The organism is Pseudomonas sp. AP3_22 TE3818, from assembly GCF_053628995.1.
The window spans coordinates 2,704,845-2,762,515 of record NZ_JBRJHL010000001.1 but is presented as its reverse complement, the minus strand read 5'-3'; the positions used below and the strand labels follow the sequence as shown (position 1 = coordinate 2,762,515).

Sequence of the window (57,671 nt, the reverse complement as noted above, 5' to 3'; positions counted from 1 at the left end):
TACCTTCTGGTCGCGGGGGTCAACGCCAGCGTGCGCATCAGGCCGTGGATGAAGAATGCGGCGACCTTGTTCTTTGGCATCACCAGGCGACCCATGAGCTTTGCCAGATTGATCATGGCCTGGGCATGCGGGCGGCGCTCTGTATCATAGGTATCGAGTATCGCAGGCGCGGCGTGTCCACGAAGGACCCAAGCCAGCTTCCAGGCAAGGTTGGCACCATCACGAAGGCCCGCGACGAGACCTTGCCCCACAAAAGGAGGGGTGATGTGTGCGGCGTCGCCGACGAGGAAGGTACGTCCCTTGCTGAATCTATTGCAGCAACGCGCGTGGAATCGATAGACCGCCTTGCGCTCGATTTCCAGTTCCTGCGGATTGACCCATGGCGCAATGAGCCGCGCGATGCTTTCCGGGCTTTCCAGCTCCTCCCGGGATTCGCCAGGCTGCAGCATGAATTCCCAACGCTCCCTGCCACCAGGGGCGGGCATGTGCGGCGTGGGCCGCCGCGGATCACAGATAAACTCGATATGATCAATGGCTGACTGATGCCGGTTCCTGGCATCGACAATCAGCCAATCCTCTGCATAGGTTTGCCCTTCGAACTCCTGGCCGATCAGTGCCCTGACCCTGGAGCTGGCGCCATCCGCACCGATCAGGTACTGGGCGCGAACGGAATGCGACTGCCCATTTTCATCCCGTACGGTGGCGACCACGCCATCCGCCTCCTCGACCAGACTCTCCAGCTCGAAACCACCCAGGCTGGTCACTGATTTCAGTCGGGAAACCTGGCCACGCATCGCTCGTTCGAGGTCGGGTTGATAGAACGTCACAAGCTTGGGATGGCCATCGATGCACCCTTGAGTATCGGCACGACCGAATTGCCCGAGGACCGGAGAGTGCATCCTCACTTCAGGGATAGCGATCTTTTCGAAAGCGTCCTCCGACAATCCGGCCAGTTGCAGGATGCGCAGGGCCTCGTTGTCCAGAGCAATGGCACGAGGCATCAGTACGATGTCATGGAGCTTGTCCAGCACCAGGGTCGTAACCCCGTAGCGGCCGAGCAGCGCCGCGATTGTCGCCCCTACCGGACCGTTACCGACGACCAGCACATCGACGGTGGAGGAAGGCAATTCGGAAACTTTCTTGTTGTTGTTCATCTCGAGCCCTTGTTGTGATTGAAGTCGTGAGGCGCACAGGTCTCATCGTCAGGCAGGGTCAAGGTATGCAATATTGAGGAATATTTCAATATTGATGTATTTGTCATAATTATTTGCGATCATTGAAAAGCCGTGATGAGGCCGAACGGGCGAGCCGAGAGGCTGGGCGTTACTGGCCGCGTCAAGGCAAAGAAGGTTCGTGGCATGACGTTGTGAGTGCGCCAGTTTCCGACCGACGACGCTTGGCTTCAGAGTCAATCAGGGGTGTCATGGGAGCAATGGCCCATGATTGAAGCGCGTCACCGCGACGGGCCGAAACCAGGTCGAAGACGACCGATCCCGTGCGAATTTTCAGCACCCTGTTTTAAGTTTTCAGGAATTACCCGTGGCGCGTCCGCAGTCCCATCCGACCCCCGCTCTGCTGGGCTTCGGCGAGTTTGAACTCGACGAGGCCAACGCTTGCCTGTTGCGTAATGGGCAAGCGGTGGCATTGGCGCCGACCCCTTTCTTATTGTTATGTGTGCTCGCCCGGCAGCCGGGGTCGTTGGTATCCAAAGACGCTTTGCTGGATGCCGTGTGGGGGCATCGATTTGTCAGTGATTCAGTCCTGAAAACGGCCATCAGCGATCTGCGCAAGGTGTTGGGCGATGACCCCAAGCACCCTCGTTTTATCGCGACGGTGTCGCGGCGCGGCTATCGCTTTCTCTCCGTGTCGTCCTCTGCTTCTTCGATGCCACCTGCTGACACGGCCGTTTTGGCAGCCACCTCACCTACGTTGCCGTCATTCATCGGTCGCATTGCCGAGATCGCCAGGCTGCAACGGGCCTGGGAGCGGGCCGGTGGCGGCCTGCGGGCCGTGGTCTTGCTTGCTGGAGAGCCGGGGATCGGCAAGACCACGTTGATCGAACATTTCCTCGCCGGCCTTGGCGGCATCGCTTGCGCACGCGGTCACTGCATGGAGCACTTCGGCACCGGCGAACCGTACCTGCCGGTACTGGAGGCGTTGGCCGATCTGTGCCGCAGCGACCCGACCCTGCCAGCGTTGTTGCGCGAAGTAGCACCCACCTGGCTGTTGCAATTGCCGTGGCTGAGTAGCACGCAGGAACGAGACACATTGCGGCGCGAGCTGGCCGGCGTCGGCCCGGAACGCATGCTGAGGGAATTTGGTGAATTGTTGGACCGCTTCACAGAGCTGCGCCCGCTGTTGCTGGTAACCGAAGATCTGCACTGGAGCGACCGGGCGACGGTTCAGTTGATTAACTACATGGCGCGACGCCGTGGCCCCGCACGGCTCATGTGGCTATCAAGCTTCCGTCTTGCCGAAGTGGTGGCTCTCGAACATCCACTCAGCTCATTACGTCACGAACTGCGTCTGCAACGCTTGTGCGAGGAAGTGGTACTCGACCCGTTTTCCGAAACCGAGGTCGCCGACTATGTGGCGCTGCGTTCAGCCTCACTGGCATGCGATGAAGCCTTCGTGCGCGCCCTGCACGAACGGACCGACGGCGTACCGTTGTTCGTTTCCTCAATCATCACTGAAGTGATGGATGTAAAAGAGGACGAAACCACCATCGAAGCTCGGCTGGCGGATCTGGCGGTTCCCGAGAACCTGGCGGCCATCATCGATCACTACATTGCCAAGTTGGCTCCCGAGCAACGAACACTTCTCTGCGCGGCTGCGGTGTGCGGGTCCGATTTCCGGATTGAGACGGTTTCGCTCGCCCTCGAGCGCAATCTCTCTTCGGTGATCGGTGCCTGTGAGGAACTGATGCGTGAGCAGGTATGGCTCACACAATCGCGGACACCCGATGTTGACGAAGCGGTAGAGCTGCCTTACTCGTTCCGCCATGCCCTTTTCCGTCAGGTGCTGTACGAACGCACACCGCGTTCGTTGCGCGTCGATCTCCATCGCCAGGTTGGCACTGCCCTCGAACGCGAGCGCTCGACCGGTGTGCCGGTTGCGGCCTCGGAACTGGCGATGCACTTCGACCGTGCTCGGCTGCCGATGATCGCGCTGCGCTATTACGCCGAGGCGGCAGAAGCCGCGCTACTGCACTTCAGCCCGGACTTGTGCATCGGCCTCACTGAGCGCGCCTTGGCCCTACTTATGCAGGCCCCCGAAGGAGCGGAACGCGATACGCTCGAAATTACCTTGGCCACGTTGCAGGGGGTTTCGGCTTTCCACATGTTTGGTGTCGGCAGCAAGGCCAAGGGCGCTTTCGAGCGGGGTTACACCCTGCTAGTGGAAGTCCCCGAGCACCCCATGCGCGGTCGCCTTTTGCACGGATTCGGCTATCTACTCGGTCTACGCGGCGACTATTTGCAGGCGTTGGAAGTGGCAGAGCGTGCTGAAGCTCTCTCCCTTAACGCAAACGACCAAGAGCTCATGCTGGCGGCATGCATCGTTCAGGGCGAGGTGCATCACCTCCAGGGCCGCACGAAAATGACACGCAGCGGGTTAGAGCGCGCCCTCGCGATCGCCGAGCCGCTGGGCATAGGGACAAACGAGATCTTTGCGGCAGATCCCCAGGTCATGCTGCACGGTATGCTGGCCATCGAGCTGGTTCGGTCTGGTCTGATTGAGCAAGGGCGAACCCATATGCAGCAGGCACGAACCCGCGCGCATACGCTTCGACAACCTATGACATGGCTGGTCGCTACCTGGCAGGAGGTGTTGATCGAGGTACGACTGGGAAACTCTGTGCGGGTGGCAGCGCTGGCTGATGACATGCAGAAGCTCGTCGATGAATATTCGCTCGCGCTTGGGCGCACGGCTTGCCGCTGGTGGCGCGGCTGGGCCGACGCGCGCAACGGTGCCCCCCACGACGGCTACCGTCACATCCGTGAGGCCTACGAGGAACACACTGGACTCGGTATGCGCTCCGGTGCCAGCGAGGTACTCGGCTACGCCGCCGAGGCGCTGCTACTGACAGGCGATTACGACGCAGCGCACGTTGAATTGCAGGAAGCCCTCCGGGTGGGAGAGGAATTGGGCGAACGCGTATACCTGCCGCAGCTGTTGCTGTTGGAGGCCGCGATCGCTCGAGCTCAGGATCGGTCGGATGCCAGTAACGCGGCGGTACGGGCTGCGATTGAAGAGGCACGCGACCAGGAAGCATTGTGGCTGGAGCTGCTCGCGCTGATTGAATTATGCGAGTACCACGACGCCGTACCCGCGGATCGCCAAGCATTGGTGATGCTGATTGATCAGTTACCCGAAACGCATGCAACCGAACAGGTCAAACGTGCACGCTCGCTGATTGAGGCTGCTAATCGGGCTTGAAGTGACGGTTGTGGGAGCGCAGGTCATCCGACCGAAGTCTGACCTTTTGCTTACGACTCGAACCAGGGGGACGGCTTACGCTGGCATCGAACCTTCTAGAACCCCAGGTCTGCGATGAGCCTTAACCCTGAATCCAAATACCCGAGCCGCCGCGCATACGTCGTCAAGCTGCGCAGTGATGCCGGACCGGAGGCCCTGATGGGCCGACTCGAAAACCTGGTCACCGGACGTCAGCGCGAGTTCTCGTGCGCCGAAGAGTTGCTGGAGTCGATTGGCGAGGATCTGGCGACAGCAGCCGGTGAGCAGGCGATAGAAAGCGATGGTGAATGATCCTTTCCAGCATCGACAGACAAAGCGCATGGCGACCGAATGCTGACGGTTCGCTGACGACTTTGCGCACGCAGCCCCCTACGCTGACGCCACCTCGAACTACACGAGTCCATTTCTAATGCCGCGACTTTCCACCCTCCATCCGCTGCCCCGCCATGCGGATGGGACATCCTTGCAACGCACCAAGTGCCCAACCGCGTTCGCCCTGGCGGCAGCCTTGGCCACTTCGATCGCCATCGCCCTTTCCGGCTGCTCCACACCGGTTGTCAAGCCCTCGGTCGACTTGCCGAGTAACTTCACCGCGAGTACGGCGTCCGAGATGGAGCCCGAGGCGGCGTGGTGGGAGGTCTATCACGACCCATTGCTGACGGACCTGGTCCGTCGAGCCGCGCGGGAGAACCGCGACGTCAAGATTGCCGCCGAACGGTTGCGTGCCGCGCGTGCTGGAGAAACGGTCAGCCAGTCCTGGCTACTTCCAAGCGTCGGTGCGTCGGTCTCCGGCAGTGACCGCAGCACCGGCTTCAATTCGGCCATAAAACAGGGGTATCCGGATATCAAGACCGCCAGTGCGGGCTTGGACGTCTCGTGGGAACTCGACCTGAGTGGCCGCCTTAGAGCCGGCGCGGCGGCGGCTGACGCCGATGCGCTAGCCGCGGAACACAGCATGCGGGGAGTACGCCTGCTGGTGATAAGCGATGTCGTCAGCAACTATTTCACACTGGTCGGCGCGCAACGCCAGGTTGCAACGCTACGAGCAATCTCGGCGATGCAGGATGAAACGCTGCGCTTGGTTACCGCACGTCAACAGGTGGGGCTGGCATCCGCCTTCGACGTCGAACGCGCCCAAACCGACGCCTTGTCGGCGCGGGCGCAGATTCCGCCGCTGGAGACCCAAGTGGCGGTGGCCCGCCACCGAATCGCGGTGTTGATCGCCGACCAGTCTTTCAACAGCACCAACATTCAGCCCGCGAGCGGCGATATGACTGATGTGCCTGAGGCCAAGCCCGGGCAGCCGGCCGAATTACTGCAACGCCGACCTGACGTGCTGGCGTTGATGGCTCAACTCGACGCTGCCAATGCACGTCGTCAGCAAGCGAAAGCTGAGTGGTTCCCGCAACTCTTTCTCGGTGCGTCCTTTGGCCGCCAGGGTCTGAACCTGAACGGAGCCGATCTTGGTGCTGCGCGCTTCACCAATGTCGCGGGTCTGCTGGCAATGCCGCTCTTCAACGCCGGACGCACGCAAGCAATCAACGATGCGGCCGAAAGCGCTCAACAAGAGGCAGTACTACGCGCCGAAGACGGCATCGTGCGTGCACTTGAGGATGTGGAAAACGCCTTGGTCACGCTTGCGCAGGAGCGCCGCCGTTCCGGGTCGCTGCAATTGGCCGCCGCTTCCGCAGAGACGGCGCAAAGTCGCGCCCAGTCGCTCTACAACCGCGGGCAGATCGACCTGTTGCCCCTGCTGGATTCGCAGCGCGCGCGCCTGGCGGCACGCCTGAGTTCCAACGAAAGCAACACCCGCCTGCTGCTTGATAGCGTGCAGCTTTACAAGGCACTGGGCGGGGGCTGGCAGGTGTTCGAACACCCCTCCAACCCAACCGCATCCGCCAAAGCCGAACGGCCACCACTTTCCTAAGAATCTGTCGTTTTCCAAAGAGGAACCGTCTTGAAGAATTCCCTTACTGCGGCCGGCGCCTTGGCCGTAGCGGTCATGCTGTCCGCGTGTAGCCCCGACCAGCCCTCTGTGCAGGCACCACGACCGGTGCGCACCGTTGCAATCAGCTACGACAATGCCCGCGACATCAGTCGCTATGTGGGCACCGTACAGTCGCGACATGAGGTCGACCAGGCCTTCCGCGTGGGTGGCAAGGTAGACCAGCGCAAGGTCGACGTAGGCCAGTTTGTGCGTGAAGGCGACATCCTGGCTGTGCTGGATGATAGCGACTACCGCCTCGCTGAAGAAACGTCGCGACAACAGTGGTCGGTTGCCGTCGAGCAGACTCGCCAAGCCGACTCGGACAATCAGCGCCTGTCCGCGCTGAAGGCTGACGGCTCGGTCAGTGCGGCCGATGCCGAGCGCGCGCATACCAATGCCCAGACCGCGCATGCGACCGCCGAGGCCGAAGCGCGAAAGCTCGAACTCGCGCGCAACCGGCTCAAGTACACCGTGCTGCGCGCCTCGCGCAGCGGCGTCGTCACGGCTGTGCGCTTTGAGGCAGGGCAGGTCGTGCCGGAGGGTCAACCGGTTGTCTCGATCGCGAACCCGGGCGAATCCGAGATCGTCATCGACGTGCCCGAGGATCAACTGGCGGTCTTCAAGGAAGCGCGCTTCAAGGCCTCGCTGGCCAGTGCGCCGAACGAGATTTTCGATGTCACGCTGCGCGAGCTGTCGCCACAGGCGGCAGCGCAGACACGCACCTATCGCGCGCGGCTCAAGCCGTTACAGGCACTGCCGCTGGGCGCCACCGCCACGGTGATGGCCGAGCGAGTGATGACCAGTGTGTCTGTGGCGGCAGTGCCAGCCACGGCATTGACACAGAACGGCGGTCAGCCGGCGCTGTGGGTGGTCACGCCCACGGGCAAGGACCCCTTAGGCATCGTCGATCTGGAGCGTGTGGCAGTTTGGGGTTACCGCAACGACCAGGTGCTCGTCTCCGGGCCGCAGGCTGGCGCGTTGATCGTCACCGCCGGTGTCCAGAAGATGACGTCCGGACTGAAGGTCGCGCTTCCCGGCGCGGCGATTGTTGACGCGAATACCACGCAGCAGGCCACTCGATGAACAATTTCAACCTCACCGACTGGGCGCTGCGCCATCGCGCCATCGTTCTGTTCATGCTCCTCATTGTCGCGGTGGCCGGTGCCTTCAGCTTCACCCGGCTCGGCCAGCTCGAGGATCCGAACTTTTCCGTGCCTTCCATGACCGCCATGGTCATCTGGCCGGGCGCCACTGCCCAGCAGTTGCAGGACCAGGTCCTCAACCGTATGGAGAAGAAATTCGAGCAGATCGACAACTTCGAGAAGGTTGTCACCTACGCGCGGCAAGGCTATGCCGGCATGACGCTCACCGTGCGCGGCGGCACTTCCAAGGCTGACCAGCGCGAAGCCTGGTACCAGGCGCGCAAGAAACTCAACGACCTGAGCCTCGAGATGCCCGACGGCGTGATCGGCCCGATCCTCAACGACGAGTACGGCGACGTGTATGGCCTGATGTACGCGGTCAAGGGCGACGGTGTCGGCCACGCCGACCTGTCGGACGCGGCCGAGGACATCAAGCGCCAGATGCTGAAGGTGCCGATGGTCAAAAAGATCGATCTCATCGGCAAGCAGGCCAAGCGTGTCTACGTCGAGTTCTCACACGAACGCCTGGCAGCGCTGGGCATTACACCGCTGGCCATCGCCGAAAGCCTCAAGAGCCAGAACGCGATGTTGCCCGCAGGCCAGATCGACACCCGAGGCGACCGCGTCATGGTGCGCGTGAGCGGCCAATTCGCCAGCGAGGAGGCTATCCGCAATGTGCCCATCTCCGCGGGCAGCCGGCTGATCAAGCTCGGCGACATCGCAACCGTTACACGTGGCTTCGAGGATCCGCCGACCTACACGGTACGCCACAACGGCCAGCCAGTTCTGATGCTCGGCATCACAATGACCAGCGACGGCAACATCGTGGACCTTGGCAAGGCGATGGACATGGCAGTCGCCAAGATCCAGTCGGAACTTCCGCATGGCGTGGAACTGGAACTCGTGGCCGACCAGCCCACCACGGTGAAGGACGCAATCCTGGACTTCGGGCGTGCGCTGGCCGAGGCGCTAATCATCGTGATTGCGGTGAGCCTGGCCAGTCTGGGCTGGCGCGCAGGCCTCGTGGTCGCGGCCACAGTGCCGCTGGTGCTGGGCGGCGTGGCGCTGGTGATGTTGGCGATGGGCTGGAACCTCGAGCGCATCTCCCTCGGCTCACTGATTATCGCGTTGGGACTACTGGTGGATGACGCCATCATCGCCATCGAGATGATGGTGGCGAAGATGGAAACCGGCATGGATCGCGTGAAGGCCGCCGCCTTCTCCTATCAGTCCACCGCCATGCCGCGCCTGACGGGCGCGCTGATCACGGTCGTGGGCTTCCTGCCGATCGGCCTCTCGAAGTCCACCACCGGCGAGTACGCGGGGGGCATTTTCTGGATCGTCGGCGCCGCGGTGCTGTTCTCGTGGATCTGTTCCGGCATCTTCACACCGTACCTGGCGGTCAAGATGCTGCCCAACGACTTGGGCACGCACCAGCACGCTGATCCGCACGACACCAGGTTTTACCGCAACCTGCGCCGCCTGATCGACGCCGCCATCGAGCGCCGCTGGGTGGTCATCGGTGCGACGGTGGGTGCTCTGGTGCTCGCTCTGGCCTGTATCAAGCTGGTGCCGCAGCAATTCTTCCCCAACAGTTCGCGTCCTGAACTGGTCATTGACCTGCGTGTCAAGGAAGGCTCCTCGTTCGCCGCGACGACCCAGCAGGTCAAACATATGGAGGAGATCCTGGCGAAAGACGAGGACGTGCGTTTCTATACCGCCTACACCGGCGCTGGCGCACCGCGCTTCTATCTCTCGCTCAACCCCGAGCTGCCCAATCCGGGTTTTGCCCAGTTCGTTGTGATGACCAAAAATCTGGAGGCACGCGAGCGAGTACGTGCGCGGCTGGTGGCCTCGGCTGACCAACAATTCCCGCAGGCGTGGGTGCGCGTGACCCGGCTCGAGTTGGGGCCGCCTGTCGGCTACCCGGTGCAGTTCCGCGTCGTAGGCCCCGATACCCAGGTGGTGCGCAAGATCGCCCGCGACGTAGAGAAGGTAGTGGCGTCCAATCCGAAGGTGCGCGACCTCCAGCTCGACTGGAATGACCCGGTGCGAACACTGAAAGTGGAGCTTGATCAGGAGAAGGCGAGCACGCTTGGCCTCACGCCGGCCGACGTGTCGCTGGCGACCCAGACCGTGATGAACGGCGCAACCCTGTCGCAGCTGCGTGAGCGCGAGGACCTGATCGACATCGTGGCCCGTGCCGTGCCAGAGGAACGCTTGAACCTCGACACACTGAAAAACATCAACCTTTACACACGCCAGGGCACAGTGGTGCCGCTGTCGCAAGTCGCCCAGGTGCGCGCTGAACTGGAAGAGCCAGTACTGTGGCGCCGTAACCGCGACATGGCGATCACTGTGCGTGCCGACGTGAAGGATGGAGAGCAAGGTGTATCGGTGACGCAGGAAATCCAGCCGTTGCTCAAGGACATTGAAGCCAAGCTGCCGACCGGTTACCGCATCGATCCAGGCGGAGCGGTTGAGGAAAGTGACAAGGCCAACAAGGCGCTGCTCGCGGTGGCTCCGTTGATGCTGATCACCATCCTGCTGTTACTCATGCTGCAACTGCAGAACTTTTCCCGCATGTGGATGGTGATGCTGACCGCACCGCTGGGCTTGATCGGTGTGGTGCCGGCTCTGCTTGTGTTTCAATCGCCGCTAGGCTTCGTCGCGATCCTGGGCATTATCGCTCTGGGTGGCATGATTATGCGAAACGCGGTGATTCTGATCGATCAAATACAAATCGAGATCGCTGAGGGCCGCGACCCCTGGAATGCTGTGCTGGATGCCGCCATTCACCGAGCGCGTCCGGTGATGCTGACGGCGCTGGCCACCGTCCTCGCAATGGTCCCGCTCACGCGAAGTGTGTTCTGGGGGCCGATGGCGATTGCGATTATGGGGGGGCTTACCGTGGCGACACTGCTAACGATTTTCTTCGTCCCGGCATTGTACGCCGCATGGTTCAAGGTACGTCGCGGCGTAACGGCTGACGCCCAGCGGGTGATGGCAGACACCTCCCTGGTTCCTGAGTAGCAAGGCGCCGGAAATGCACGAGCCCTTGCCGCTGGAGGTCGCTCGTGCAATTTCCGCCGGTAAGGAACGATCCGACCTCTGTGGCTCTGTTTCGTGCATTCATCATCAATCTGAGCTTCGTCGAACAGGCCCCATCTCATTTTTTACCCAGTCGCGCGCCTGGCTTTGCCTGGTGCGCGTCTTCATGGAACAACCAACACCATGTGGAAAATTCTAGGGGTAACCCTGATTGCCTTGGTCGCCGCGGCCTGTACTGCGTTGGGGATTTTCTTGACCCAGTTCGAACCCGCTATCCAATCTGCCGTCGAGAACGAAGGTGGGCTGGCCACCCAAACTTCAGTGCTCGTGGGCAGTGTCCAATTCTCGCCTTTTACAGGTGCTGGCACGCTAGATGGGCTTACCGTAGGCAACCCAAATAATTTCTCATCGCCTTATGCTGTCGTGGTGAACCGTATCGCCCTGCAAGTGGAACGTAGCTCCCTTTTCGGCAGTGGCCCCATCGTCGTAGAAGCCGCGACCTTGATTGCCCCGCAGATCACTTACCAGGCACAAAATCCGACAGCCAAGAGTAACCTGGAGACCATCAAGCAGAATGCCCGGTTTTACTCCGGCACACCGGCCGCTATTCGGGCGGGAAACTCCATGCGCAAGGTCATCATTCGCGACCTGACCATAATGGGGGGGTCGATTTCACTGAACATCCCGTTATCCGCAGACAGGCTTACCGTACCGCTTCCTCCGCTGTATCTCTCCAACATCGGCGTGACCACCGACGGTGCCACCCTGCCCGAAATCATTCGCGCCGTATCCGAGGAACTGGCGGATACGGCCAAACAGGTAGTCGTCCAGGCTATAGTCCAGAAGATCAAATCCGTTGTTGAGCGGTTGCCCCCGCCTCAACGTGCACTACCAAAGTTGCCAGTGCCGCCGCCTTTGCCTCAGCCATCTCTCTCATCCGCGCTCTCAAGTGCGAAACCGGTACTACCCCCGCCAGATCTTCCTGGCAAAAAAAACCTGCCATCTCCTCCTGAACCACCTATCAGTAGTCGTCTGCCGACCTTACCCGAACCGCCACGGATCAAATCACCTCCACCTCCACCCGGTATTTTGCCTTTTCCGCCGCCGCCTGGGTTTTAGAGCTCTATGGGGTGAAATTGCACGCCACTTGAGCCTCTGTTTGCATTTGACTTGACCGGCAGCTATGGGTCCAGGCCGTGTGAAAACGCCAGTGTTTGTCTAACCTTTTGATCGTCTAGATCGTATTGGGGGCGATCATGAAGCGATTCATTGAAGGTGAGGCTCGGACGCATGTCACGTTGCCTTTCAGACCTTTGCGACAGGCAGCAACCGGCCCAGGCTGTGTGAAAACGCATGCACCGTTTTGAAGTCTGCGTTGCTACGTAAAATCTGCCAGCGTTTGGTTAGTCAGCAAGACCTGAAATTTGCGTAGGAACGCGACTTTCGTTCCGATTCTGACTGTCAAACTTGCTCTAAAACGTTTTCACACAGCCTCGGTCAGAAGCGGTCACTCGCAGGTCAACTGAAATGGGTGGCGACTCGGCTCATTGTGACTTTATTACAGAATAATGACAAGAATTACGCCCGATTAATCTAGAAATGCGACACCGGCGTTGAGCTCAAACGCGGGCTGATATAGAACACCTTGGCAGCATTTTCCGAAGTGGTTCAATACGCGTTCCAAGGGCTCGAATATGAAAATAAAAACAAACAAAAACCTGCTCTCCCCCTTACTCCTCTCTCTAATGATGCTTCACGGTGCTCCCACCTTTGCCGAGGAAGTCGCCAACCCGCCTTCAAATCTTTTAACGGCAGCCGTCGCCTGGAAGCAAACAGCCGCCGAGTTTGAAGCGCTTTATTATCAAGGGTTCAACGTAGCAAGAATGCAACTGGATCGAGCCCTCCAGGCTCACAAAGCGGGTGACCGACCTTTAGCTATCATCAGCGATGTCGACGATACAGTGCTCAGTAGCAACAGCTATTGGGGCTATATGATCAATGCCAACAAAGAGTTTTTCGACGATGCAGCATGGGATAGATGGGTGGCTGACAATGGCCCGGTTGCCACGCCTGGCGCGGTGGATTTCTTGAGCTATGCACAATCGAAGGGGGTGGAGGTTTTTTACGTGACCAGCCGTGACCAAGGCGAAAAAACCTTTGAATACGCGTTGGCGAATCTTCGGAAAAACAATCTTCCATTTGCCGATGATAAACACCTGACGGTTTATCGCGACAGCTCCAACAAGGAACCACGCCAATCAGAGATCGCCAAGGATTACGATGTGGTGGTGATGCTGGGTGACAACCTCAACGACTTTAAGCGCAAGTATTACGTCGCTGACGTTAAACAACGTAATAGCCTTATGACTGAAGACAAGGAGCAGTTTGGCCGCAAGTTCATCATCTTTCCGAACCCTACCGATGGCCACTGGCTCAAAGCCATTTTTGGCGATTCAGAACCACCGGCCACACCGGAAAACCGTGCGAAGTTCAAGGCAGCTGCCAGCACTACAGCTTGGCAGCTTAAGCAATAACAAGGCTGGGTGGCAGCAGGTTTTAGGGGGTGGCAACCATCGTTCCCCCCTGAAGCCTTTCAGACCACGATGGGATTGCTCATTTCACTCTGGTCGTAGCCGCCCCGAACGTCCCAATAGAACCTGATAGTTTTTGCGCCTCATGAATCCTGTCTCGACCTCTGCCATGCCGACATTGGAGAAGTAAATCACTCTCGGCGTTGTAGGCATCTTTGAACGTTGAAAAAAGGACTACCAAGAAGCGACTGTCCCTGGTTCACTCAATGACGATTTCAGACAGGCAGCTTTGAGTGGCTGTGTGTCCGTCGGGGGAGGCAGAAAACGGCCAATTTCAGCCATAGCTGACCGCCAGCCATGGGTTGATAGCCCCCCTTCGTGACAGGCCACAATCGGCCAGAAGCAGTCTTTCACCGCCAGGGAGAATGCATTTATATCCGGAACATCGGGTAATACCTGTAACCGTAAGCTGTTCATTCAGGATCATTTGTTTTGCTCTTTGTTTGTGCTTACTGTTTCTTGAATAACAGCAAGAACAGAGCTGTTGTGGAAAGCAGTGCACCAGTGAAGAAAGTGCTGTCTGACCCAATGCTTTGCCAAAGCCAGCCTGCAAGAACGCTGGCAATCAGCATGCATATACCACTGACAAGGTTGAAAATGCCGAAGGCCGTGCCCTTCATTTCCGTGGGAGCTTGATCAGCTACCAGCGAGGCAAGAATGCCTTGGCTAAATCCCATATGAAGCCCCCACAAGACAACACCCAACATCATAGTTATGACAGAACTGGACTGAGCGAGTACCAGATCCGCCATGACAAGCAACCCCATACCCAAGCAGAGCAGTTTGGTGCGACGGATGCGGTCAGATAGCCAGCCGGCAGGATAAGCAGACAGCGTATAAAAAAGCGCCATTACCACCATCACCAGCGGAGTCCAGGTAATCGACAGGCCTATCTGTTGTGCTCGTAATACCAGGAACGCCTCGCTGAAACGAGCAAGCGTAAACACCCCTCCAATCATGACCACCCACCAATACCCAGAGGAGAAGTCGTGAAGGACTCCCCAATGTATTGGAGATCGAAATTTGTGTTCGCTCGGGAGGTGTGTGGGTTCTTTTACGCCTGTGACAATGAGAACCACCGCCACAGCTGCCGGAATAACTGCAAACCACAGGACAAGCTGTATATCTGCGAGCCATAACATGAGCACGATGGCCAGAGCAGGTCCAAGAACAGCCCCTACGGTATCCATCGACTGCCGCAGTCCAAAGCAGGCACCACGGATTTCTGGTGGCGACACATCTGCGATCAGAGCATCTCGTGGTGCCCCACGAATGCCTTTGCCAATTCGATCCAGAAAGCGTGCGGTAAAGACCACTTCAACGGAGTGAGCCAGAGGAAAAAGTGGTTTGGTCAGAGCAGCTAAACCATATCCTAGCAACAGCAATCCTTTGCGCCGCCCCATAAAGTCGCTGATAGCACCGGAAAATATCTTGACGAGCATGGCGGTCGACTCGGCAATACCCTCGATTACTCCGACGGCCAATGCACTCGCACTCAATGTCGTGACCAAAAACACAGGCAGTAAACTGTGTACCAGCTCGGATGATAGATCCATAAATAAGCTGACAAAGCCAAGAGCCCAAATCGTGCGCGGAATACGAAAACGCTCAGCTCTGGTGTTTGAACTTCCGCTACTCATATTTTCATCCTGTACTCATCGGCATCAAGGAGAGACTGAGAAAACGGTTTAGTCGTGCTCGCAGGCGAACCAAGTTCACGCCAGAGTGGCAAAAATCAATGAAGCTGCCGTTGCCTCTGTAGTTCCCTCTTCAGCCAGGTGCGTGCCGGTTGTGCGCCTTCTGGACATCGCACCTCATAGGCTCGGCCACTCATACTGCTTCTAGTGGCAGCAAGATCGATGAAATCTTCTGCGCTGTTCACCATATTCTTGCCTTCGAGATAATTCAGCTTCTTCTCCAGATGCGCCCGAGCCCGGGGACCGGAGAATTCGTCCCCGTTACGCACAAACTGACATTCACTATGCTCGACGAAGTCCAGCAAGCCCTTTATCTCTTGAGTGGCTTGAGGTGTGGCTTGAGCCTGCACATTGGTTACGATTGCGATAAGGCTGATACTCGTTGCCATCATGAACTGGCTGAAGGGCCTAGCCGCCGCTCCTATCCACATAAACATGATTCATCCTCGTGCTGAAAGTGGAATTGAACGTCCGTAAAATCAGTTCGAGCCCGAACCTGCTCCAGAATGAATCGTCCATACCCTGCAGCCCCGATGATAGTCCTTGAGTTGTACTGCCTGTAAACGTCTAATGAAATCGAAGGGCACCTTGCTATCGTTATCCTGGGTGGGTGAGTGACCTCGCGCACGCGTTGCACGTTGGAAGCGTTGAAAGCCACGCCGAAGAGCTCACCACTGACGTGGCACTTGCTTCATAACGGTTGTGCGACTTATCGGGAAGACACGCACATTGATCGCGCCCTCACCGACATTCAATAGGCTGCCAGCGAATGATGACGTCCTTGGTCTCATCGATCATCGAGTTCCTGACGGTGATTCCACATGTTGCCTAAGAACGCTCGTTCGTGAGCTCGAAATCGACGACCCATACTCGAAGAACGCTGTACCGGGAACGACAGCGCCGATCATCGGGATTGACTCGCAAAGTGCCAGAAGAAAGACCGAGCGTGAGTCCGAACCCAAAGCGCCGGCATCTCCCCGCCTGTTTTTTTGTTGAATAGTCTGTTTGAGGTATTACCGAGGGCTGAGTTTGATCAACCATGACGCCAGTATTTTCCCCACGTGTCTGCACGGTTGCTACATCCTTCAATCACAACGAGGCGCTTGATAGCTATGGAAAAAGTCATCTATCTGCTGTGGCGTGATACTCAAGTCACTCCTGATACCTTCAGCCATCGCCTGCGCAGTGAAGTCGCCGGGCAATTGCTGGCACTCGGTGCCTGTGGCGTGCAATTGAACCTGTCCGATGTCGATGTGCAGCCCGCAGCCGGACTGCGCCAGGAAAACAACCGACCACTGCCCGACGCCAGCCTGTCGCTGTGGCTGGACAGTGCCAACGGGCCCGCTCGACGTCCTTTCGACGGCGTCATCACGGCCGCAACGGCACGCATGGCTGCCTACCTGGTATGCGAGTCGGTAGCCATCGCCAATACTCGTTTCCCTTCAACGCCCGGTGAACGTACTCACGGGTTCGCCCAGTTGGCCCTGCTGACCCGACCTCCGCGTCTGACGCCCGAAGCCTGGCTGGACATCTGGCGCAACCATCACACTGAGGTGGCCGTAGACACGCAGGACAACTTCCAATACGTGCAAAATCTGGTGGTGTTGGCGCTGTCGCACGGTGCGCCAAGGATCGATGCCATCGTCGAGGAATGTTTTCCACCCGCTGCCATGACCGATCCCCGGGCCTTTTTCGATGCCGTGGGCGACGAAGCGAAATTCCAGCGTAACCTGGCGACGATGATGGACAGCTGCAGCCGATTCATCGATTTCGACAAGATCGACGTGCTGCCTACCAGCCAGTACTGTCTGTAGGACCGGGTAATCACCAAGCGTGCCCCCGGATCACAGCCTTATTCAGACTACGGTTTTGCCGGGGTAACTGCGCTGCAACCGCTGCATCACGCTCCAGCTTTTTGGTTTTCTCTTGAGCCTCGGCGTTCAACTGCTGCGGCTGAATGCTGATGTCCACTTTTCCAGGGTGGCCAGTGGAATCGGCCAATTGCAGACTTCAACGCCGGCACGCGGTTATGATCCGGGATACCCAGGCGCCCTTGGACCCACGCTCATGCCAGCCTCGAAAATCCTCCCCTCCCCCGCGCCGCTGCTCAAACCCGGAGAGACGGTGGTGTTGTTCGACGGTGTCTGCAAGCTGTGCAACGGCTGGGTGAGGTTCGTGATTCGCCATGACCGCCAGCGGCGCGTGCGGTTGGCGGCGGTTCAGTCACCCGAGGGACAGGCTCTGCTCGCCTGGGCAGGCCTGCCCATGGATCAATTCCACAGCATGGCGGTGATCCGCGACCGATACTACTGGGAGCGTTCGCAAGCATTTTTCGAAGTCTTTGCCCAGTTGCCCGCAATCTGGCGCCCCATGAACCTGTTGCGCATCATCCCTCGCCAACTTCGAGATTGGGCCTACGACCGCATTGCGCTCAATCGTTATCGGCTCTTCGGGAAGTACGACACCTGCCTGTTGCCGGATCCTGATCATGAACAGCGCTTTTTGAAAGCGCCCCGGTGAACACCTGAAGGCGACGTGACGAGCTGGATCAATACTCGGGTTGAGGCTATACCGAAAGGGTTCCGGGCGGGGATGGACCACACGCTCGATTAGCGTCTGAGGAGCATTTCACGGTGTCGAATCAACTGGTCATACGCAACATGACCCGTCCCGAGCTGGACGAACTCGTCGAGTGGGCTGCCCGTGAGGGTTGGAATCCCGGCCTTCACGATGCCGAGCTGTTCTGGGCCACGGACCCTGCCGCCTTCATCGCGGCGTCCCGGGGCGGCGAATTGATCGGCGGCGGTTCCATCACCTCCTATCATGGCGAATTCGGTTTCATGGGTTTTTTCATCGTCCGGCCTGAGTATCGCAGTCAGGGCCTGGGCAATACCCTCTGGCACGCACGCCGCGAGCGACTCCTCGCCCGCCTGCGCCCGGGCGCGAGCATCGGCATGGACGGCGTCTTCACGATGCAGGACTACTACGCCAAGGGTGGCTTCGTCTTCTCCCATCGCAACCTGCGTTTTCGTGCCGAGATCACCGAGCGCCCGACGACCTCCCAGGCAGGTGACCAGGACATCGTGCCGTTGGCCGCCTTCCCGTTCGATCAGGTGGTCGAATACGACCGCACCTGCTTCCCCGCCCCGCGCGCAACCTTCCTGAGCGGGTGGATAGCCCAGGCCGATGCACTCGCCGTGGGTTGCCGGCGCGACGGCAGGCTGAGCGGCTATGGCGTAATAAGGCGCTGCCGGGAAGGCTGCAAGATCGGCCCCCTGTTCGCCGATGACGCCCTGGCGGCCAATGCCCTCTACGCGCGCCTGGCGGAATTTGCGCAGGGTGGCCCGCTGTTTCTCGATGCCCCGGAGAACAACCCCGCCGCGATGGCGCTCGTGCACCAACAGGGCATGACCGAGGTGTTCGGCTGCGCACGCATGTACCTCGGCCCTCCTCCGGCGATCGCGCACGAACGTGTGTTCGGCGTCACCACCTTCGAGCTGGGCTGATGTCCGCCCGCGACCTCATCGGTTATGGCGGCCGCCCACCCCACCCGCGATGGCCCGGTGAGGCGCGCGTCGCGGTCCAGTTCGTACTCAACATCGAAGAAGGCGCGGAATCCTGCCTTCTCAATGGCGATCCCCAGTCGGAGGCCTGGCTCCACGAGCTACCGGGCCGCCCGCCGCGTGTGGGGGAGCCGGACTTGAGCGTCGAGGGCATGTACGAATACGGATCGCGCGCCGGTGTGTGGCGCATTCTGGAACTGTTCCGCACCCGAGGCCTGCCGCTGACCGCCTTCGCCGTCGGCCGGGCACTGGAACTCACCCCGGCGATCGGCCAGGCGCTCTGCGCGGCCGGGCACGAGATTGCCGGGCATGGCTACCGTTGGCTGGACCATCGCGACATGCCTGAAGACCAGGAACGGCGCCATATCCGCCTCACCCTCGACGTGATCGAGCAGGCCTGCGGTAAACGCCCCGTGGGTTGGTACACAGGAAGGGTCAGCCGGAACACCCGTCGCCTGTTGCGTGAGGAAGGCGGGTTTCTCTACAGCTCGGACGCCTACAACGATGATCTGCCCTATTGGCTCCCGGGCTCGCCCGCCCACCTGGTGATCCCTTACACACTGGTCAACAACGACGCCCGCTATCTACTGCCGAACGGTTTCGCCTGCGGTGAAGACTTCTTCCGGCTGCTCAAGGATGCTTTCGATCTGCTGTGGCAGGAGGGCGCGCAACACCCGAAGATGATGAGCGTCGGCCTGCATGGGCGGATCAGTGGCCATCCTGGTCGTGCGATGGCGCTGGCGCGCTTTCTCGATTACGTGCAAGGCCACGACGCAGTGTGGATCTGCCGGCGCGAAGAGATTGCCAGGCACTGGATTGCCCGGTTCCCCGCCTGAGTGGAATTCGAAATGGCCTGAGCCACGTCAATATCACCCATTCTGCATCCGGCGCCCTGCTCCTCCTTGAACATCGCCGAGATGATGCCTGTTCCACAAATTGCTAGGTTTCTGCCGGCCATGTCAGGCAGAAGCCGACCAATAGCCAAATCAAAATGATTCCCTATGGCCGCTTAGTGACTAACTGGTGTTCATCGCGAACACAATGTCTTCCTGTGTCGATATCAGACACGGATGTGGCGTGATCAGGTAACTGAATCATCGGACAAGCCGGGTAAGGTGGCGCACCTTTTCATCGAAACGACCACGTCACGATGATGGGCTTGATAAGAACTGCAGCGTTTGAAGGGTGCTTCTTTCAGGAAGCCCGGCAGGCAGCAATGATGATGATCTGTTGCCCTATCCATCCGCTTAAATGTCGATCGGCAGAGAAAAAAACCAATGATTAGCCCGAGCTCCAAGGATTCGAGTGGCCAATTGGCGCAGGGCTTCAAGCCTCGTCACGTAACAATGCTGTCAATCGCCGGTATTATCGGCGCCGGTTTGTTCGTTGGCTCAGGACACGCCATTGCGGCGGCTGGCCCGGCGGTCCTGCTGGCCTATCTATTCTCTGGCCTGCTCGTCGTTCTGGTCATGCGCATGCTCGGTGAAATGGCAGTGGCCAACCCGGACACCGGCTCTTTCTCCACCTATGCCGACCAGGCAATCGGCCGTTGGGCCGGCTTCACCGTCGGTTGGCTCTATTGGTGGTTCTGGGTGCTGGTGATCCCTATCGAAGCGCTGGCCGCCGGTCATGTATTGAACCAGTGGTTTCCCCAGATCGATGCCTGGCTGTTCGCCCTGGTGTCGATCATTGCACTGGTGGTGACAAACCTGTTCAGCGTATCCAAGTACGGCGAATTCGAGTTCTGGTTCGCCATGGCCAAGGTCGTCGCGATCATCGGCTTCATCGGCGTGGGTTTTGCCGTGTTGATGGGCTGGGTTCCCGATCGGGAAGTCAGCGGATTGAGCGGCCTGATGGCCGAGCACGGCGGGTTTGCTCCAAACGGGCTGTCGGCGGTAGTCGGCGCCTTCATCACCATCATGTTCAGTTTCATCGGTACCGAGGCGGTCACCATCGCCGCCGCCGAATCCGACAATCCCTCGCAGAACATTGCCAAGGCCACCCGTTCGGTGATCTGGCGCATCGGGGTGTTTTACCTGCTGTCGATTTTCGTGGTCATCTCCGTGGTGCCCTGGAATGACCCGCTGTTGGCTTCGGTAGGCTCCTACCAGCGGGCACTGGAAATCATGAACATTCCCCACGCCAAGTTCATGGTGGACGTGGTGGTGCTGATCGCCGTCGCCAGTTGCATGAACTCCTCGATCTACATTGCCTCGCGGATGCTGTACTCGCTGGGCCGTCGTGGCGATGCGCCGAAGGCGCTGAAGGCGACCTCCTCCGAAGGCGTGCCGCGGGCAGCAGTCATCGCCAGCACCGTGCTGGGCGCGGCGATCACCGTGTGGAGTTACTTCATGCCCGCCGGGTTGTTCGAGTTCCTGCTGGCCAGTTCCGGCGCGATTGCCTTGGTGGTGTACCTGGCCATTGCGGTGTCGCAGCTGCGCATGCGCCGAATGTTGCGTCGGCAGAACGTCGAGCTGACCTTTCGCATGTGGCTGTTTCCCTGGCTCACCTGGTTGGTGATCGTGTTCATCTGCGCGGCGCTGGCCGTGATGATGGCCTCCCCTGATCACCGTACCGAAGTGAGCACGACCATTGGCCTGGCGCTGGCGATTTCCTTTATCGGCCTTGTGACATCGCGTCACCCTGCCCAGGCTGCGAGGGTGTCATCGGCGGGATAAAACCAGAGAGGTATTTGCACCGACCCTGATACCCCCTTCGCCAGGACTGGGGGTATTACCCGCTCCTGTGTCTCAGGCCGTCATCGCTTTTTGTGAGGACATGACCACGATGTCATCGAACTCCACCGTGTCCGACGGGAAGACTCAATCCGTCGGTTTTCTGCTGCTGGATAAATTCACACTTATTTCCCTGGCGTCCGCAGTAGAGCCACTGCGCATGGCCAATCAGTTGTCGGGGCGAGCGCTGTATCGCTGGCATACGTTCAGCCCCGGTGGAGAGCCTGTCTGGGCCAGTGATGGCGTGCAGATCACTCCGGATGCTTCATGGAACAATCCATTGGTGGCGGACACTGTAATCGTGTGCGGCGGTATTGGAATCCAGAGCGTGATTACCCGCGAGCACATTACCTGGCTGCAAGCCTTGGCGCGTCAATCCAGACGGCTGGGAGGTGTTTGCACCGGTAGTTGGGCGCTCGCAAAAGCCGGGCTGCTCGACGGCTACGAGTGCAGCGTGCATTGGGAATTTCTGGCTGCCATGCAGGAAGCCTTCCCGCGAGCCAGCATCAGCGCGAGCCTGTTCACCCTCGACCGAAACCGCTTTACAAGCTCCGGCGGAACGGCCCCTATGGACATGATGCTGCACCTGATCGGTCGCGATCATGGTCGTGAATTATCCGCAGCCATCTCCGAGATGTTTGTTTACGAGCGCATACGCAACGAACAGGATCATCAGCGCGTTCCCCTCAGGCATGTACTGGGAACTCATCAGCCCAAGCTGCAGGATATCGTCACGTTGATGGAGGCCAATCTCGAGGAGCCGATCGACCTCGATAACCTCGCAGAATACGTTGATCTGTCACGTCGACAGCTGGAGCGGCTATTTCAGAAATACCTTCAATGTACGCCGTCACGCTACTACTTGAGGTTACGTCTTGTTCGAGCGCGACAACTGCTCAAGCAAACATCATTGTCGATCATTGAGTTGGCGTATGTATGCGGTTTCGTGTCCACACCCCATTTTTCCAAATGCTATCGCGAGTACTTTGGTGTTCCACCCAGTGAGGAGCGTTCCGGCTCTGAAATGAATCGCAAATTGGCAACGCCTGCAACTACGCAGCCGCCATTGACCAAACCGCCGACAGCGCTCGACCAGGCGCGAAACGAATCGACCTTTGCCAGTGTTCGCATGATGGATCGTTCCGGTTTGGCGGAGTCGCACTGATCGGCCGGCCCGGCCGCATCCTTCGTAGTGCATGAGTTGCCTGTGCAATGAGTGCCATCGACGCCACTACAAATCCCGAGCCCAAGTCTGGCTGACGAGGTCTTTACCGAAACTATGTACCTGTTCCTCCTCGACCAATTGAAAACCTGCCTTTTGATATAGCTTTCGGGCATCAGAAAGCACGCTGGTTGTCCAGAGGATCATGCTCTTGTATCCAGCGTGCCGGGCAAACCGGAGGCTCTCTTCCAGCAATCGATTGCCGATTCCCATGCCTCTGGCACTCGCATCCACATAGAGCATTCGCAGTTTGGCGGTCGTCTCGTCATGTCTGACGACAAAGACCGAACCGATGACCTTGCCATCCTTTTCCGCGATCCAGCATCGCTCGCAGGACGGATCGAATTCACGAAGGTATTTGGCGACTATTTCTGCCACCAGTGCTTCGAACTCCGAATTCCACCCATATTCGCGGGAATAAAGTTGAGCTTGCTGTTGAACGACAATTCCCATGTCACCCGCTACAGGATCGCGCAGGAGATAAGAGGGATCCCTGTCGCCCAATAGCGTCTGTATCCGTTTCATGGCTTGGGTCAATTGCTCTTGCTGTGGCTCAGGCAAGCCTTGCAGCATCAACACGACTTCCTCACGAGCAGCTTGCTCCAGCGAGGCCAGCACGGTTCGACCAGAATCGGTTAGCCGGATTTGAGACGCCCGGCCATCGCTTGCCGAGCGAGTCCTGCCAATCAAGCCTTTTTTCTCGAATCCACCGATGACCCGGCTAACGTAACCGGCGTCCAGGCTGAGCATCTGACAGAGGTCTGAACTCTTCAGGCCAACACTGGCGCCCAATTCATAAAGGATGCGAGCCTCGGTCAACGAAAATTCGGCCTTAAGCAGGTGCTCTTGCAGGGCGCCGATCTGGTGGGTGTAGAACCGGTTGAAGCGGCGTACCGTTTCGGCGCGCTCAGTAATGGGGGCGGACATGAAAACTCCCAAACATAGTTGCTTTTGGCAATTATATGATTGACTTAGGCATACATGTCAATCCTGTGATAGTCAACTGCCACGACCGCTTTTGGTCACTCTCAGCCTGTCGCGAGAGCTTTTGCCAGAGGCGGTCACTGGGATGCGCCTGGAAAACGAGTTGATTCAACGGGCCTCAGATATGACTGTGTGTATGCCGACACGAAGGCTGATATCTTTCCCGCGCACCTGATCGCGTCCAATCGACGCTGATCCCATCAAGGAAGATGAAAACAATGAAAACAGTGCTCGGCGCCCTGCCCCTTATCTGCCTGAACATAAAGGCTTTCGCTGGCGCCCCCCCCTTCGGCTTCCCGGCCTCGACGTTGCCCGACAAGCAAAATGACCACCCGCTAACAACCTGATGAGCGTGTTTCGCCATTCGACCTCCCGCTGGCGCGAGCACATTGTTAATGAACAATCCCGGTTCAAATATTATCGAGAGAACCGAGTGCTGCAGTGGCAACTCCGGGGTTTGCCCTCGATTCAGATCTGATTTAAACGACAAGGCCACATCGAAAATGAAAATATTATTCATCGCTTCGCTAGCAACTTTATCGCTAGTTCAAACATCACTATCCTTCGCGGACAATGTTAACGGGAAAAGCCTCTACTCACAGAGATGTATCATGTGCCACGGAATAGATCTAAAAGGAACCGGACCATTGGCTAATAAAAGCAATCCGCCAACACCTGACCTTACAACCGCCACTTTCAAAAAACGATTGAATGATTATCCGGGCGTTATTGTATCGTCGATAATACTTCGTCCAAATGGAGACTTGATTCCAAGAACCTTGCAAGAGAATGGTGTAAAGCTATCGCCGTACTCCTGGAGGATTAAGGATCTGCGCGATATAAATCAATACATGAGTGATGTAATTTCAACAAATCGATGATATTGAGTTGAGGGGTAGGCACAGTAATCCAATGGCCATTTCAGGCTTGAGGGCTTATGGAGCAACTCCAGTGAGCCCGTCGACCTCTCGTGGTCACACCGCTGATGACCAATCTCTGATTGGTACAAGTTCGGGCGGCGCTTCGCATCCAGCAGTCGTGCCAGACAAGTAACGGCCAGGTGCGGCCTTTCTCGTTCAGAATCGAACAGTTGAACCTGCAGATACCTGACTGGATCCAATCGGCATGTGCAGGTAAGCGTCAAAAATGCGGACTAGAGGGTTTTGAAACTTGTTGTTACAAGCAGGAATACGTATCATTAATATTCAAGCTCAGGACGCAGGGAGTGCATTGTCCATACAATAAGAAGGTCAAAAAAATAATGCTTAAAATGCTCCTCGTGTACGTTCATCTGCTCGCCAGCTGTATTGCCCTCGGCAGGGTATTGCTAGCCGATCACAAGCTTTGGAATTGGCGCAAGGAAGCGCTGGATCAGGCCAAGCTTGAGTATCTGGAAGAAACCAGGAAAATCGCCACCCTCGCGTTGCTGGCCCTTTGGGGCAGTGGTCTGCTGTTGGTGCTTCAGGGGTATCTCCTCGAGGGCACTGCGTACTTGCTCAACCAGAAGCTCTGGGCCAAGGTGGCGGTTGTCGCGCTGCTGACTCTGAACGGCGGTCTGTTGCATCGCGTCGGCTTCCCGCTGTTGCAAAAAGCCCCCTTCGTCTTGTTACCGGGTTCCGACCGCGGTCGCCTTGCACTCTTGGGGGCGTTCTCTATGAGTGGCTGGCTGTTCGCCGCTTTCCTGGGGGTGGCTCGAGCCTGGAATCATGTCATGCCATGCTTGCATGTGATGGGGGTTTTCACGGCATTCGCATTGGTGGCTTGTGCCGTGGCGCTTGTGATCGCCAGCACCGCGGGCACGATACGGGGTGAGGAACCTACGGTTTCATAGTGGGTGTAGCACAAACTCAAGCGTGGATAGCATGACACCTCCCTCGGCACAGGAGTCCAGCTAGGCATCCATGCTTGAAGTCGTGGATAGACTCAGTACTGACACCTGATCACCACACGCAGACCACCAGGCTGATCGATGGACCTTTCAGCCAACGTCTTGACCCGCGACCCGTTAACCCAATCGGAGTGAGGAGCAGACTCTGCGCTAGGCACCGCTGCGCGCGGTTTCATTTTCGTCCGTGCCAGGCCACTGGAATCGCTGGCAGACACAAGAGGTCGAAAGAAACCCTTCATGACAGGCAGCAGTCAGCCAAAAAAGCACACCGGGAAACTCACCCGCGCACCAGATAGGCCCCTGAAGGAACCCGATATCGCAGCTTCTTGCATTTACCCGGTGGAGGCTGATGCCCCGGCGGACGATCAGGAAACCAGATTCGGCATTTACCGGGAGGCGGCATATGGCCGCGGGGAATCTCGACCTCGGCGTACGCCCTCTCTGACCCGATACTAGCCATTTGCAATTGACCTTCGGCCCCTACTCTGCCAGCCGTCGGTACATCCGAAACCCGATTTGCCTCAGCAGTAGTGAAGTTTCCAGCGTCACGCCCGGTGTCCGCAGTGGATTGCTCAACAACCGCCACTTGCGCTTCTCGGCGCCTTTGGGTCTCTTCATCCAGCCCCTTCTGTACCGCAACCACATCCGCGCTGGCATTGGGTGGGGTACCTGAAGATCGGGCCTGCTGCGCCGCCTGGATCAATTGGAAGTTGCGGTTGCGCAATTGGACGTTGTTGCCAACCCGCATGTTCGAGCGCGCCGCCAGGGTTTCAGCCTGCTGGTACTGCCCCTGCTGAAGACGCAACACACCCAGGTAATGCAGCGTCGCGGGATTGTTCGGCTGGATATGCAGGGCACGCTCAAGCGTGGCGGCGGCCTGGTCCAGTTGGCCGTTTTCATATTGCCGCGAGGCTGTTTCGATCAGGGTGGTTGATGCGTTGTTGCTTTGCGCGGGCGCTCTTCGCTCGGCAGCGACAGCACTAAACGAGGCGACAGCGCAGAACACCAGGATGAGGACCGGCAGAAAACTCTTGTTTGGCATCGGGGGCGGACTCGACTGAACTCGGACGGCACTGCCGTAAAACAGACCACTGCGCTGCTCGGCACCTGCGCTACAGGGCCGCTATAGACCTGGCCAATACCCTGAAGTTCCTGCTGCAACGGCCGTCGCCACCGGTACTGTTTTTTATCAGCCCACGACTGAGACCCTTGGCTATTTAAGCAACGGCCCCCTAGAACTTTTGCCTATTTACCGGTCTATGTGGATAGGCACATCCGCCCGGTAAGCACGCCCCCTTATAAGCTTCCCGTCGCCCGATAGCCACACGTCCAATTGTCCATCAGAGGTTGTCTTCGCTCATGAAATTCCATGTCCCACGGAAGGTGCTCTTCGGCCTGTTCGCGTTCGCGGCAGTGGGCTCGGCATCCGCCACACAGATGAAGGACTCAACCCCTGCTTTTGCAACTCAAGCCCCAGCCGTTCAGGCTCCCGTCCAGGCCGCCGGCAACCCTTGGCCGACCTTGGCCAGCATGGCCGGCAAGCAGCCAGGGCCGTTGCTTGCCCATGACGACCGATACTGGCATGACGGCCGTTGGCACGATCATAGAGACGATTGGCGCCGAGACGACTGGCGCAGGGATCAGTGGCGTAGAGATCAGTGGCGTAGAGAGCAAGCCCACCGGGAAGCCGAGCGCCGTCGTGATTGGGAGCGCCACCAGGATCGGGTCATGCGGCACCGTTACGAGGACGATCACCGTTACTATCGTCGCTAGTGCGAAGCCCCGGAACAATCCGGGGCGCAAGCAACCCTTTGTGACAGGCCGCAATCGGCTGTGGATTCAACCGGTCGACACAACAGATTGGCTGTTTTGCAGGACGAAGCGGTCACCCATGTTCCGCTGCCAACATTGACCTGAACTGAGAAATGATCTCTGAAGATAACCCGGCACCTTCGAACACTGCGCAGGTGAAGCTAACGGGCGCAGGGCCTGGAGCCGTTATAATGCGGTCCGCAACCACAGCTACTGGACTGCTTCGATAAAGCGTGCGCCCTTCATAACCTACGGCATTCTGTTGTAAGAAGTCAGCGCTGTTCGAGGTATGAGGAACCGTGTCGAGAAGCCCGGCCCTCGCAAGTGCCAGCGTTCCCCCACAGATACCGGCAATTGTCGCCCCACTTGAGCGACTGGCATGAAGAAAGTCTCGAATATCCGGTGCTTCTGCACGTTCCCAGACCGTTCCTCCAATGACGACAACAACGTCCGGTTTCCAGTCCAGACATTGCTGCAAACTGCTATCGACAGTTACAGCCAATCCACCCTGCGAGCGGAACTGCCCCGTAGCACAAGCGAAAAATCTGACATCGATCCCGTAAAACGGGGACGCAGTTCCAGCAATGAAAGCATATTCCCAGTCCGCAAAACCGGGTGTCAGTATCAAACCCACACGTGCCATCAGTCAGAATCCTCCATGAATGCCAATAACATATGGCGACAATAAACAGACATCAAGGGCTGCTTCGGGTCCAGAGTGTGTAAAAACGCCTTCGCGCCCCCTTGCTATGATTTCTGAGGATTTCATCGCAGGGATCGCCCATGAAGCGCTTTATCCAAGGTGAACATCGAGGCCAAGGCACCTTACTTCCCGAGAGCCTCGACGACTACGTCAGCGATACCAACCCGGTGCGCGTAGTCGACGTCTTTGTCGATGAACCCGACCTGGTCTCCTTGGGTTTTGACGGTGCTATCCCAGCCGACAGGGCGGCCTGCTTACCACCCAGCGATCCTGCTGAAGATCTACATTTACGGCTATCTCAACCGCATCCAGTCGAGTCGACGCCTGGAACGAGAAGTCCAACGCAACGTCGAGCTGATGTGGCTGACCGGGCGGTTGATGCCCGACTTCAAGACCATCGCTAACTTGCGAAAAGACAACAGCAAGGCCATCCGGGGCGTCTGTCGCCAGTTCGTCGTGCTGTGGCAGCAGTTGGGATTGTTCGGAGAAAACCTGGTCGCCATCGACGGCAATCACCACCTACGTGCCCAAGCCGATGACCTCTGGAGCCAAGGCTCTATAAAAGCAGCGTTGACGTGTTCCAGGTCGCGCCTGATGCGACACGCAGCATTTGCCTTGAGATCGTTCCTCCAAGAGCGTCAATGATCGAAGACGATGATGCCATGAGCGTTTTTACACACTCTGGGTCGGTTGCAGCCCTTCGCGACAGGCAGCAATAGGTATCTGTCCAGCGAGACAAATCGCCAACCTACACTCCAAGGCTCCGCCTTTGTATGGGGCCGAGCGAGTAGAAAAACGTGGTTTTCGCGTCCCAAAGAAGTCTCTGCAAATGAACGACCAACCTGAACTTTCCCTTCGTTTAATCTCCGCGCCAGATGGCACTTTTAAACTCCGCTATATTGATACACCGTCGCACTCCAATACTGGCTGCCGTTACGTTTTTGGCGAACCCATCCATCGGCCACCAGTTGTTTGGCGATCATTCGATTCATAAAGCCATGACCGAGCAGCAGAACCGGTCCTTCGTTGGCAAGGGACTGAAGTCGTCGAGCTGCCGTGCTGGCGCGCATCCTCGCAGTTCCGGCGGATTCGACGCTGCGTGAGTAACCGCACAACCACAAGACTCGAAGGATAAATGCCCAGGTAAACGGCGATAGCCGTGGCAGTTTCCAGTGACCATAAGGCAGTTGCGCTTCACAGAAAAGCGCGTCGACAAGGGCGGGCTTCAGGCCAAGAGCCTGGACGGAGGTCAGCGCACGAGGCGCGCTGCTTGAGACAATCACCTTGGCGGTTGCGGCGAGCTGCATGCTGGCATCCGGGACCGGGTGGTGGGTAATTTCGGACCGGTTGTATTGCTCGATCCAGTCTTTCATATCGAGCGCTGACATTTTGTCGGTTGCGACCAGTTTTGGCTGGCCGTGACGCATCAGGATTATTTCCCTACTCACTGTATGTTTACGTCCTTGTTCAGGTGTGCGGTCAATTTGGAAGGAGTACGGTTCCGGGAACTTAAGGTTTGACTCTCAAACCAATCGTGATCGCGGTACCACGCCACCGTATCGGTGATTGTCAGCTCTAGTGGCCGGAAACTCAGGCCAAGCTCTTGTTCACTCTTGCGGTGGTTGAAACAGGTGCGGTCCTTCTCTCGTACCAACAGGCGCAACGTGGCCATGCTCAGCAGAATGGGCTTGCTGGTAATACGCGCATACATCTCCTGCACAGCCGCCAACGTGTATAGAAAGGGGAGCGGTAGTTGTCGAACGGGTGTCTTGACGCCCGCTATACGTCCAAGCATAGGCACCAGCTCACGCATTGTCATATGCCGGCCCGCCGCGAGATAGCGCTCACCTCGCCGCCCATGTTTGGCTGCGGCAATCTGCGCCAATGCCACATCGCGGGCATCGACAACGGAGAAACTACCAGGGATCAGTCCGGGCAGTTTGCCGAGCACGACATCGTTTACCAACTGTCCCGAGGAGGTGGGGCCCATGTCGGCCGGGCCCCACATCCAGCCAGGCAGGACCATGCAGGCCTGCATCTGCGGATGGACCTCCAGGAACGACAAGACGACACGGTCGGCGAGAATCTTGCTACGGTAGTAGTCATCCGCATCGGCGTCGGCCCGCAGACATGTCTCATCGATGGACGTGCCAGGTGCGCCGTCGAGCACGGCAATGGAAGACGTATGGATGAACCGTCGTATACCGGCGCGGTAGGCATGATTTAGCAGGTGCCGCGTACCAGACACATTAATCTTTTCGAGTTGCTTCCAGTGGCTGCCGCCCTTGTAGTTGTCGCGAAAGAACGCCGCGGTGTGAAACACCGTATCGCAGCCTTGCAGCGACGCTGCGAATGCGTCGACATCGGCCATGTCCCCAACGACCAGTTCCACACCCGGCAAATTGTTGAACTGCTGTTCACCTTTGGCTCTTGAACGGACCAGGGCTTTGACCGCGTAGCCACGAGCGACCAATTCACGCACCAGGTTGTTGCCCAACAAGCCGGTTGCGCCAGTAACGAATGCGTTGTGCATGGCTCAACCCTCAGCTGGATAGGCTAACGGCATCAGCACCGCACTGTCGAAGAAGGCCTCTTCACGGATGGCCAGCCCGTCTCTGAAGGTGAAGTGTGCGGCGTAGTACGCGGTAATATGGCGTCCATGAGGTGGAATCACCCGGCCTGGCAGCACCAAGGGTGCGGCGAATGTGCCGGTCAGGAAGGCAGTCAGCGCCAAACGATCGTTACCGACGGCGAATGGGCTGAAAATCATGTGGGCATCGGGGAGCGCTTCGAGCAATGCGATCTCTCGTTTGCGCATGGCTTCGCGACCGGTTTGTATCCCCATGCTATCGAGGTAGATGAAGTCTTCGCAAACCAGCGCAAGCATCGCCTCCACATCACGGCGATTGAAGGCACTGGCGGCGCGTTCCGCATAGTCGTTGGGGCCAGTAGTCATACAGTCCATTCCATTCGTCTTCGAGGGCTTGTAGATATACCTTTGAGGCCTCTCCCGAAAAACAGCGACTACTGCATAATGGATTTGCACATATGCAGACCAGGGAGGATATGAAGCATGGCGTTGCAAGCAAATTGGGATGATCTTCGTCTGTTGTTGGCAGTCTCGCGGCGTGGCAGCTTTCTTCAAGCTGGCCAGATGCTGGGTATTGCGGCGTCTACGGTGTCCCGCCGGTTGACACAACTTGAGAGCGCCCTGGGCGAGCTACTCGTCGAGCGGGGCGTTGAAGGATGCTGGTTGACCTCGCGCGGCCAATCCCTCGTGGAAGTTGCCCTAGCGGCGGAGGCGGGCTTGAGGCGTCAAACCGTTGCTGGCATGTCCGGGCTACACACAGAGCTATTTGGCAGTGTCCTGGTCAGTGCAGGAGAGGGATTTTCGTCTTGCGTGCTGGAGGCTGCGAGTCGCTTCACCTCTCTTCACCCGCGTTGCTCGGTGGAGTTGATGGCAACAGCCGACTTTCACAAGATTGTCCGCGGCGTGGCAGACATTGCTGTACGCACAGCTCATCTAGGCGAACCGTCGCTGATTTATCGACCAATAGGCCGGCTCGCTTACGGTGTCTTCGCCGATGCAGGGTATCTGAAACGGTATCCAGGGGTGACCCCGGCCACTGCGGTCAATATTGCCTTGCTTCCTCCGCTGGACATGTTGCCGCAAATGCGTGCGGCAAAGGCCGCGGGTCTGGAACGCGCGCAGATCAGCGTGAACTCGTTCGCGGTTCAGCTCGAATCGGTGAGGCGAGGAATGGGTGTGGCAGTACTGCCCCGTATTCTGGCGAAGGACCTGATCGAGTTGTTCCCGGATCTCCAACTTCCCGATATGGAAGTCTATCTGGTGACCCGGCCTCAGGCATTGAAACAGGCTCACATTAAATGTTTTTTTGCCATCCTGGAGCAGGTACTGCTCGAAGCCCTTTCCCTAGAAAATGTGGAAGGTTACCTCTTGGGGGCAACCTGAAATGGGTGCATGGGGGCGCTAGCCAAAATATCAGACTGCCCTCAGGCACCGGCCCTTCTCATGCCGATTGTCTGCGCCAGGTACCGGGTGATGTGCCGAACTGGCGTTTGAATGCGCGGCTGAACGCCGCTTCGGATTCGTAGCCCACTGCAAAGCCGATTTGCGCCACGTTACCGCGACCTTCGCGCAGGTGTTGAGCCGCCACGTGCATACGCCAGAGCGTCAGGTATTGCATCGGTGGCTGTCCGACCAATGCCGTGAATCGCTCCGCGAATACCGAGCGCGACATGCCCACTTCAAGCGCCAGGGCTTCTGCCGTCCAACCCTCGGTTGGACGCGCATGGAGCAGCGCCAGTGCGTGTCCGATATGCGCATCTCGCAAACCCGCCAGCCACCCGCGCCGTTCAGGGGGGAGGTTCGCGACATACTGGCTGACGGCTTCGACGAACAGCAGTTCGGAGAGCTTGGCGATGACCGTTGTCGAGCCGACGCGCCCCGCCGCGATCTCACTGACGGCGAAACGGAATGAGCTTTCAATCCAGGCGCCCGAAGCCGTCGCGCGCACATCCAGCTTCAACAAGGATGGCAGGGACGAAAGCAACGGGCTGAACGGTGTTTCAGAGCCGAGGAATCCGCACAGTAACTGTGTGGCCTCGCCGCCCCCGCCGCACTTGATTCGTGATATGCCGCCGACTTCCGGCGGCTGAATGACTTCGCGCGCCGACATGGGCGCAACGCCTAGATCACTGCCAAAGGTATGAACGTCATTGCGCGGCAGCAGAATGAGTTCGCCTGCCCGCACATCGAGAGTGGGGCCATCGTCGATGCGTAATTGCATGTGCCCCGCCGCGACAAAATGCGAGGCAATGATATGCCGAGGGGCCGCCAGGAACGGTTTGCAATCGTCGGCGGAGATTCTTCCGCTCAGACACCAGGGCGCAGTGAACTCCGCCTCGAGGAAGACCCCTCCAGACAGCCGAATCACCCGCAATACATCAGATAGCGCATCCAGCAATTGCCAGCCCTCCTTTCCGGAGTCCCGAGCATGTAATCAGGCGCACTGGTCATTCGCCGCCTTAACGGCGAGGCCTAGATTAGCACCAACGCGGACTCAGTGATCGAGACGATCCCCAGACGCTTCACCGATTGTCATTGACTCCCGCGCTAACCGTAATTGGCCCATTCCAACTCGACCACGCAAGCCGGAGACCAGTATGAACACCGCCGCTACCCTGCCCCGCCCGGATTCGGGCAACGCCGTCCGTTATGCGCAACTTGTCAGATCCTCGAAGAAAGCGGAATGGCAGATCGATCGCGACTTGCTGCAGGACCGCAGCTTCGACTTCTCGCGCAAATTCTTGCCCGACGGACTCTCGCATATCGACCGCCTGACCTTCCTTGGTGCAGACGAGGCGCGCCTGCTCAGCCAGATTCAGGGCCGAACTTATGCGTACATTTTTGGCCTGGTCGAGCGTTTTATCAGTGCCAAGATGCTCGACCAGGGTCGGGCCCATGTATTTGACAATCAGCTCGCCCTCGAAGCGCTGGTGCGTTTTTCCAACGACGAGATCAAGCATCAGGAGCTGTTCCGGCGCATCGAGACGATGATGGGGACTCGATTGCCGGCGGGATATCGTCAGGTTGCCGATCCTAACGATGTGGCGCGCGCGGTACTGGCGGCCAGCACGTGGGCGGTCCTGGCGCTGACCTGTCATATCGAGCTGTTTGTTCAGACGCACTACGTGCAGAGCATCGCCCCGCGCGAGGAGTTGTGCCCCCTGTTCAAGGACGTCTTCAAGTTTCACTGGAAGGATGAAAGCCGCCACGTCGTACTCGATGAACTGGAGTGGGAGGCGGAGCACGCGAAACTCTCCCCGGCCGAGCGCGACCAGGCCGTGAACGATCTGATTGCCCTGGTGGCGGCCGTCGACGCGATCCTGCAGGAACAATCGGCAGCCGATGCCGACTACTTCATGGGAAATGCTTCACGATCGTTCAGTGTCGATGAGACCGCGCAAATCAAGGCCTGCGTGCTGAGCGCCTACCGCTGGCAATACATTGTCTCGGGCGTGCAGCATCCACACTTTGGCCGGCTGCTTGCGCGCATGACAACCCCGGCACAGATGTCCAGGGTCCAGACCGCACTGGCACCCATCATGGGCCATTGATCGACAAGGGGCGACCGACCGCGCGTCGGTCGCGCGACAGTGGGATGACGTGCTGAAAATGATGGATTGAGGATGGCAGCCATGACGATTGCGATGTGGATGCTGCTTGGCTTTGCGACCTGGACCTTACTGTTGTTGATGGCAACCGTCGGGGTCTATCGCTGGGTCAGAATCCTGTTCTCGAATGTTCCGATCGCTTCTTTCCGGAGCGATCAGCTCGAGGGCGAGGATTGGTACCGGCGCGGGACAAGAGCACACGCCAACTGCGTGGAAAACCTGCCGGTCTTTGGCGTCATCGTGTTCGTGATTTCAGCCCTGGGTGTCGACGGTCCTGTGGTGAGCTACTTGTCCATCATCGTCCTGATCGCTCGTGTGTGTCAGTCTCTGGTTCACGTCTCCCATGTGCAGACCGATAGCTTCGTGGCGGTTCGATTTACTTTCTTTTGCCTACAATTGATCTGTTTTCTCGCACTCATTGTCATCACCGCTGGTTACGGCGCAGGCATACTCAAATAGAGGCTCGACTATCCGGCAGGGAATGTCTCAACTGATCGCAGACTCCCCTGTCTAACCTCTTTGACCAGGACGAATCAGGAGAAAAGCATGCGCACACTGACCGTTGCCGCGTTCGTGAGTCTGGACGGCGTCATGCAAGCGCCCGGCGGGCCTGAAGAGGACACCAGTGGCGGATTCCGCTTCGGTGGCTGGATCGTGCCCTACGCCGACCAGACAACCGGCCAGGCCGTACAGGACCTGTTCTCGCAGCCGTTCGAGTTGCTGCTGGGGCGTCGGACCTACGACATCTTCGCCGCCTATTGGCCACACGCTTCGGCCGACTCACCCCACCACACCATTGCCGACCTGTTCAACGGCGTCCCCAAGCACGTGGCCACCCATCGCGGCGATTCGCTGGAATGGCACAACAGTCATGCGCTGCCGGGCAACCTGGTCGACGCGATCAGCGCGCTCAAGCGCCAGGACGGTCCTCGGCTACTGACCCAGGGCAGCGGCGACCTGGTACGCCAACTGCTCGCCGCCGGCCTGGTGGACGAGATGCGGCTGATGATTCATCCCATCCTGCTGGGACGCGGCAAGCGCCTGTTCGACGACAACGCACAGGCGGCGGCCTTCACCTTGCTGAACTCGATCAGCTCGCCCGGGGGTGTGCTGATCGCCCGATACAGCCGCAGCGGCGAGGTGCGCACAGGTACGTTCCAAGGCGTCAGCCAACGATAGCCCAAGTGAAATTAAGCTTGGGCTAAGGTTGCTGCTTTAGTCTTCGACGCTTTCAGGTAGTCGAGCATTTCGAAGATGGCCCGTGTCGATACAAGCGCCAAACCGCCGTTCAGCATCGTGCTGGTGAATTACAAAACCCTCGATCTGACTAGGATCTGCCTGGACCTTTTGCGTGAGCCTGCACGCAAAGCCGGCATACCCGTCTGGGTGGTGGACAACGATTCGGCGGACGCCAGCGTCGAGTATCTGCGCTCACTGGACTGGATCAACCTGATCGAACGCGATGCCCCCACCAAAGAACCCGGCCACATCGCCCATGGCAAGGCACTGGACATGGCGCTGTCCAGGGTCAATACCGACCATCTGTTCCTGATGCACACCGACACCTTCGTCTTCGATGCCACCATCTTTGCGCTGATGATGGAACACTGCACCAGGGATCGAAACGTCATTGCGGTCGGCTGCACCGAGCAGCTCAATCGCGGGTTGCCAAGGACTGTCTGGCGTTTCACCTCACGCTTCGCGAAGCACCATTTCCGTCGCCTGAAACTGTCCCTGGGCCTGCGTTCAAGAGAACCGAAGCCCTACACCGAAACCTACCTGAAAAGCTTTTGCACCCTGTGGAATTGCAGGCTGATGAAGCAGCAGGGTCTGCATTTCCAGATCGATGACCGGGTGCCCGGTTATGAGCTGCAGGACCGCGCGATCGGCCTCGGCTACAAGGTGGTGTTTGTGTCGCCCGGCAAAATCTTCAAGTACCTGGACCACGTCCAGGCCGGCACCGTCGCCGCCGCTGGCGGATATGGCCGGGATCACCGGCGGACCAGGATGTACCAGGACATTCTCAAGCGCTTCAGTGCAGCCAACTCCTCGATGGATTGAACAGATCGCACTCACAGAAAAGCCCACTGACCGTCGCCGGTTCAGTGGGCTTTTTTGCATCAGGCTCACTGGCTCATGATGAACGTCGCCAGGCTTTTCAGGTCGTCCGGGCCCAATTGCGCGAAGGGCGGCATGGGCACATCCCCCCACTTTCCGCTGCCGCCGTGCTGAATGCTGGACATTACCCGGGCCAGCGCCTGGGGGTCATTGGCATACCTGGCCGCCACATCGTGATAGGCCGGGCCAACGACCTTGTGGTCGATTGCGTGGCAGGACAGGCAGGCGTTGTCCTTGAGCAAGGCCGAAGCCACTTTTGCCACCGACACCGCCGGGGGCTGCTCCACCGGCGGGTTCGAGGCCGCCTGGACATCGGCGTCGGTGGCCTTGGCACTGCCGTAGGTCGCCGCCAGGTAGGCGCCGATCATACTCACGTCCTGGTCGCTGATCGGAGCACCGTACACGTGCTGCATCTTGCCCGCTTCGGCAGTCCACTGCGCCAAGCTCATGCCGGGCGGCTGGAAGTTGATGTAGTCGGCCGAATGGCAGATGGAGCACTTCTGCTGCGCCAAGGGGTAACCAGGCAGCGAACTGGGCTTGAACGTTGCCGTTTCGGGCGGCAAGGTGATCGAGAGTGGCGCGGCGTCAGCCAGGGTCATCAGGCAAACCTGAGCGGCGCACAGCAGGGAGGTCAAAAATTTCATGCAGCCTCCTCAGGCGACGGTCACGTGGCGGGTTTCGACGACGTGGCGGCGGTAGCCACCGGGGTTCCAGTCCGCTTGCAGCGGCTGCGTCTCGCCGGCCCTGTTGCTGGCGCGCACCATCAACTGAGTGGCGCCCTTGCGGGTAAAGGTGATCGGCAGCGTCCACTCACGAAAGGAGAAACGGCCCAGGTCCTGCCCGAGGGTGGACTTGCGCCATGTAGCTCCGCCGTCGATCGACACCTCGACCTTGTTGACCCCGGCGCCGCCATCGAACGCGATGCCCTTGAGCACCAGGCTTTGGTTCAGCGGCAATACATCGCCGTGTTTGACACTGGTGATGAAACTGCGCACCGGCAATCTGGAAATCGGTTGGGTGTTCGCCGCCGTGGTGCCGGGGGCAATGCACAGGCAATCGTTATCCGGGACCCGGTACCCCTTGGCCATGAAGAAACCGTCGTAGGTATGGTCGACGACTTCAATCTCACTCAGGTGCTTGACCCAGTACGTGCCGAAGTAACCGGGCACCACCAGACGAATCGGGTAACCGTTGAGAAATGGCAGGTCGGTGCCATTCATCGACCAGGCGATCATCGGCTCGCCGTCCATGGCATGGCTGATGTCCAGGGCCTTGATGAACTCCGGCGTGCTCGGCAGTACCGGCTTATCGAGCCCACGGAAGGTCACTTGCATGGCACCGGTCTTCACCCCCGCCTTTTCCAATACCGCCTTGAGCGGCACCCCCAGCCACCGCGCATTACCCATCGAGCCATTACCCAACTGAGCCCCGAACACCCGCGGCATCGAGAAGCCACGGCTGTTGCCCGAACACTGATTGACGGCCACCACCTCCACTGGCTCGGCAAGCGCCTTGAGTTCGGCAAGGGAAAGCGACAGCGGCGTATCGACCAAGCCCTTGATCGCCAGGCGGTAGCTGTCCGGATCGATGCTGGTCGGGAAATTGGCCAGGTGGTAACGCACGAAAAAGGCGTCATTGGGCGTGATGGCCCCTTCATTGAAGACAGAAAACGGCGTCTCCAGGTGCGGCGGGCGCGTGGTCACCAGGGTCAACGGGCGTTTTTGCGGGTATTGCACCAGCGGTCGCGGGCCCGCGGCAAAGGTCACTTCTTCAGTGTTTTCCTCAGCGGCCCTGGCGAGATTTGCCACCGGCGAAGCCGCCAACGCCAACGTGAAAGCATCGCGTAAAACCCGCCGACGGCTCGGCTGGCGGCTGTCTATAAAACTGAACTTCATTCTGCGCTCTCTATGATTGTTTTATCGAGATGCAACTGACTACTGGGGGAGCAGGCTCGCCCCTATAAATTCCCGCCAGGGCAAAGAGGTATCAGACTTACGGTTTCGCGTTACCCAGGTCGGTAAACAAACCAGTATCGTCAGGGCCAAACTGTCTGCTTCACATTGAGCGTCAGATACTTGGCAATTGATGACAGGGGTTACCGATATGTGCGGCATAGAGAGAGTGCTGTTCACTTAAGCAGATGCCTCAGACACACCTGCTTTCTGTGGCGAGGGAGCTTGCTCCCGCCGGGCTGCGCAGCGGCCCCAAAAAATGTGCCGTTTTTTTATGTGAGTGCTACGCACTCAAGCGGGAGCAAGCTCCCTCGCCACGGGTTTTCTCTGACTGAAGAGATGCTGAAGTGAACAGCATTACGGCATAGAGAAGCCTTTTCGAAAACGATGTCCTGGTCATCGCCCACAAAAAAGCCCACTGACCGTCGCCGGTTCAGTGGGCTTTCTCCCTTCAGGCTATCAACTGCCCTCGCCTGCTACTGCGGATCGACCTGATCCAGCACGCGATTCACCGACAACTCCGCCAAGGCAATCATCTGTTGAATCCCCAGCGCCAAATTGCATTTAGGGCCGCTGAGGATAAACGCCAGCTCACTGGCCATGACACTGGCCGAGGCCAGGGTTTCACAGGCGTGAACCAGCAGGGTTTCGTTGTTGACGTTGGGGGCGATGGTGAAGATGGGATTGGGACGGCGCTCGGCCCCAGCCGGTTTGCGGGACACAAACTCAGTATCGGAATCGGACGAACTTGGGGTTTCTGATGAGTTAGCGTTTTCGTTGAGCATTTGGAACTCCATTGGATTGGGTTCCTATGAAAATCGGGCTACCACACCCGGTCGCTGGGTTGGCAGCGACCGAAGGAGATTAACGATGGCACTTCTGAGGGGCAAGCCCACTTCACTGCAGGAAATATCTGAGTCTCCAGACCGAAAAAAGCCCACTGACCGTCGCCGATTCAGTGGGCTTTTTTTGATCCGGCGTCTAGTTACAGAGCCATATCACTCGCAGCGCTAGGCTTCGGTGCTTTCGCATCCGTGTCGACAGTCACTGGCTTCACAGCCGGTGCGATCACCGGTGGCGGAGTCAGTTCCAGCACCTTGGCGGTGTAGGCCCACTCTTCAGCAACCTTCTCGGGGCTGTTGTTCAGCTGGGTGCCGTAGCTCGGCACGATCTGGTGCAGTTTTGCCTGCCACTCAGGGCTCGCGACCTTGTCCTTGAACACTTTCTGCAGCACGGTCAGCATGATCGGTGCGGCGGTCGATGCGCCTGGGGAGGCGCCCAGCAGGCCGGCGATGCTGCCGTCTTGCGAAGCGACGATTTCGGTGCCCAGTTTCAGCACGCCACCGGCGGCTTCGTCACGCTTGATGATCTGCACGCGCTGGCCGGCTTGCCACAGGCGCCAGTCTTCAGCCTTGGCGTTCGGGAAGTATTCCTTCAGGGCGTTGAGGCGGTCTTCATCCGACAGCATCAGCTGGCCGGCGAGGTACTCGACCAGCGGGTATTCCTTGATGCCGACCTTGGTCATTGGCCACACGTTGTGGGTGGTCGTGGTGGTCAGCAGGTCCAGGTACGAACCTTCTTTCAGGAACTTGGTGCTGAAGGTCGCGAACGGGCCAAACAGGATCACGCGCTTGCCGTCCAGCACGCGGGTGTCCAGGTGCGGAACCGACATCGGCGGTGCGCCCACCGAAGCCTTGCCGTAGGCCTTGGCCAGGTGTTGCTCGGCGATGGTCGGGTTCTCGGTCACCAGGAACGAGCCGCCGACCGGGAAGCCTGCGTATTCCTGGGCTTCAGGAATGCCGGACTTCTGCAGCAGGTGCAGGGCACCGCCGCCGGCGCCGATGAACACGAACTTGGCGTCGGTTTCGGTTTTGCTGCCGTCTTTCAGGTTTTTGTAGCTGACGCGCCAGCTGCCGTCTTCGTTGCGGGTGATGTCCTGCACTTCGCTGGACAGCTTCAAGTCGAACTTCGGCGTGGTTTGCAGGTGTGCAACGAACTGACGCGTGATTTCACCGAAGTTCACGTCGGTGCCGATCGGGCTCCAGGTGGCCGCGATTTTCTGGTTCGGGTCACGCCCTTCCATCATCAGCGGTACCCACTGCTTGATCACGGCCGGGTCTTCGGAGTACTGCATGCCGGCGAACAGCGGGCTCGCCTGCAGGGCGTCGTAGCGTTTTTTCAGGAACTTGATGTTGTCATCACCCCACACGAAGCTCATGTGCGGCGTGGAGTTGATGAACGAACGCGGGTTCTTCAGCACGCCTTGCTGAACCTGCCAGGCCCAGAACTGACGGGAGATCTGGAAGGCTTCGTTGATTTCAACGGCCTTCGGGATCGAGACCTTGCCGTTCTCGTCTTCCGGGGTGTAGTTCAGCTCGGCCAGGGCGGAGTGACCGGTACCGGCGTTGTTCCAGCCGTTGGAGCTTTCCAGGGCGACGCCGTCGAGGCGCTCGATCATTTCCATCGAAGTGCCAGGTTCCAACTCGTTGAGCCAGACACCCAGGGTCGCGCTCATGATGCCGCCGCCAATAAGCAGTACGTCGACTTTCTTGGCTTCTTCGGCCTGGGCTGTCGTCATCCCCAACGACAAGGCCAGCCCCAGCAGGGCTGTGTTCACTTTCTTAAACATCTGTAGCACCTATGATAAAACGCCATCCGCCCTTCCATCCTCATGCGCACAGCCCCGTGTTTCACGGCAGTCACGGGGGCGGCACTCAAGGATTGCAGGGTGGGCACACAAGGCCGATGAACCGCATCGACCCCAGTTTTTTGTCCCTTCTGAACTGACTTTTTATCTTTATTGGCTTCAGCTACTTGAGCGACAGTGATTCGTTCGCCCGTCGCGAGGACAGGTAAACAGAATAGGTCAAACCAAGTTGTTGCGAAGAATATCACGACATGGCTACCCGCGCGTCTGTTCGCGACTGCGTGGTCCGGTCGCTGATGAACCTGTAGGAGCTGGCTTGCCAGCGATGGCGCCCTCCGATGCGATACAACACTCAAGGCCGCCATCGCCGGCAAGCCGGCTCCTACAGGGTCCGGTGCACGAGGTGACGGCGGATCGGCGACTATACTCAGTGGTCTTCAGATGAGCCGGTGAGGACAAGTCATGAGCGACAAAGACGATCTGCGCAAGTACTCCTCTCAAGTGATCGACGGCATAGAGGCCGCACCGGCACGCGCCATGCTACGGGCCGTGGGCTTTACCGATGCAGACTTCGACAAGCCGCAGATCGGCATCGCCTCGACCTGGGCCATGGTCACGCCCTGCAACATGCACATCGACAAGCTGGCGCGCGAGGCCGAAAAAGGCGCGAATGCCGCCGGCGCCAAGGGCGTGATCTTCAACACCATCACCATCTCCGACGGCATCGCCAACGGTACCGAAGGCATGAAGTATTCCCTGGTGTCGCGCGAAGTGATCGCCGACTCCATTGAAGTGGTCACCGGTTGCGAGGGTTTCGACGGCCTGGTGACCATCGGCGGCTGCGACAAGAACATGCCGGGCTGCCTGATCGGCATGGCGCGGCTCAATCGCCCGTCGATCTTTGTCTATGGCGGCACCATCCAGCCGGGGGCCGGGCATACCGACATCATTTCCGTGTTCGAGGCCGTAGGCCAACACGCGCGGGGCGACATCAGCGAGATCCAGGTCAAGCAGATCGAGGAAGTGGCGATTCCCGGCCCCGGCTCCTGTGGCGGCATGTACACCGCCAACACTATGGCCTCGGCCATCGAGGCGCTGGGCATGAGCTTGCCCGGTTCCAGCTCCCAGGACGCCATTGGCGGTGACAAGGCCTCGGACAGTTTCCGCGCCGGACAGCAGGTCATGGAGCTGCTCAAGCTCGACCTCAAACCCCGGGACATCATGACCCGCAAAGCCTTTGAGAATGCCATACGCGTGGTGATCGCCCTCGCCGGCTCGACCAACGCCGTGCTGCATCTGCTGGCCATGGCCAACGCGGTGGATGTCGAACTGACCCTGGACGACTTCGTCGAGCTGGGCAAGATCTCCCCGGTGGTCGCCGACCTGCGTCCCAGCGGCAAGTACATGATGAGCGAGCTGGTGGCCATCGGCGGCATTCAACCGCTGATGAAGCGCATGCTCGATGCCGGCATGCTGCACGGCGATGTGCTGACCGTCACCGGCCAGACCCTGGCCCAAAACCTCGCCGGCGTGCCCGACTACCCGGCCGGCCAGGACGTGATCCGGCCCTTCGACCAGCCGATCAAGAAGGACTCGCACCTGGTCATCCTGCGCGGCAACCTCTCGCCCACCGGTGCCGTGGCCAAGATCACCGGCAAGGAAGGCTTGCGCTTTGAAGGCACGGCGCGGGTCTATCACGGCGAGGAAGGTGCGCTGGCCGGCATTCTCAATGGCGAAGTGCAGCCCGGCGAAGTGATCGTGATCCGCTACGAAGGGCCCAAGGGCGGGCCGGGCATGCGCGAAATGCTGTCGCCGACCTCGGCGGTCATGGGCAAGGGGCTGGGCAAGGAGGTGGCGCTGATCACCGACGGGCGTTTTTCCGGTGGTTCCCACGGTTTCGTGGTCGGCCACATCACGCCGGAAGCCTTTGAAGGCGGCCCGATTGCGCTGGTCGAGAATGGCGACAGGATCATCATCGATGCGCAAACCCGGCAGATTACCGTTGATGTGTCCGATGCCGTGCTGGCCGAGCGCAAGACGCGCTGGGTGCGGCCGGAATCCAAATACAAGCGCGGGGTGCTGGCCAAGTATGCGAAGACCGTGTCCAGTGCTTCGGAGGGGGCGGTGACGGACAAGTACCTTTAGCCCCCCGACCTGTAGGAGCTGGCTTGCCAGCGAAGGCGGCCTCGAATTGTGCATCGATCTTTCGGGCCTCATCGCTGGCAAGCCAGCTCCTACAGTGTTCTAAAGACTCAAAGCCTGAACCGATCCACCGACTGCGACAACTGCCCCGCCAGGCTGGACAACTCATCCGTGGTCGAAGCCGTCTGCCCGATCACCTTGCTGTTGCCTTCGGACATGCCGGCAATCATCTCCACCTGATGGGCGATCTCGTTGCTGGCCAGGCTTTGCTCGCCGATGGTACGGCTGATGTCATTGACCAGTTGTGTGGTGTGCAACGTGGCCTCGAGGATCTCGCGGATGGCGCGCTCGACATCGGCCGTCACCGCCATGCCTTTGTCGACCTGGGCCACGCCCTCCTCCATGCTGATCACCGCCTCGCGAGTGCTTTGCTGAATGCGTGCGACCATGCTGGCGATTTCCTGGGTGGAAGCACTGGTGCGCCCCGCCAGGCTGCGGACCTCATCGGCCACCACGGCAAAACCACGTCCCTGCTCGCCGGCGCGGGCGGCCTCGATGGCGGCGTTGAGTGCCAGCAGGTTGGTCTGGTCGGCAATGCCCTTGATCACCTGGATGATGTTGAAAATCCCCTCGGACTCCTTGTCCAGCGTGCGGATCACCTGCGCCGACTGCTGCGCCGAACGCGCGATGCCGTCCATGTCGCTGACCACCTGGTGGATCACCCGGCCGCCGTCCTTGGCCAGGGCTTCTGCCTGATTGGCCATGTTCAGCGCCCGTTCGGCATGCCGGGTGATTTCCTCGATGCTCGCGGTCATTTCGCTGGCGGCCGCAGCCATGGTGCTGGCCGCCGCGCTTTGCTGCTGGCTGCTGCCGGCCACCTCATGGCAGCCGTTGCTCAGCAGTTCGCTCATGCCGCTGACGCCGTGGGCGTTGCTGCGCACGACCTCGATCATGCCGCGCAAATCCCGCTGCATGGTTGCCAGGCTACGAATCAAGGCACTGGCTTCGTCCTTGTGGGTGGGCTCGACAATCGGCTCGCTGAGGTTGCCATGGGCGATGCTCTCGGCAATGTGGCTGGCGGTTTGCAACGGGCCCATGATGCTCAGGATCGCCGAACGCCCCAGGGCCAGCAGCAACAACAGGCTGGCGATCAGCACGCCGCCGAGGGTCAGGTTGGCGTTGCTGATGGCTTGCGCTGTGCCCTGGCTGGTCTGTTGCGTGTCGCTTTCAATCAACTCGCTGAGGGCCTCCATCTGGTCTTCCAGTTGGCTGAAGGCGTTGTTGAACGTGCCCAGTTCCTGTTGCGCGGCTTCCGGGTTTTCCAGCGCCAGCCCGACGATACGCTCGGCAGTGCCGATGTAGGTGTCGAGGCTGGGCTTGATCTTGTTCAGGCCGGCCTTGATGGTGTCGTTGACCGGCAGCTTGAGGTTTTCCCCGAGCACTTCGCGAAAGCGCCCAGTGTGTTCTTCGACGGAACGGCGCACCTCCGCTTTGCTGCTGGTGCTCTTGTTCAAGCCCACCAACATGGCCGACAGCACGTCGGCGCGCAACGCGTCGTGCATCATGTCGGCTTCGAGGTGATTGCGCAGTGCGACCATGCTGACGTTGTCGTCGTCCACGGCCTCGGCCATCCGGGCGTTCCCCAGGTAACTGACCAGGCTCATGATCAATGCCGTCAGTAATCCGGTGCCGATCAGCAACATTAAACGCAGTTTTATGGACACTCTGTGGTTCCTCTCTGGCACGTTAGGCGGCGGGGTAGCCCGGCGCGGATGGCACGCTTGAAGAGGTTATCGACGGGGCCGCGCAGTAATTGAAGCCTATCCCCACAGATTGTGTTTTTTGCGACATGCGGTCGTCACCGGTTGCTTTTGCAGCATGCCGCGCAGGGACACCAGCGACAGGCTGGCAATCGCACCGGCGACCGCGATGGCCATGTCCTTTTGCGAATCCCACGGATCGTTTTGCGCGCCGACGAAGGCCTTCGCCGTGTCATTGCCCAGGAAGGCACCGCCGATCCACTCCACCAGTTCGTACACGGCAGAGGTCGACAGCATGATGTTCAGGGTCACGAAAAACAGCCAGAACCCGCGCAGCGGCGTCAGTCGCCGCAGGACTTCGCGCACCGGATATGCCAGCAGCAGCCCGTAGCTCAGATGCACCAGCCGGTCGTAGTGATTGCGGTGAACACCTGCCGCCCGGTCGAAACTGAAGCCCAACCACGCCGAAGACCAACGATCGTAAGGCACCAGGGAATAGGTGTAATGGGCGCCCAGTTCATGCACGCACAAAAACGCAAACACCAGCGTGATGGACATCGCCGACAAGCGGAATCGCCGAGAAACCGCGACCAGGGTGCCCACCAGCAACAGCACCAGCAGGTTTTCAAGCGCCCAGTCCACCCGGCTGCGGGGAGAAAAACCCGACACCACGACGATCACCAGGAACACCATCAACAACGTCAGGTCGTGCCGTATACGTGGGTTCGGCTGCATGGCGGGAATACCTCGAAGTCAGGACATCGCCCTTTTAACTTCGAGGCAAGGTCGCCGGGCAAGTTCGCTTTTTCCCTCCAACGCATGCTAAGTTGTACGATGACTGATGAGTGCTCACTCATTCATTGCGTCATCCCTACAACAACAAGGAAATCCCCATGAAAAAAGCAAAAGTGCTGATTGGTTTTCTGTGCCTGTTCAGCGGCTACGTCGCCGCCACCCCGGCTGCCTCGGACAAGGACGTGGCCCAGGCCGTCGACCACCTGACCCAGGCCATGCTGCACAAGGACATCCCGGAACTGAACGCCTTGACCGCCGAGAACCTGACCTACGGGCATTCCAGCGGCAAGATCCAGGACAAGCAGGCCTTCATCGCCGACATCGAAACCGGCAAAAGCGCGTTCAAGACTCTTGAGATGCAAAACCAGACCATCACCGTCTCCGGCGATGTCGCGCTGGTCCGCCACCATTTCTCGGCACAAGCGCTCAAAGGCACCGAAGTGGTGCCAACCGAAATCGAGAATTTCCAGATCTGGCAAAAGCAGGACGGTAAATGGCTGCTGGTGGGACGGCAGGCGTTCAAGTTCTGAGGCACCCGCATAACCTGTGGGAGCGGGCTTGCCCGCGAAGGCGGTGTTTCAGTCAACATTGATGTTGAATGTCCGTCCGCTTTCGCGAGCAAGCCCGCTCACACATTTGATCTGCGTAGTCTGCTAATGCCTGCACAACCACTCGATAAACAACGCAAACAACTCCGACGGTGAACCCACCTCCAGCTTCAGGTACAGGTACAGGTTCTTGCGGTGCATGCGTACGGTTTCCGGCGAGATATTCATCTGACTGGCGGTAGAACTCACCCGTTAGAACTACGTTCAAGACGATGCTGGCATCAACACCGTGCCCCAGAGACCCGCCGCTGCCGCGCCGCCACTGTAGATGAATTGCGGCCCAGCACCGCGCCGAATCGCCTGCGTCCCGGCAGCGACGGCTAGCCAAGGCGAAGCGCAGCCTGGATGCCCCAGCATTGCATCGAGGTTGCACAATCCCGGCCTATTGACTGACATGGGAACTTCAGACAACACGCCTGCAATGGCGGCAGCCCGTCTCCCATCAATACCCACTCGCCAAACCTGCTCAATTAATCTCGATTCAACCGGCACCCAATCAAGAGCCTGGCGCGTAGCGTAAAGCAGGTCATCGGCGGTGGGCTTACGCTCCTGCTCCGGGCGGTGAAGATAGGCTATCGGCGATAATGTGGTTTGCGTCAGACGGTTGCCAAACAACAATCCGACAGCGGCTTCCGCCGTGCCTTGAGGCTGCTGCGGCGCAAACTGCACGGCCACCACCAGCAGCATCGCCCGATCACCAATACGCTGGTCGAGCCAATAGTCCAATGCCGCCAGCCCGCGGCCATCGACGGAGGTTATGGGCTGGCGAATGCCCGATTCGCGCCATGCCTGCTTCCAAACCCGGCGCCATTGCTTCTCCGGCAAACCGGTGTCGACGTCCAGCAACAGGGCCAAAGGTTGATCGGCAGGCAACAGCGCCAAAGTGGGTGCAAGGTCAGCGAGCGTCTGCGCCCATATACTCAGCAATATTGCTTCCGGATTTTCATCTGCATCGCATGATAAACAACTATGGCGAAGTGTTGCGCCATCCATCCTGGACGCTTGTGACTTCAGCGCCGTCGCCCCACTCAGCAGAGCGTCCAGTTGTATTTCCGGATCATCCGCAGGTTCTCCAAGAGCAGTCTGCAAGCTCACGCCCAACACCTGTTGCGAGCGACGTCCCTGACGAATCTTGCGGTTCATGTCTTCTTCACGAGCGTCATCCCATCCATCGGCGGCAGCATGTTCGCCGACGTGCAACAGCACTCGTCCGAATCCCAGCACGCACCAAGCCAGGAAAGGGATGCCCAAGGCCAAGGTCCAGAAATCCGAAGGTCGCTCGGGTAACGTTTCGTCACCGAACAGCAGCGTCCCTACCGTTCCCAGCAAACAACAGAGCAACAACAGACCAAGCCAAAATAAAAACCGAGGTCGTTGAGGGCGCTGTGCGAGAGGAGGCATTTTATCCAGTCTGATTGGCATGGTTAACTTATCCTCGTTTCAAATTAGGAACGCCATTTGTGAAGTTACTATTAGGCGAAAATATAAAATCAGACGCTCTAACCACACCATCATCTTTCACTACGTAGCCTCACACCTACATCGCCTGAAATTTCATTCGAATCCGACAGATTCTTTCTTCTTCTGAATGAATAGCGTTTGTTAACTCACAATTTTTCTTATAGTACTCAGTCTCTTCAGGAGATTTTTCTAAATTTCCTATGCGCGAAAAAACTTCCTCCCTCGCCATAGAAGAAACCCCACCCACAATAGAAAGTGAGCTATAGAAGCCATCTCCGCTAATGCCTATATCCAAATACAACAACTCCATCAATCTTGATGTTGTCAAAGAAGCTAGACACGCAATTCTCTCAATTCCAGCCTCTTCACCTGGTAATATAGAATCGTAAACATTTTCGCAATAAACATCCCTGTATCTAATCCAAGCGCGCTCACCATCCAAAAGCAAATCTCTATGAAGAAATTTAGGGTCCGTAACCAGCGCCTAATATTGATCATTAAGTTTTTTATCAACTTTTTTGTACACAACATCCGCACACTGCAAAATGTCTTTAGTGATAAAGCTATTTTTATTGCAGCCTCCGTCAGCAAAAGATGACGAAATCCAAAAAACACTGAAAGCGCAAAACGTTAGTGCCAGCAATCGCATTTCAAACCTCTCTCAGAAACGTCGTTCCATCCATCCTGGACGCTTGTGACTTCAGCACTGTCTTGCCACTCAGCAGAGCGTCCAGTTGAATTGCCGGTTGATCCTCAAGTTCTCGAAACGCAGTCTGCAAGCTAACGCCCAACACCTGTTGCGAGCGACGTCCCTGACGAATCTTGCGGTTCATGTCTTCTTCACGAGCGTCATCCCATCCATCGGCGGCAGCATGTTCGCCGACGTGCAACAGCACTCGTCCGAATCCCAGCACGCACCACGCCAGGAACGGGATGCCCAAAGCCAAGGTCCAGAAATCCGAAGGTCGCTCGGGTAACGTTTCGTCACCGAACAGCAGCGTCCCTACCGTTCCCAGCAAACAACAGAGCAACAACATACCAAGCCAAAACAAAACCGAGGTCGTTGAGGGCTCCGTGCGAGAAGAGGCATTTTATCCAGTCTGATTGGCATGCCTTCACCTAACTCGCCGAAAAGTTTATCGACTTACACTGCGCCCACTTCACAATTATCTTCACTTTTGCCTGGTATGAAACCCTGCACCATCCGGCCATCGAATCCTCCACTAATACCCTGTCCCCTTTGATTAAATACATCTTGCTTGAAGACTGCAGCAACGGTTCCGAACCACCATCATAAAGAAATGTTTTCTCCAAAATCGTGCCTGTGATTTTTTTGTCAGCCATGATGGTGTGAAACAAGGGCAAACCTACCGCTGCCTCAACACTTCTTTTATCTTTGTACGGATATACATACTTTGATCGTCCTTGCTCATCGACAGCATCCCCACCTAAATCAAAAAAACGACTACGCTTTTGATCCAAAAGCAGAGTATCTCCCTCCCGCCTAATAACACTTACATTGTAGATATCACTGACCGGGGCCCACGACTTTGGCGTTTCCATGCGATGGATAACAAAAAGCATTTCTTCGAGCGTCCCAGCAGCCGGAAGAAAAAATGCGTCGATGATTGCTCCTTCCGTACCCGCATATGGAAACTCATAAACGAGCTTTGGATTTTCAGATGAAATAACTGAATAAAGAGATATTTCATCAGGATCTCGGGACAACTGACCTTCGGTTTGCACAGCCGCTTTAGTGTAGACGAAGCAAGCTTTCACCCCATGTACATCCATAGAGTTATAAGCTTGGCGAAACCCAATACCGCTGCATCCGTCATTACTCGCTACTGCCGTCGATCCAAGCAAATAACCAAAAAATACAATTAATTTAATCATTTCTTTTACACCGACTATCAAAGTGAACATTGAATTTTTTTGTGATCTCCCGCTTGTATTTTTGGCGATCAGATAAACCTGCCAATCCGATATTTATGGGGCGAGTCACCGCAGTAACGCTGACATCCCCACTTAAGAACGAATCTTCCGCAATCGTTGCTATACGCCTGACCTTCCAGAACCACAGCGCTGTTTCTATAGCAACGACAAAATCTTTCTCCAAGAGTTCTGGGTTAGAGTCAATCGGCAGCCCTGTATCTCTTGCACATTTTTTATAGGTTTCATAATGAGTGAGATGGATCAATCCTCGCCCTCTAAAATCTCTTCCTGGCTGTTCAGCATTGCCATAACAATGCAAGCCATAAGCTGCATCGTTACCTATAAGATGTTCATCTATCCAACTCAGTTTTTCTTCATCACTTGCGAAGGAAAGCCCTCGCCTAGAAAACCCCGCATTGATTACAGTCGGAGATAATCTATAAAGTTTGGCGGCAGTGTATGTCCGCCTAGAATAGTTCAACGACTCTCGAAATTGTAAAAAGCCACCAGTCTCCTTCTTAGCTTGCGCTAGCAGATGCGTGACTTGCTCACAGCTATCTACTCCGTATTTCTTGAACAGGTTTTCAGATGCTTCGACCATTGCGCTTATGAAAAGCGGATTCACTTCGCTGCTGCATATTTCGCTCAAAAAAACCTTCGTTAACTTGAGCGAAGCGCCGCATACTTTGCAGTTCAGCATTCCGTTTACAGTGTTCGCGAAGTGACCAAATATCCCAATCGGATGAAAGTGATACGCACTCCCCCACGAAGGCAACCCAACTTTCTCCGCCACTTCCCTCCACCACCCTATCTGTGCAATCCGCTGCTTCTCCGCCAGCCAATTCAAGTGCGGCGTCGAGCCGCTATGGCCGAGCAACTCATCCAGTGCGTCCCATATTTTTGGCTGCTGAAACCACTCACTTTCCTTGTAAAGAATCATCTGCGAAATCGACTGTGCATGAGCCGGTCGCTCAAGGGCAGCTTGCAGTTCAGTGGCCGTCATCTTGCCGTCGCGGTTGCGATCGATGATCTCGTACAACCGGCTTTTCATCGGGCCCTTGTCGTCTTTTTCGGCAATGGGGCGATAACGCTCGCGTTGCGCGTCGCTGAAACCGTCGACAGCGCTGAGAAAAGAGGCCAGCAAGTGTTTGGGTCTGCTGTAGTCGATGATGACGTCGTAGCCTTCCCAAGCCCACGGACTGACCCAAGGCGTTACGCCGGACTCGTCACACACCCAGCCATCGAGAAGATTGTTGTCGGCGTCATGAAGCAAATTTTTCAGGTGATACCAGGTACGAGCTTTGCGCGTCGGGCTCGCGGGCACCTGGATTTTTTGAGCCGCCGGAAGCTCATCGAGCACCTTCCTGGGGACCAGCAAATCGGCGGCACTGTGCGGGCTGGAAGCACTCGACGCCTGTAATAGTGCAGCGGTGGTATTTCCTTCAGGCGGCACCACCGGGGTGCCCTTGGCGAGTTTCAGCCAGGTTCTGTCTTTTTCCGGCAGGCGCTTGGCCCACAATCGACTGGCTTCGATGAACGCCTCGACGTCGTCGCCACTGAAGGTTTCCAGGTGCAGCTTTTTTTCCGGCTGATTCGCGTCGCCATCCTGATACAGGCCGAGATGGCCGATGAGGTCACCTGCCTTGATTGCGACTGGCTGGTCAAGCACCACTACCTGATCTGTCGCTACCGGTTCAATGGCACTTTCCAGCGAGTCAAAATGCACATATTCGTTGATGCGTTCGAGCTTGCGAAACTCGCCTTCGCCACTGACCGTGACCTCCGATTCAACCGGTAAGTTGAAAATCACGTTATCAGCAGAAATCAACGGTTCAGCCCGGACGTTGACTGTCTTCTTCGACGATTTAATGCGGGTCTTATTACGGTCCGGGTTTTGGAGCACCTTGATAGAGAGATAGCCCTTGATCGAGCCATCGGGGTTAAGCAGCTTGGCCGGTCCCAGGCTGCTCTCCAACTGGCGAAATTGCCCCGTGCCGCTGATAGTGACCTCGGCGCCTCGCGGCAGAAAATCGATGACCTGGCCATCCCATTTGTTGAGCACCTTCAGACCCTGCTGCTCAGGCCGGCCGGGGAGAACGTCGTTCGCCGTCTGCTTGACGCGAAAGGTCGGACGCACCGGCCAGAATCCCGGGCGTGCAATGGTCGAGTCCTGCTGGTACTTGCCCCAATCCTGCAAATGCAGGTAGAGGCTGTAAAAGGTCAGGCTCGGTGGAATGTCCGTGCTGCCTTCGATCTTCGGCGGTTGAAGGTGATGGCGAACCAGCACGAAGTTGCGCGAAAAAGGTTTCTCGACCGCTTCTTCGACGAAGTAGCGCGTGGTCGGTGACTGTGTGTCGATGCGGTAGGCCACCACTTCACCGTCGGCCAGGCAGTGCACACTGGATTGATCGAGAGTGCCAGCAGTACCGCCGTCGAAATGCACCCCACCGTGAAACAGCCCGTTGCGGCCAATTGGATAGTAACCAGCGTTGGCCTTGGCCATGTGAGTCAACTGCGACAGCGGATCGCGTTTATTCTTGAACGGATGGCACCAGTTTTTCAGGGGTTGTAATGCGCAGGTGTCTTGCTCAGGGGGCACGGGGGCGTGGATGGCCCCCGTATCGGGCACAGGTGAGATCGGGGCGATCGGCCCATTCCATCGCGTTTCCCTGCCGTTGTTGTGAAGTCCAAAAAGTCGGGAAAGCAAACTGACCATGTTGAGTGCTGCTCCTTGTTCTACGGAGGAAATCAGGCAGAGAAATCCGCCAGTCCCAGAGACTTCTGGATGGGTTACGAGGGGGCCTCATGTCCCCCCTCGTTCAAGCGCTCGACAGCTTTCTGGAAGCTGATAAGGGTTGAAATAGGAGACTTCCGAAATGTGCGTAGGACGCGTCCTGAAGCTGGATTATCGGATCCGCTGGACCTGTAGGAACCTTTGTGGGAGCTCTCTCCCACAAAGGAAAAGTGCGGTGGTCAGTTGCCCCTCCACTCCCGCGGGCTCAGCCCGGTCTTGCGCCGGAACGCCCGGGCCAGCGCCGAGGGGCTCTCATAACCCACTTCCTCGGCGATCAGCGCGATCGGCCGGCCCTCGCGCAGGCGCTTCTGCGCCAGGCTGATGCGCCAGCTCACCAGGTAATCCACCGGCGTCTGCCCGACCACCCGGCGAAAGTGCTCGGCGAAACTGGCCCGCGACATATTGGCGGCGACCGAGAGTTCGGCCACGCTCCAGGCCTTGGCCGGGCTTTGATGCATCAGGCTCAGGGGCCGCGCCAGGCGCGCATCGGCAAGGCCGGCCATCATGCCCGGTTGCTGGCCCGTGGTGCTCAGGATGTGCCGCAGCAACAGAATCACCAGCAGCTCGAACAGGCGATCCATCACCGCTTCACGCCCGCACGTACCGTCGAACGCCTCCTTGAACAGCCATTCCAGGGTCCCGGCCAGGGTCGGGATTTCATCGAGCTTGAGCACCAGGTAATCCGGCAGCGCCGCCGCCAGGGCATTGCCCGCACCGCCGTCGAAATCCAGGGTCGCACACACCAGTTGCGTGCCGGATGCTTCAGACGCAAACAGACGATGTCGATAGGGCCGGGGAAAAAAGATCAGGCTCGGCTCGGTCAGTTGCAGGTCCGGCTGGTCGCCCATTTTGAGCAGCAACTCGCCGGCCTGAAGCAGGTGCAAATGACCGCTGGCCTGTTGGCCGTCGTAGGCGACGGTGCCGCAGTACATACCGCTATGGAAAGTGCCGGCATTGACGCCGAAATGGGTGAGCAACGTGGACAAGCGATCCATGACAAGGCTCCCGACGGCAGTTCTGGACGATCTGTCGCATATCCTCGACGATTTGCATCCAATACACCAGACCTTCTCCCTAACATGAGCTCCGTACCCAGCGCATTCCGCGCCTTACATCACGGAGTATCACCATGACCCGCATTGCCCCGATCAGCCTGGAAAACGCCACCGACACCACCCGCCCCCTGCTGGAAGGCGTGCAGAAGAAAATCGGTTTTCTGCCCAACGTCTTCAAAGTCCTCGCCCATGCACCGGCCGTGCTGGCCTCGTACCTGCAAAACTCGGCCGCACTGGGCAAGACGTCCCTGAGCGCCACGGAAAAGGAAGCGGTGTCCCTCGCCACTTCGCAAGTCAACGGCTGCGACTACTGCCTGGCCGCTCACACGCTGTTCGCCGGTAAGGCCGGACTGTCGAAGCAGGAGATCCTCAGCGCACGACATGGCGAGCTTAACGCCATTGCCACCCTCGCCCGCCAGGTCACCGAAAGCCGTGGCCACCTGAGCGTCGAGCAGATTGCCGCTGCCCGTAATGCCGGTATCGACGACGGCAAGATCATCGAAGTGATCGCCCATGTGGCTTCGCAAACGTTGACCAACTACCTGAACAACGCGGCACTGACCGACATCGACTTCCCGACCATCGATGCCTGAATGGATCCAGCCTCACTCCTGCCCGAAACAACTTGTGGGAGCGGGCTTGCTCGCGAAAGCGGAGTGTCAGTCGACATCTTAGGTGTCTGACACTCCGCCTTCGCGAGCAAGCCCGCTCCCACACTGATTTTGCTCAAGTGACAGATGTGCGCATGACGTCACCGTCAGGTATTGGTTTTCAGCTTGGTCCACAAGCGTGTGCTGAGGCGCGCGATGGCCGCGGGCAAGTCCTCGACGGTGAACAGCTTGTCCATCACGGTTTTCGGTGGGTAGATCGCCAGGTCTTGCTTCACCGCCGGGTCGACGAAGGCATCCGCCGCGCTGTTGGGGTTGGCGTAGTGGATGCTGTTGCTGATGTTGGCAATCACCTTCGGCTCCAGCAGGTAGTTCATGTAGGCGTAGCCGTTCTTCTCGTGTGGCGCGCTCTTGGGCATGACCACCATGTCCAGCCACAAGGTGGAACCTTCGTCCGGGATCGAGTAGGCAATGTCGATCCCGTTCTTGGCTTCCCTGGCGCTGGCGGCCGCCTGCACGATGTCACCGTTGAAACCGATCACCGCGCAGACGTTGCCGTTGGCCAGGTCGCTGATGTACTTGGACGCATGGAAATACTGGACGTAAGGCCGGATCTTCAGCAGCGCCTGCTCGGCTTTCTTGTAGTCGGCCGGCTCGTGGCTATGAGGCGGCAGCCCCAGGTAGTTGAGCGTGATCGGCAGGATCTGCGTCGGGTTGTCGATGATCGCCACGCCGCACTCGCTGAGCTTCTTGATGTTGTTCTCGTCGAAGAACAGCTTCCAGGAACGGGTAACGTCGGTACTGCCGAAGATCGCCTTGATCTTCTCGACGTTGTAACCGATGCCCGCCGTGCCCCACATGTAAGGGAAGCCGTACTGGTTGCCCGGGTCGTTGACCTCAAGCTTCTTCATCAGCGCCGGGTCGAGGTTTTTCCAGTTGGGCAACTGGCTCCTGTCGAGTTTCTGGATCGCGCCGGCCTTGATCAGGCGCGACAGGAAGTGGTTCGACGGGCTGACCACGTCATAACCGGTATTGCCGGTCATCAGTTTCGATTCCAGCACTTCGTTGCTGTCGTGGATGTCGTAGGTCGCCTTGATCCCGGTTGCCTTGGTGAAGTCGGGCAAGGTGACGTCGGCGATGTAACCGTTCCAGTTGGAAATATTGACGGTTTCGTCGGCGTAGGCGACAGCGGAAAAGGTCGAGATCAGGGCCACAAGGGAAAGCGTATTGACGCGCATGTTGAATCACCTTCGATGGGAAGTGCTGTTGTTCTTGTTGTGAAGTTCGTGTTGTTCAGACTTCGCTTCTGGCCCGGACCGTTTCCACGCGCATACGCAGCATGGCACCGATGTCGAGCAACGGCTTGGGCGGCAGCCAGCCGGGTTGTGCCCGCGAGATGACCGATTGCAGCAGCGGTGAATCACCGCCCGAGGCCATTTCCGCGAGCAAGCGCCCCCACAACGTACCCCGCGCCACGCCGGAACCGTTGCACCCGGCCACGGCGAACACGCCCTCCTCGACTTTCGCGAAGTACGGTTGCCCGGAGCGCGAAGCGCTGAGATGACCGGTCCAGGTGTATTCGATGTCCTGCTCGCCGAGCATCGGGAAACGCCGTTGCAACCCCAGCACGTGGTGTTGGCGACGGGTCGACAGCTCACTCAAAGACAAATCCCTGGAGCGGTATTCCGCCGTGTTGCGGATCATCACCCGGCGATCCGGCGTCAGGCGCACCGTGGCGCCCAACGGACGGGTCGACAGCACACCCCAGGACGCTTGCGCCCCCAGGGCTTGAAACTCTTGATCGCTGAGGGGTCGCGTGAGGCTGGCGCTGAGTTCCATCGCGAAGGTGCCGCTGTCGTCGATCCCTGAACGAGGAATGAAGGCGTTCAGGCAGACCAACACCTGTTTGGCCTCAACGCAGCCGTCTTGGCCCCGGGCACGGATCCGGCCGTCGCCGAGGCGCTCAAGACCTGCGATATCGCTGTTCTCATGGACCGTCACTGACGGCGGCAAGGCATCGAGCAGGCCCTTGACGTACTTGGCCGGTTGCAGCAGCGCATTGCCATTGCCACACCAGATTCCGGCGCGGTAGTGGCGGGTGCCGAGTTTCTCGATCAGTTGCTCGCCTTGCAGGAACTGCGCACTGGCGCCAACGGCCCGCAAGGTCTGCAACTTGGCCTCGACCTGGGTCAGCTTGCGTGGATCGCTGACGGCAAAGAAATAGCCCGATTCCCTGAAGTCGCATTCGATGCCCAGCCGGGCGATCTGCTTGCGCACTTCATCGGCGGCGGCGCGGCCGATCGCCGTATCCACTTGATAGCCGGCGAACCCTGCGCTACCCGACAGCTCGCCGGCGCCGGGATGTTCGTGGGCCACCACAAACCCGGAATTACGCGCCGACGCCCCCTGCGCAGCCCGCTGGCGGTCAACGACCACAATGCGTGCCTGGGGGTGCATGTGCGCCAGAGCGTGCGCCGCACTGAGGCCGGTAATGCCGGCGCCGATCACCAGCCAGTCGGCGTGCTGCGTGCCTTTGAGCGAATCGCGCAACGGAGAACTCCCCGCTTGCGCAATCCAGCCACAGATATTTTCCATGCGTCACCTCAGGTTCTTGTTCTGCGAACCGTCTCGATCAGCATGTTATGCAGGATTCGCATAAATGGTTTTCGTCAACGGTGTCTATGACTAGAATCTAAAGGCTGATAACGCAGACAACCAACGTTATTAAATCATCGAGGCATTCCGAAAACGCATGGATAAAGTACGCCACGTGCCCTCGCTGCAGGGCTTGCAGGCCCTGGTCGAGGTCGCCGGGTCAGGCAGCTTCACCCAGGCGGCGCAAAAGCTCTGCCTGACCCAAAGCGCCGTGAGCCGACAGATCCAGCAACTGGAGAGCCACTTCGGTGTCGCGTTGTTCGTGCGCAGCAGCCGCAGCCTGCAACTGACCCCGGAAGGCGACCAGGTGTTGGCCAGCGCTCGCACCATCCTTGAGCAATTAAGGTCGCTCGAAGACCGGCTCGCGCCCAGACAACGACCGTTCCGCATTCGCATGCACGTGTCACTGGCGGTGCGCTGGCTGCTACCCAAACTGAACGATTTCTACCGGCATCACCCGGACGTCTCCCTGGCAATCGAAACCGTGGCCACCGAAGTCGTGGAACCGGCCAGTGACAGCGACGCCTACATTCTCTATCTGCCTGAGCCGTCCACGGCGCCCGATTGCCTGACGCTGTTCGAGGAAGCCCTGGTGCCGGTGTGCGCGCCTGGGCTGGGCACCCCGACCCGGCCATTGGCTTCGCTGGAAGATCTGTCGGGGTTCGCGTTGCTGCACCGCTCCTCCGATCAACATGACTGGCAGGTATGGTTATCAGCCCATGGCGGCAAGGCGTTGCAGGACTATCGGCATATCCCCTTCAACCTCGACGAACTGGCACTCGATGCCGCCGCCCGGGGGCTGGGCGTAGCGATGACCGACATGACCTTGGCAGGCGAGTCGATCCAGCGCGGCGAACTGGTGATTCCGTTTGGTGAGCCCTTGAAGACCCGGGGGATTTACTCGTTGTGCCTGCAACCCTCGGCGGCATCGCATCCTGCGTGCGCGCCGGTCATGCAGTGGTTTGCCGCACAAACCACTGCATGACCGCCTTCAATGTCGACTGATACACCGCCTTCGCGGGCAAGCCCGCTCCCACAGGGTTAGTGCGTGTACGCCGTATTCGTGAACGACCGAAATCACTGTGGGAGCGG

General features: G+C 58.4%; 49 protein-coding genes and 3 pseudogenes (1 of these 52 only partly in view). 26 read left to right on the top strand and 26 right to left on the bottom strand.

What is annotated here, in order from left to right:
- Positions 1–1,154 carry the 5' portion of a bifunctional 3-(3-hydroxy-phenyl)propionate/3-hydroxycinnamic acid hydroxylase MhpA gene (gene mhpA / locus AB7M25_RS12550; protein WP_429518731.1) on the bottom strand. The gene continues 505 nt to the left of window position 1, outside the view, so only the first 1,154 of its 1,659 coding nucleotides appear in the window; the start codon lies at positions 1,152–1,154; the stop codon falls past the left edge of the window.
- Positions 1,155–1,539: 385 nt separating this feature from the next.
- Here mhpA and AB7M25_RS12545 point away from each other — a divergent pair, with 385 nt between their 5' ends.
- The 7 genes from AB7M25_RS12545 (at position 1,540) to AB7M25_RS12515 (ending at position 13,190) form a co-directional block, all read left to right on the top strand.
- Entirely contained in the window at positions 1,540–4,437 is a 2,898-nt protein-coding gene (locus AB7M25_RS12545) for an ATP-binding protein (protein WP_454238350.1), read from the top strand.
- Positions 4,438–4,551: 114 nt separating this feature from the next.
- The gene (locus AB7M25_RS12540; RefSeq protein WP_429384746.1) at positions 4,552–4,767 is read left to right on the top strand and encodes a hypothetical protein; all 216 of its coding nucleotides are present in this window, start codon (positions 4,552–4,554) and stop codon (positions 4,765–4,767) included.
- Positions 4,768–4,885: 118 nt separating this feature from the next.
- Positions 4,886–6,403, top strand: a complete 1,518-nt coding sequence (locus AB7M25_RS12535; RefSeq protein WP_454237385.1) for an efflux transporter outer membrane subunit — start codon at positions 4,886–4,888, stop codon at positions 6,401–6,403.
- 30 nt (positions 6,404–6,433) lie between these two features.
- Positions 6,434–7,546, top strand: a complete 1,113-nt coding sequence (locus AB7M25_RS12530; protein WP_429560706.1) for an efflux RND transporter periplasmic adaptor subunit — start codon at positions 6,434–6,436, stop codon at positions 7,544–7,546.
- Complete coding sequence (locus AB7M25_RS12525) at positions 7,543–10,638, top strand: efflux RND transporter permease subunit (protein WP_454237384.1); 3,096 nt, start codon at positions 7,543–7,545, stop codon at positions 10,636–10,638. Before AB7M25_RS12530 ends, AB7M25_RS12525 begins: the two co-directional genes overlap by 4 nt.
- 201 nt (positions 10,639–10,839) lie before the next feature.
- Positions 10,840–11,775 (top strand): hypothetical protein, encoded by a 936-nt coding sequence (locus AB7M25_RS12520; protein WP_454237383.1) that lies wholly within the window; start codon positions 10,840–10,842, stop codon positions 11,773–11,775.
- Positions 11,776–12,350: 575 nt separating this feature from the next.
- Entirely contained in the window at positions 12,351–13,190 is an 840-nt protein-coding gene (locus AB7M25_RS12515) for a 5'-nucleotidase, lipoprotein e(P4) family (RefSeq protein WP_008002486.1), read from the top strand.
- A gap of 506 nt (positions 13,191–13,696) precedes the next feature.
- On the opposite strand, the gene AB7M25_RS12510 is transcribed toward AB7M25_RS12515, so the two are convergent.
- Positions 13,697–14,887: an MFS transporter gene (locus AB7M25_RS12510; protein ID WP_429384757.1), complete on the bottom strand. Its 1,191-nt coding sequence runs from the start codon at positions 14,885–14,887 to the stop codon at positions 13,697–13,699.
- Positions 14,888–14,982: 95 nt separating this feature from the next.
- Positions 14,983–15,336: a YfeK family protein gene (locus tag AB7M25_RS12505; RefSeq protein WP_429384891.1), complete on the bottom strand. Its 354-nt coding sequence runs from the start codon at positions 15,334–15,336 to the stop codon at positions 14,983–14,985.
- A gap of 720 nt (positions 15,337–16,056) precedes the next feature.
- Here AB7M25_RS12505 and AB7M25_RS12500 point away from each other — a divergent pair.
- From AB7M25_RS12500 to gbdR, 6 genes are all read left to right on the top strand, one after another.
- A complete protein-coding gene (locus tag AB7M25_RS12500) occupies positions 16,057–16,758 on the top strand; it encodes an EthD domain-containing protein (RefSeq protein ID WP_429384759.1) in 702 nt (233 codons plus the stop codon).
- A 253-nt stretch (positions 16,759–17,011) separates the two neighbouring features.
- Positions 17,012–17,464 (top strand): thiol-disulfide oxidoreductase DCC family protein, encoded by a 453-nt coding sequence (locus tag AB7M25_RS12495; protein WP_429560733.1) that lies wholly within the window; start codon positions 17,012–17,014, stop codon positions 17,462–17,464.
- Between the two features lie 113 nt (positions 17,465–17,577).
- Entirely contained in the window at positions 17,578–18,450 is an 873-nt protein-coding gene (locus AB7M25_RS12490; RefSeq protein ID WP_454237382.1) for a GNAT family N-acetyltransferase, read from the top strand.
- Positions 18,450–19,343 carry a polysaccharide deacetylase family protein gene (locus AB7M25_RS12485; protein ID WP_454237381.1) on the top strand — a complete coding sequence of 298 codons (894 nt, stop codon included), beginning with the start codon at positions 18,450–18,452 and terminating at the stop codon, positions 19,341–19,343. Before AB7M25_RS12490 ends, AB7M25_RS12485 begins: the two co-directional genes overlap by 1 nt.
- Before the next feature lie 441 nt (positions 19,344–19,784).
- Entirely contained in the window at positions 19,785–21,185 is a 1,401-nt protein-coding gene (gabP, locus tag AB7M25_RS12480) for a GABA permease (RefSeq protein ID WP_429384770.1), read from the top strand.
- A 100-nt stretch (positions 21,186–21,285) separates the two neighbouring features.
- Positions 21,286–22,407 (top strand): choline metabolism transcriptional regulator GbdR, encoded by a 1,122-nt coding sequence (gbdR, locus tag AB7M25_RS12475; RefSeq protein ID WP_429384773.1) that lies wholly within the window; start codon positions 21,286–21,288, stop codon positions 22,405–22,407.
- Positions 22,408–22,473: 66 nt separating this feature from the next.
- Here the strand turns inward: gbdR and AB7M25_RS12470 are convergent, their stop codons facing one another.
- Positions 22,474–23,391, bottom strand: coding sequence for a bifunctional helix-turn-helix transcriptional regulator/GNAT family N-acetyltransferase (locus AB7M25_RS12470; RefSeq protein WP_429384776.1), 918 nt, complete (start codon positions 23,389–23,391; stop codon positions 22,474–22,476).
- 560 nt (positions 23,392–23,951) lie between these two features.
- Between AB7M25_RS12470 and AB7M25_RS12465 the strand changes: the two genes are divergently transcribed.
- Both AB7M25_RS12465 and AB7M25_RS12460 read left to right on the top strand, forming a co-directional pair.
- A complete protein-coding gene (locus AB7M25_RS12465; protein ID WP_429384778.1) occupies positions 23,952–24,329 on the top strand; it encodes a c-type cytochrome in 378 nt (125 codons plus the stop codon).
- A gap of 380 nt (positions 24,330–24,709) precedes the next feature.
- Positions 24,710–25,279: a hypothetical protein gene (locus AB7M25_RS12460; RefSeq protein WP_429384780.1), complete on the top strand. Its 570-nt coding sequence runs from the start codon at positions 24,710–24,712 to the stop codon at positions 25,277–25,279.
- A 334-nt stretch (positions 25,280–25,613) separates the two neighbouring features.
- Here AB7M25_RS12460 and AB7M25_RS12455 read toward each other — a convergent pair whose 3' ends face one another.
- Positions 25,614–26,378: a tetratricopeptide repeat protein gene (locus AB7M25_RS12455; RefSeq protein ID WP_454237380.1), complete on the bottom strand. Its 765-nt coding sequence runs from the start codon at positions 26,376–26,378 to the stop codon at positions 25,614–25,616.
- Between the two features lie 317 nt (positions 26,379–26,695).
- Here AB7M25_RS12455 and AB7M25_RS12450 point away from each other — a divergent pair, with 317 nt between their 5' ends.
- The gene (locus AB7M25_RS12450; protein WP_429384784.1) at positions 26,696–27,109 is read left to right on the top strand and encodes a hypothetical protein; all 414 of its coding nucleotides are present in this window, start codon (positions 26,696–26,698) and stop codon (positions 27,107–27,109) included.
- A gap of 112 nt (positions 27,110–27,221) precedes the next feature.
- Here AB7M25_RS12450 and AB7M25_RS12445 read toward each other — a convergent pair whose 3' ends face one another.
- Entirely contained in the window at positions 27,222–27,791 is a 570-nt protein-coding gene (locus tag AB7M25_RS12445; protein WP_429393339.1) for a DJ-1/PfpI family protein, read from the bottom strand.
- Between the two features lie 140 nt (positions 27,792–27,931).
- Between AB7M25_RS12445 and AB7M25_RS12440 the strand changes: the two are divergent.
- A pseudogene (locus AB7M25_RS12440) lies at positions 27,932–28,364 on the top strand (transposase); the annotation flags it as partial.
- 371 nt (positions 28,365–28,735) lie between these two features.
- Here AB7M25_RS12440 and AB7M25_RS12435 read toward each other — a convergent pair.
- The 3 genes from AB7M25_RS12435 to AB7M25_RS12425 are packed head-to-tail and all read right to left on the bottom strand — an operon-like array spanning position 28,736 to position 30,807.
- On the bottom strand, positions 28,736–29,278 hold the full coding sequence (locus tag AB7M25_RS12435; RefSeq protein ID WP_454237379.1) for a histidine phosphatase family protein: 543 nt from the start codon (positions 29,276–29,278) through the stop codon (positions 28,736–28,738).
- A gap of 17 nt (positions 29,279–29,295) precedes the next feature.
- A complete protein-coding gene (locus AB7M25_RS12430; RefSeq protein ID WP_454237378.1) occupies positions 29,296–30,384 on the bottom strand; it encodes an SDR family oxidoreductase in 1,089 nt (362 codons plus the stop codon).
- A gap of 3 nt (positions 30,385–30,387) precedes the next feature.
- On the bottom strand, positions 30,388–30,807 hold the full coding sequence (locus AB7M25_RS12425) for an ester cyclase (RefSeq protein WP_454237377.1): 420 nt from the start codon (positions 30,805–30,807) through the stop codon (positions 30,388–30,390).
- A 117-nt stretch (positions 30,808–30,924) separates the two neighbouring features.
- Here AB7M25_RS12425 and AB7M25_RS12420 point away from each other — a divergent pair, with 117 nt between their 5' ends.
- On the top strand, positions 30,925–31,824 hold the full coding sequence (locus tag AB7M25_RS12420; RefSeq protein ID WP_429384795.1) for a LysR family transcriptional regulator: 900 nt from the start codon (positions 30,925–30,927) through the stop codon (positions 31,822–31,824).
- A 58-nt stretch (positions 31,825–31,882) separates the two neighbouring features.
- On the opposite strand, the gene AB7M25_RS12415 is transcribed toward AB7M25_RS12420, so the two are convergent.
- Positions 31,883–32,839 (bottom strand): AraC family transcriptional regulator, encoded by a 957-nt coding sequence (locus tag AB7M25_RS12415; protein ID WP_429518754.1) that lies wholly within the window; start codon positions 32,837–32,839, stop codon positions 31,883–31,885.
- Positions 32,840–33,038: 199 nt separating this feature from the next.
- Between AB7M25_RS12415 and AB7M25_RS12410 the strand changes: the two genes are divergently transcribed.
- The 4 genes from AB7M25_RS12410 to AB7M25_RS12395 all read left to right on the top strand — a co-directional run bounded on the left by AB7M25_RS12410 (position 33,039) and on the right by AB7M25_RS12395 (position 36,110).
- Complete coding sequence (locus AB7M25_RS12410; RefSeq protein WP_454237376.1) at positions 33,039–33,992, top strand: diiron oxygenase; 954 nt, start codon at positions 33,039–33,041, stop codon at positions 33,990–33,992.
- 81 nt (positions 33,993–34,073) lie between these two features.
- Positions 34,074–34,508, top strand: coding sequence for an MAPEG family protein (locus AB7M25_RS12405; RefSeq protein WP_429518758.1), 435 nt, complete (start codon positions 34,074–34,076; stop codon positions 34,506–34,508).
- An 87-nt stretch (positions 34,509–34,595) separates the two neighbouring features.
- Complete coding sequence (locus AB7M25_RS12400) at positions 34,596–35,228, top strand: dihydrofolate reductase family protein (RefSeq protein WP_454237375.1); 633 nt, start codon at positions 34,596–34,598, stop codon at positions 35,226–35,228.
- 75 nt (positions 35,229–35,303) lie between these two features.
- The gene (locus tag AB7M25_RS12395; protein WP_454237374.1) at positions 35,304–36,110 is read left to right on the top strand and encodes a glycosyltransferase family 2 protein; all 807 of its coding nucleotides are present in this window, start codon (positions 35,304–35,306) and stop codon (positions 36,108–36,110) included.
- Positions 36,111–36,175: 65 nt separating this feature from the next.
- Here AB7M25_RS12395 and sorB read toward each other — a convergent pair whose 3' ends face one another.
- The 4 genes from sorB to mqo all read right to left on the bottom strand — a co-directional run bounded on the left by sorB (position 36,176) and on the right by mqo (position 40,748).
- Complete coding sequence (gene sorB, locus AB7M25_RS12390) at positions 36,176–36,811, bottom strand: SorB family sulfite dehydrogenase c-type cytochrome subunit (protein WP_429384807.1); 636 nt, start codon at positions 36,809–36,811, stop codon at positions 36,176–36,178.
- A gap of 9 nt (positions 36,812–36,820) precedes the next feature.
- Entirely contained in the window at positions 36,821–38,062 is a 1,242-nt protein-coding gene (gene sorA / locus AB7M25_RS12385) for a SorA family sulfite dehydrogenase catalytic subunit (RefSeq protein WP_429384809.1), read from the bottom strand.
- Between the two features lie 533 nt (positions 38,063–38,595).
- Positions 38,596–38,904 (bottom strand): DUF6124 family protein, encoded by a 309-nt coding sequence (locus tag AB7M25_RS12380; protein ID WP_007974162.1) that lies wholly within the window; start codon positions 38,902–38,904, stop codon positions 38,596–38,598.
- A gap of 200 nt (positions 38,905–39,104) precedes the next feature.
- Entirely contained in the window at positions 39,105–40,748 is a 1,644-nt protein-coding gene (mqo, locus tag AB7M25_RS12375) for a malate dehydrogenase (quinone) (RefSeq protein ID WP_454237373.1), read from the bottom strand.
- 480 nt (positions 40,749–41,228) lie between these two features.
- Between mqo and ilvD the strand changes: the two genes are divergently transcribed.
- Positions 41,229–42,911, top strand: a complete 1,683-nt coding sequence (gene ilvD / locus AB7M25_RS12370; protein WP_454237372.1) for a dihydroxy-acid dehydratase — start codon at positions 41,229–41,231, stop codon at positions 42,909–42,911.
- Between the two features lie 107 nt (positions 42,912–43,018).
- Here the strand turns inward: ilvD and AB7M25_RS12365 are convergent, their stop codons facing one another.
- The 3 genes and pseudogenes from AB7M25_RS12365 to AB7M25_RS12355 form a co-directional block, all read right to left on the bottom strand.
- The gene (locus AB7M25_RS12365) at positions 43,019–43,744 is read right to left on the bottom strand and encodes a methyl-accepting chemotaxis protein (protein WP_454238349.1); all 726 of its coding nucleotides are present in this window, start codon (positions 43,742–43,744) and stop codon (positions 43,019–43,021) included.
- Between the two features lie 132 nt (positions 43,745–43,876).
- Positions 43,877–44,632 (bottom strand): annotated as a pseudogene (locus AB7M25_RS12360) (MCP four helix bundle domain-containing protein); the annotation flags it as partial.
- Between the two features lie 96 nt (positions 44,633–44,728).
- Complete coding sequence (locus AB7M25_RS12355) at positions 44,729–45,403, bottom strand: DUF2238 domain-containing protein (protein WP_429384817.1); 675 nt, start codon at positions 45,401–45,403, stop codon at positions 44,729–44,731.
- A 158-nt stretch (positions 45,404–45,561) separates the two neighbouring features.
- On the opposite strand from AB7M25_RS12355, the gene AB7M25_RS12350 reads away from it, so the two are divergent.
- Positions 45,562–45,993 (top strand): nuclear transport factor 2 family protein, encoded by a 432-nt coding sequence (locus AB7M25_RS12350; protein WP_454237371.1) that lies wholly within the window; start codon positions 45,562–45,564, stop codon positions 45,991–45,993.
- A gap of 123 nt (positions 45,994–46,116) precedes the next feature.
- On the opposite strand, the pseudogene AB7M25_RS12345 reads toward AB7M25_RS12350, so the two are convergent.
- The 7 genes and pseudogenes from AB7M25_RS12345 to AB7M25_RS12315 all read right to left on the bottom strand — a co-directional run.
- Positions 46,117–46,254: pseudogene (locus AB7M25_RS12345) on the bottom strand (helix-turn-helix transcriptional regulator); the annotation flags it as partial.
- Positions 46,255–46,275: 21 nt separating this feature from the next.
- On the bottom strand, positions 46,276–47,493 hold the full coding sequence (locus tag AB7M25_RS12340) for a hypothetical protein (protein WP_454237370.1): 1,218 nt from the start codon (positions 47,491–47,493) through the stop codon (positions 46,276–46,278).
- Between the two features lie 115 nt (positions 47,494–47,608).
- Positions 47,609–47,974 carry a hypothetical protein gene (locus tag AB7M25_RS12335; protein WP_454237369.1) on the bottom strand — a complete coding sequence of 122 codons (366 nt, stop codon included), beginning with the start codon at positions 47,972–47,974 and terminating at the stop codon, positions 47,609–47,611.
- Positions 47,975–48,182: 208 nt separating this feature from the next.
- A complete protein-coding gene (locus AB7M25_RS12330; protein WP_454237368.1) occupies positions 48,183–48,569 on the bottom strand; it encodes a hypothetical protein in 387 nt (128 codons plus the stop codon).
- An 82-nt stretch (positions 48,570–48,651) separates the two neighbouring features.
- Entirely contained in the window at positions 48,652–49,428 is a 777-nt protein-coding gene (locus AB7M25_RS12325) for a hypothetical protein (protein WP_429560721.1), read from the bottom strand.
- On the bottom strand, positions 49,421–52,183 hold the full coding sequence (locus tag AB7M25_RS12320; RefSeq protein ID WP_454237367.1) for a glycoside hydrolase family 19 protein: 2,763 nt from the start codon (positions 52,181–52,183) through the stop codon (positions 49,421–49,423). The genes AB7M25_RS12325 and AB7M25_RS12320 overlap by 8 nt, the downstream gene beginning before the upstream one ends.
- A gap of 257 nt (positions 52,184–52,440) precedes the next feature.
- A complete protein-coding gene (locus AB7M25_RS12315) occupies positions 52,441–53,256 on the bottom strand; it encodes a cupin domain-containing protein (protein WP_454237366.1) in 816 nt (271 codons plus the stop codon).
- A 134-nt stretch (positions 53,257–53,390) separates the two neighbouring features.
- Here AB7M25_RS12315 and AB7M25_RS12310 point away from each other — a divergent pair, with 134 nt between their 5' ends.
- Entirely contained in the window at positions 53,391–53,909 is a 519-nt protein-coding gene (locus AB7M25_RS12310; protein ID WP_454237365.1) for a carboxymuconolactone decarboxylase family protein, read from the top strand.
- A gap of 164 nt (positions 53,910–54,073) precedes the next feature.
- Here the strand turns inward: AB7M25_RS12310 and AB7M25_RS12305 are convergent, their stop codons facing one another.
- Positions 54,074–55,162, bottom strand: coding sequence for a polyamine ABC transporter substrate-binding protein (locus AB7M25_RS12305; RefSeq protein ID WP_454237364.1), 1,089 nt, complete (start codon positions 55,160–55,162; stop codon positions 54,074–54,076).
- A 55-nt stretch (positions 55,163–55,217) separates the two neighbouring features.
- Positions 55,218–56,519, bottom strand: coding sequence for an NAD(P)/FAD-dependent oxidoreductase (locus AB7M25_RS12300; RefSeq protein WP_454237363.1), 1,302 nt, complete (start codon positions 56,517–56,519; stop codon positions 55,218–55,220).
- 157 nt (positions 56,520–56,676) lie between these two features.
- Here AB7M25_RS12300 and AB7M25_RS12295 point away from each other — a divergent pair, with 157 nt between their 5' ends.
- Positions 56,677–57,564, top strand: a complete 888-nt coding sequence (locus AB7M25_RS12295) for a LysR family transcriptional regulator (RefSeq protein WP_429384828.1) — start codon at positions 56,677–56,679, stop codon at positions 57,562–57,564.
- Positions 57,565–57,671: the final 107 nt, after the last annotated feature.

Bases quoted from the DNA above. Each gene is read 5' to 3' on its own strand.
- AB7M25_RS12540 (WP_429384746.1), top strand. From the start codon at position 4,552: ATGAGCCTTAACCCTGAATCCAAATACCCGAGCCGCCGCGCATACGTC.
- AB7M25_RS12535 (WP_454237385.1), top strand. From the start codon at position 4,886: ATGCCGCGACTTTCCACCCTCCATCCGCTGCCCCGCCATGCGGATGGG.
- AB7M25_RS12525 (WP_454237384.1), top strand. From the start codon at position 7,543: ATGAACAATTTCAACCTCACCGACTGGGCGCTGCGCCATCGCGCCATC.
- AB7M25_RS12520 (WP_454237383.1), top strand. From the start codon at position 10,840: ATGTGGAAAATTCTAGGGGTAACCCTGATTGCCTTGGTCGCCGCGGCC.
- AB7M25_RS12515 (WP_008002486.1), top strand. From the start codon at position 12,351: ATGAAAATAAAAACAAACAAAAACCTGCTCTCCCCCTTACTCCTCTCT.
- AB7M25_RS12510 (WP_429384757.1), bottom strand. From the start codon at position 14,887: ATGAGTAGCGGAAGTTCAAACACCAGAGCTGAGCGTTTTCGTATTCCG.
- AB7M25_RS12505 (WP_429384891.1), bottom strand. From the start codon at position 15,336: ATGATGGCAACGAGTATCAGCCTTATCGCAATCGTAACCAATGTGCAG.
- AB7M25_RS12500 (WP_429384759.1), top strand. From the start codon at position 16,057: ATGGAAAAAGTCATCTATCTGCTGTGGCGTGATACTCAAGTCACTCCT.
- AB7M25_RS12495 (WP_429560733.1), top strand. From the start codon at position 17,012: ATGCCAGCCTCGAAAATCCTCCCCTCCCCCGCGCCGCTGCTCAAACCC.
- AB7M25_RS12485 (WP_454237381.1), top strand. From the start codon at position 18,450: ATGTCCGCCCGCGACCTCATCGGTTATGGCGGCCGCCCACCCCACCCG.
- gabP (WP_429384770.1), top strand. From the start codon at position 19,785: ATGATTAGCCCGAGCTCCAAGGATTCGAGTGGCCAATTGGCGCAGGGC.
- gbdR (WP_429384773.1), top strand. From the start codon at position 21,286: ATGACCACGATGTCATCGAACTCCACCGTGTCCGACGGGAAGACTCAA.
- AB7M25_RS12470 (WP_429384776.1), bottom strand. From the start codon at position 23,391: ATGTCCGCCCCCATTACTGAGCGCGCCGAAACGGTACGCCGCTTCAAC.
- AB7M25_RS12465 (WP_429384778.1), top strand. From the start codon at position 23,952: ATGAAAATATTATTCATCGCTTCGCTAGCAACTTTATCGCTAGTTCAA.
- AB7M25_RS12460 (WP_429384780.1), top strand. From the start codon at position 24,710: ATGCTTAAAATGCTCCTCGTGTACGTTCATCTGCTCGCCAGCTGTATT.
- AB7M25_RS12455 (WP_454237380.1), bottom strand. From the start codon at position 26,378: ATGCCAAACAAGAGTTTTCTGCCGGTCCTCATCCTGGTGTTCTGCGCT.
- AB7M25_RS12450 (WP_429384784.1), top strand. From the start codon at position 26,696: ATGAAATTCCATGTCCCACGGAAGGTGCTCTTCGGCCTGTTCGCGTTC.
- AB7M25_RS12445 (WP_429393339.1), bottom strand. From the start codon at position 27,791: ATGGCACGTGTGGGTTTGATACTGACACCCGGTTTTGCGGACTGGGAA.
- AB7M25_RS12435 (WP_454237379.1), bottom strand. From the start codon at position 29,278: ATGCGTCACGGCCAGCCAAAACTGGTCGCAACCGACAAAATGTCAGCG.
- AB7M25_RS12430 (WP_454237378.1), bottom strand. From the start codon at position 30,384: ATGCACAACGCATTCGTTACTGGCGCAACCGGCTTGTTGGGCAACAAC.
- AB7M25_RS12425 (WP_454237377.1), bottom strand. From the start codon at position 30,807: ATGACTACTGGCCCCAACGACTATGCGGAACGCGCCGCCAGTGCCTTC.
- AB7M25_RS12420 (WP_429384795.1), top strand. From the start codon at position 30,925: ATGGCGTTGCAAGCAAATTGGGATGATCTTCGTCTGTTGTTGGCAGTC.
- AB7M25_RS12410 (WP_454237376.1), top strand. From the start codon at position 33,039: ATGAACACCGCCGCTACCCTGCCCCGCCCGGATTCGGGCAACGCCGTC.
- AB7M25_RS12405 (WP_429518758.1), top strand. From the start codon at position 34,074: ATGACGATTGCGATGTGGATGCTGCTTGGCTTTGCGACCTGGACCTTA.
- AB7M25_RS12400 (WP_454237375.1), top strand. From the start codon at position 34,596: ATGCGCACACTGACCGTTGCCGCGTTCGTGAGTCTGGACGGCGTCATG.
- AB7M25_RS12395 (WP_454237374.1), top strand. From the start codon at position 35,304: ATGGCCCGTGTCGATACAAGCGCCAAACCGCCGTTCAGCATCGTGCTG.
- sorB (WP_429384807.1), bottom strand. From the start codon at position 36,811: ATGAAATTTTTGACCTCCCTGCTGTGCGCCGCTCAGGTTTGCCTGATG.
- sorA (WP_429384809.1), bottom strand. From the start codon at position 38,062: ATGAAGTTCAGTTTTATAGACAGCCGCCAGCCGAGCCGTCGGCGGGTT.
- AB7M25_RS12380 (WP_007974162.1), bottom strand. From the start codon at position 38,904: ATGCTCAACGAAAACGCTAACTCATCAGAAACCCCAAGTTCGTCCGAT.
- mqo (WP_454237373.1), bottom strand. From the start codon at position 40,748: ATGTTTAAGAAAGTGAACACAGCCCTGCTGGGGCTGGCCTTGTCGTTG.
- ilvD (WP_454237372.1), top strand. From the start codon at position 41,229: ATGAGCGACAAAGACGATCTGCGCAAGTACTCCTCTCAAGTGATCGAC.
- AB7M25_RS12365 (WP_454238349.1), bottom strand. From the start codon at position 43,744: ATGGCTGCGGCCGCCAGCGAAATGACCGCGAGCATCGAGGAAATCACC.
- AB7M25_RS12355 (WP_429384817.1), bottom strand. From the start codon at position 45,403: ATGCAGCCGAACCCACGTATACGGCACGACCTGACGTTGTTGATGGTG.
- AB7M25_RS12350 (WP_454237371.1), top strand. From the start codon at position 45,562: ATGAAAAAAGCAAAAGTGCTGATTGGTTTTCTGTGCCTGTTCAGCGGC.
- AB7M25_RS12340 (WP_454237370.1), bottom strand. From the start codon at position 47,493: ATGCCAATCAGACTGGATAAAATGCCTCCTCTCGCACAGCGCCCTCAA.
- AB7M25_RS12330 (WP_454237368.1), bottom strand. From the start codon at position 48,569: ATGTTGTTGCTCTGTTGTTTGCTGGGAACGGTAGGGACGCTGCTGTTC.
- AB7M25_RS12325 (WP_429560721.1), bottom strand. From the start codon at position 49,428: ATGATTAAATTAATTGTATTTTTTGGTTATTTGCTTGGATCGACGGCA.
- AB7M25_RS12320 (WP_454237367.1), bottom strand. From the start codon at position 52,183: ATGGTCAGTTTGCTTTCCCGACTTTTTGGACTTCACAACAACGGCAGG.
- AB7M25_RS12315 (WP_454237366.1), bottom strand. From the start codon at position 53,256: ATGGATCGCTTGTCCACGTTGCTCACCCATTTCGGCGTCAATGCCGGC.
- AB7M25_RS12310 (WP_454237365.1), top strand. From the start codon at position 53,391: ATGACCCGCATTGCCCCGATCAGCCTGGAAAACGCCACCGACACCACC.
- AB7M25_RS12305 (WP_454237364.1), bottom strand. From the start codon at position 55,162: ATGCGCGTCAATACGCTTTCCCTTGTGGCCCTGATCTCGACCTTTTCC.
- AB7M25_RS12300 (WP_454237363.1), bottom strand. From the start codon at position 56,519: ATGGAAAATATCTGTGGCTGGATTGCGCAAGCGGGGAGTTCTCCGTTG.
- AB7M25_RS12295 (WP_429384828.1), top strand. From the start codon at position 56,677: ATGGATAAAGTACGCCACGTGCCCTCGCTGCAGGGCTTGCAGGCCCTG.